Below are 57,671 nucleotides of genomic sequence, written 5' to 3'. Positions count from 1 at the left end.
CGCCGCGGGATGGCGGTCGTGGTCAGCGACTTCCTCGGCCCGATCAACTGGATGCGCCCGTTGCGTGCCATCGCCGCCCGGCACGAGGTGCTGGGTATCGAGGTGCTCGACCCGCGCGACGTGGAGCTGCCCGACGTGGGCGACGTCATCCTGCAGGACACCGAATCCGGTGTCACCCGCGAGTTCACCATCGACGCCCAACTGCGTGACGACTTCGCAAGGGCCGCCACGGCCCACCGCGAGGAAGTCGCGCGCACGCTGCGTCGGTGCGGGGCGCCGATGATGACCCTGCGCACCGACCGTGACTGGATCGCCGACATCGTGCGGTTCGTCGCGTCCCGGCGCCGCGGCGCCCTGGCGGGCAGCCAGTAAGGCGAATCAACAATGACAGGTCTGATATGACATTGCCGTTGCTCGGGCCGATGACGCTGTCCGGCTTCGCACACCCGTGGTTCTTCCTGTTCCTGCTGCTGGTGGCGGGTCTGGTCGGGCTCTACGTCGTCGTCCAGTTCGCCCGGCAGCGCCGCATTCTGCGCTTCGCCAACATGGAACTGCTGGAAAGCGTTGCGCCCAAAAGGCCTAACAAGTGGCGGCACCTGCCCGCGATCCTGCTGGTGGCCTCGCTCGTGCTGCTGACCGTGGCAATGGCCGGTCCGACTCACGACGTGCGCATCCCGCGTAATCGCGCCGTGGTGATGCTGACCATCGACGTCTCGCAGTCCATGCGCGCCACCGACGTCGAGCCCAGCCGGCTGGCCGCCGCACAGGAAGCCGCCAAGCAGTTCGCCGACCAGCTGACACCCGGTATCAACCTCGGCCTGATCGCCTACGCCGGTACCGCCACCGTACTGGTGTCACCGACGACCAACCGCGAGGCCACCAAGGCCGCGATCGACAAGCTGCAGCTGGCCGACCGCACCGCGACCGGCGAGGCGATCTTCACCTCCCTACAGGCGATCGCGACCGTCGGCGCTGTCATCGGCGGCGGCGACACCCCGCCGCCGGCCCGCATCGTGCTGATGTCCGACGGCAAGGAAACCGTGCCGTCCAACCCCGACAACCCCAAGGGTGCGTTCACTGCGGCGCGCACAGCCAAGGACCAGGGCGTGCCCATCTCCACGGTGTCCTTCGGTACCCCGTACGGCTACGTGGAGATCAACGACCAGCGCCAGCCCGTGCCCGTCGACGACGAGACGCTCAAGAAGATCGCCGAACTCTCCGGCGGCACGTCCTACAGCGCGTCCAGTCTGCAGCAACTCAAAGAGGTGTTCACCTCGCTGCAGGACCAGATCGGCTACGAGACGATCAAGGGTGAGGCCAGCACCGGTTGGCTGCGGCTGGGTTCGCTGGTCCTGGCGCTGGCGGCCCTGGCGGCACTGCTGATCAACCGGCGCCTGCCCGGCTGAGTTCCGGCGATTTCGGCGCGCTTGTGTTGGGTGAGCGACCACAAGCGCACCGAAATCGCCAATTTTAAGGAATGAGAGCCGAGGCATTAAGTTGACGGGCATGAGCGATAAGGCTGTCGGAGGTAGACCCCCGTTCGTCTCGCGCTCGGTGCTGGTCACCGGCGGCAACCGGGGTATCGGGTTGGCGATCGCACAGCGGCTGGCCGCCGACGGGCACAAAGTGGCTGTCACCCACCGCGGCTCCGGAGCCCCCGACGGACTTTTCGGCGTGGTGTGCGACGTCACCGACAACGAGTCCGTCGACCGCGCCTTCAAAGAGGTCGAAGAACACCAGGGTGCGGTCGAGGTGCTGGTGTCCAATGCGGGCATCTCCAAGGACGCCTTCCTCATGCGGATGACCGAAGAGCGGTTCACCGAGGTCATCGACACCAACCTCACCGGTGCGTTCCGGGTGGCCCAGCGCGCGTGCCGCAGCATGCAGCGCAGCCGGTTCGGCCGCATCATCTTCATCGGCTCGGTCTCGGGCATGTGGGGCATCGGCAACCAGGCCAACTACGCCGCGGCCAAGGCCGGCCTGATCGGCATGGCCCGCTCGATCTCCCGCGAGCTGTCCAAGGCCGGCGTCACCGCCAACGTGGTGGCCCCCGGCTACATCGACACCGAGATGACCCGCGCTCTCGACGAGCGGATCCAGGCCGGCGCGCTGGAGTTCATCCCCGCCAAGCGGGTCGGCACCGCCGAGGAGGTCGCCGGAGCGGTCAGCTTCCTGGCGTCCGAGGACGCCACCTACATCGCCGGTGCGGTGATCCCGGTCGACGGCGGTATGGGAATGGGCCACTGAGGCCCCGGGCGTCAAACGTCACAGCGTCACCGCGTCACTAGAGGATAAGGACGGACATGGCAGGGCTTCTCGAAGGTAAGCGCATCCTGGTCACCGGGATCATCACCGACTCGTCGATCGCATTCCACATCGCCCGCGTCGCCCAGGAGCAGGGCGCGGAGATCATCTGTACCGGCTTCGACCGGCTGCGCCTGATTCAGCGCATCATCGACCGGTTGCCGAGCCCGGCGCCGCTGCTGGAGCTCGACGTGCAGAACCAGGAGCACCTCGACTCGCTGGCCGGCCGGATCTCCGAGGTGATCGGGGAGGGCAACAAGCTCGACGGCGTGGTGCACTCCATCGGATTCATGCCGCAGACCGGGATGGGCATCAACCCGTTCTTCGACGCCCCCTACGAGGATGTCGCCAAAGGCATCCACATCTCGGCCTACTCGTATGCCTCGCTGGCCAAGGCGACCCTGCCGATCATGAACGCCGGCGGAGGGATCGTCGGCATGGACTTCGACCCGACCCGCGCGATGCCGGCCTACAACTGGATGACAGTTGCCAAGAGCGCACTGGAGTCGGTCAACCGCTTCGTGGCCCGCGAGGCCGGCAAGTACGGCGTGCGGTCCAATCTCGTTGCCGCAGGACCCATTCGGACCCTGGCCATGAGTGCGATCGTGGGCGGTGCCCTCGGTGACGAGGCCGGCGCCCAGATGCAGCTGCTCGAAGAGGGCTGGGATCAGCGTGCCCCGCTCGGCTGGGACATGAAGGATCCCACCCCGGTGGCCAAGACCGTCTGCGCGCTCATCTCCGAGTGGCTGCCCGCCACCACCGGCACGATCATCTACGCCGACGGCGGCGCCAGCACGCAGCTGCTCTAGCGGATGGCCGAGAACTTCGACGCGCTGCTGGTCCTGTCCTTCGGCGGTCCCGAAGGCCCGGATCAGGTGATGCCGTTCCTGGAAAACGTCACCCGCGGCCGGGGGATACCGCCAGAGCGCCTCGCCGGTGTCGCCGAACACTATCTGCACTTCGGTGGCGTCTCGCCGATCAACGCCATCAACCGTGCCCTCATCGACGAGATCGTCGCCGAACTCGCCGACCGGGGCGAGAACATTCCGGTGTACTTCGGCAACCGGAACTGGCATCCATTCGTCGAAGACACCGTCGCGACAATGACATCCGACGGAGTGCGCCGGGCGGCGGTGTTCACCACGTCGGCCTGGGGCGGCTACTCCGGTTGCGCGCAGTACCAGGAGGACCTCAGCCGCGCCCGCGCCGCCGTCGGCAAGGGTGCACCGGAACTGGTCAAGCTGCGGCAGTTCTTCGACCACCCGCTGCTGGTCGAGATGTTCGCCGAGGCGATCGCCGACGCGGTCGCGACCCTGCCCGAATCATTGCGCGCGGATGCGAGATTGGTGTTCACCGCGCATTCCATCCCGCAGCGCGCCGCCGACCGGTGCGGACAGGATCTCTATGCCCGCCAGGTCGCCTACTGCGCAGGCCTGGTCGCGGCGGCAGCCGGATACGACGACTACGACCAGGTGTGGCAGTCGCGGTCCGGGCCGCCGCAGGTGCCGTGGCTGGAACCCGATGTCGGCGATCACCTTTCGGCGTTGGCTGCGTCCGGTACCAAGGCCGTCATCGTGTGCCCGGTGGGCTTCGTCTCCGACCACATCGAGGTCATCTGGGATCTTGACAACGAATTGCGCGAGCAGGCAGACGAACTCGGCGTCACGCTCGCCAGGGCATCGACTCCCAACGCGCAACGGCGCTTCGCGCGCCTGGTGCTCGACCTGCTCGACGAGGCACGTGAGGGCCGGGCACCCCGCAGAGTCGCTGGCGCCCAGCCGGTTGCGGGCTACGGTTCGAGTGTCAACGGCCAGTTCTGCACGGCGGACTGCGTGGCCAGCGCCGCCGCGGCGGCTGCTGCCGGTCGCCCCACTACTGCCAGGCCGACTCCAGAATCGCGGTGACCGCGGCGATCCGGGCCGAGCGCACCACCGCGGCCAGCGGCCGCAGCGCCTCGTTGGCGATCTGAGCTTCCGACGCACTCTGGATGCCGATCGGCATCAGTCCGGAGCTGACCGTGATGATGGCGTCAACGCGGGCGGCGTTCTCCAAGACCCGTAGCGCCCGGGTCGGGGCATGGTCGGGGGCGCGGTGGTGCTGGCTGGTCTCGAGCACCTGCTCGACCAGTCCGCGCGGGTCGTCTACTCCGCCTGCCGAACCCAGCTCCAGAGCACCGAGGGCTTCAGCGGCCGAGCGCACCGCCGAACGCAGCGCATACTCGGCCTCGCCGAGGTCGAGGTGATCGGGTGTGGGACCGGCAGGCAGCGAGTACACCGTCCAAGACAGGGCGCACAGTTCGGGGAACCGGTCGCCGTCGGGAAGCTCGTCATCGGCGTCGTCGTACTCGAAATCTGGGACCAGGCCCACGGCCTCGCCGTCAGGCCCGGTGATGATGATCGCCTCGCCGGAGGCCAGTGCGTCTCGCTGGAACTGCGTACCGGCCGCCAGGCCGCGCACGTCGCCGGGCACCGGTAGCGCCACGGTGATCGAGGGCCGCGAGGGCCAGGCGACATCGGTTCGGCGGCCGGCGATGCTGCGGACCGTCTGCAGCAGCGACACCGCACCCGCGTCATCGACGTCGGGCCACGGCAGGCCGGTGCGGCCGGCGGCGACCGAGTCGTATGCGGTGACCGAATGTGTTGGCGCCCAAGAAGATAACGCGTCCAAGACATCGTCGGGCGCGGCCTGGCCGGCCAGCCAGGCGTTGGCCCACATCGATAGCGAAACACTGGGACACCACATGATGTTGGAAGTGTAGTGGGTCTACCTTGAACTGGCCTTCTTCAACCGCCCGTTCGGATTCCCGCGTATCCTGCAGGTATGCCCGCGGCGCTGATCTGGCTCATTGTCGCCCTGGGTCTTGCCGGTGCCGAGGCGCTCACCGGTGACATGTTCTTGCTGATGCTTTCCGGTGGTGCGCTTGCCGCCGCCGCGTCGAGCTGGCTTCTCGACTTGCCGGTGTGGGCCGATGGCGCGGTGTTCCTGGTGGTGTCGATCCTGCTGCTCGCCCTGGTGCGCCCGGCGCTGCGGCGAAAACTGACGCCGGGCGAGGGGATGCAGGATCCGGTCAAAGCGCTCGAAGGCAAGAATGCGCTGGTGCTCGACCGGATAACGCAGCATGAAGGCCAGGTCAAGCTCGATGGCGAGGTCTGGACGGCCCGCCCCTACAACGACAACGATGTGTATGAACCCGGCGACCACGTCACCGTCATGCACATCGATGGCGCCACCGCGGTCGTCTGGAAGAACGCGTGAGACATCAGGACCACACCCTGTAAGGAGAATCTCCAATGGACGGTGCCATAGCCGGTCTCGTATTGCTGGCGGTGCTGGTGATCTTCGCCGTCATCATCGTCGCCAAATCCGTCGCGCTGATCCCGCAGGCCGAAGCCGCGGTGATCGAACGGCTGGGCCGATACAGCAAGACGGTGTCGGGTCAGCTGACGCTGCTGGTGCCGTTCATCGACCGCATCCGGGCCCGGGTCGACCTGCGGGAACGGGTGGTCTCGTTCCCGCCGCAGCCGGTGATCACCGAGGACAACCTGACGGTCAACATCGATACCGTCGTCTACTTCCAGGTGACCAATCCGCAGGCCGCGGTCTACCAGATCAGCAACTACATCGTCGGTGTCGAACAGCTGACCACCACCACCCTGCGTAACGTCGTCGGCGGCATGACGCTGGAACAGACTCTGACCTCACGCGACCAGATCAACGGCCAGCTGCGCGGTGTCCTCGACGAGGCCACCGGCCGCTGGGGCCTGCGGGTGGCCCGGGTGGAGTTGCGCAGCATCGACCCGCCACCGTCGATCCAGGACTCGATGGAAAAGCAGATGCGGGCCGACCGCGAGAAGCGCGCCATGATCCTGACAGCCGAAGGCACCCGGGAGGCCTCGATCAAGCAGGCCGAGGGTCAGAAGCAGGCGCAGATTCTGGCGGCTGAAGGCGCCAAGCAGGCGGCGATCCTGGCCGCCGAGGCCGACCGGCAGTCGCGCATGCTGCGCGCCCAGGGTGAGCGGGCCGCCCAGTACCTGCAGGCCCAGGGCCAGGCCAAGGCCATCGAGAAGACCTTCGCGGCGATCAAGGCCGGCCGGCCCACACCGGAGCTGTTGGCCTACCAGTACCTGCAGACCCTGCCGTTGATGGCCAAGGGTGAGGCGAACAAGGTGTGGGTGGTGCCCAGCGACTTCGGTTCGGCGCTGCAGGGCTTCACCAAACTGCTCGGTGCGCCGGGCGAAGACGGGGTGTTCCGCTACACGCCGTCACCGGTGGACAACGACCTGCCCAAGCCCGAGGACGACAGCGACGAGGTCAAGGACTGGTTCAACACCCAGACCGATCCGGAGATCGCGCAGGCGGTGGCGGCGGCGGTCGCCGATGCCCGCTCCAGCGATATCAGCGCGCTGACGGCGGCGCCGGTGGACCCGCTGCCCCCGATGCAGTATCCGCCGCTGTCTCAGCAGCAGGCCGATTCCTCGGGTCCGCGCCACGGGTCGACGGAGAGCTAACTGGTCGGCGCCGGTTCGGTGTCGGACTCCAGGTCCGCTGCCGGTTGCGCAGGGCGGTGGTGGCGCCGGTAGTGCCGGGTCTCGTAGATCAGCCCTGCGATCCCGACGGATGCCGTGCACAGCGAGACCAGCACGAGCAGCGGACTGACGTTGCCGGTCAGGGCATCCCCGAGGATCACCACCGCGGCAGTGCCCGGCAGCAGGCCGATGAACGTGGCCAGCAGATAGGGCCCGAGCCGCACGGCTGAGGCTCCCGCCGCGTAGTTGAGCACCGAGAACGGAACAGCCGGAATCATCCGCAACGACAGGATCGCGGGCCAGCCCCTGGCGCGCAGCCGCGCGTCGACAGTGGCGACCGCCGAATGGTTGACCACGCTGGTGAGCTGCCAGCCCAGGGCGCGCACCAGCAGCAGCGCGATCACCGCGCTGCACGTGCTGGCCGCCACCGCGATACCCACCCCGAGCGCCGGGCCGAACAACAGGCCGGCCGCCAGGGTGAACGCGGTGCGGGGAAACGGGAACACGGTGACGACGATGTGGGCGCCGAGGAATGCCAGCGGGAACCACGGGCCGACCGAGGTGGCCCAGTCGCGAAGTTGGACGGCGGTCGGCAGCGGAACCAGTACCGCGATTGCGACGAGAATCACAATGGCGGTGAGGGTGACGACGATGCGGGTGGCAGACACCTGACGCGCGGTGGCGACCAGCGCGGAGGTGACGTTGCGCAGCGTGGTGCGGGCGTTCGACGTCACGTTTACCAAGATTACGGGCAGTTTGTGCCCGGCCCGCGGACGAGAAGCCAGTTCCGTGCCGCGGGTGGCGACGCGCCGACGCCAACGCTCAAGCCATCATTTAGCCTGAGTAGCTGATGGTGCGTCCCGCCACGGGCCGCCACATGCTGCGACAACAGGAGTTGCCGGTGTCGGTGAAGGTGGACGAGGAGCGCGCCCGCTGGCGCACTGCGGTGGCCGGTGTGCTCGCCAAGAGCAGCCGTCGGGATCCCGCTGATCTGCCGGCCGAACCGGAACGCCTGCTCGACTCGCCGACGTACGAGGGGTTTGCGATCCGCCCGTTGTACACCTCGCTCGATGAGCTGCCCGAGCCGCCGCTGCCGGGGGTCTGGCCGTTCGTCCGCGGCGGTGACGCACACCGGGACGTGAACGCGGGATGGAAAGTGGCCGAGGCGTTTCCGGCGGCCGATGCTGCCGTCGCCGACGGTAACGCGGCGGTGCTCGACGCCCTGGCCAACGGGGTCAGCGCACTGGTGCTGCGCGTCGGCGCCGCCGGGGTGACGCCGGCGGATCTCGATCGGCTGCTCGAGGGTGTCTACCTGGATCTGGCGCCTGTCATCCTCGACGCGGGTGCGGACTTCACCGCCGCGTCGGACGCCGTGCTGGCGTTGGTGGCCGGCGCTGATGATTCCAAGCGAGCCACGATGTCGATCGACCTGGGCGCCGACCCGCTGACCGCACCGCTGAGCGGGCGCGCGGCCGCGGCCGTCGAGGACGTCGTGAGCGTCTCCGCGAACCTGGCAGGCAAGCCGGGCGTGCGTGCGATCACCGTCGACGGCGCGGCCCTGCACAACCGGGGCGCGAACGCGGCCTGGGAACTCGCCGGCGCGGTGGGGGCCGCGGTGGACTACGTGCGGTTGCTGACCGACGCCGGTATCGATCTCGCCGCCGCCCTGCGGCAGCTCAGCTTCCGCCTGGTGGCCGACGACGACCAGTTCATGACGATCGCGAAGTTCCGCGCGGCCCGTCAGCTGTGGGCTCGCGTCGCCGAGGTGCTCGGCGCACCGCATAGCGGTGCGACGGTACTGCACGCTGTCACGTCGCTGCCGATGATGACCCAGCGGGACCCCTGGGTGAACATGCTGCGGACCACGCTGGCCGCCTTCGGCGCAGGCGTCGGGGGAGCGGACACCGTGCAGGTGCTCACCTTCGACGTGGCGATCCCTGGCGGATTCCCCGGCGTGGGCCCCGATTTCGCCAGGCGTATCGCGCGAAACACCCAGCTGCTGCTGCTCGAAGAGTCCCACATCGGCCGCGTCCTGGACCCCGCGGGCGGGTCCTGGTACGTCGAGGATCTCACCGAAAGCCTTGCCGCCCAGGCATGGTCGCACTTTCAGGACATCGAGGCCCGCGGCGGATTCGTCGCCGCCCGGGACCACGTCGCCGAGCAGGTCGAGCAGGTCCGCGCGCGGCGCGCCGACGACATCGCCCACCGGCGCACCGCCATCACCGGCGTCAACGAATTCCCGAACCTCACCGAACCTGTTCTGCCGCGCAGTGACTCGTCAGCGGCCGTGCAGCGTTACGCCGCCGGATTCGAGGCGCTGCGAGACCGGTCCGACGCCTACCTGGAGCGCACCGGATCACGCCCGGCCGTGGTGCTGCTGCCGCTGGGTCCGCTTGCCGAGCACAACATCCGGGCCACCTTCGCCGCCAACCTGCTCGCGTCGGGTGGCATCGACACCGTGAACCCGGGAACCGTCGACGCCGCCGGGGTGGCTGCCGCGGTCGCCGACGCCGGCGCGTCCGTCGCGGTCATCTGCGGCACCGACGCCCGCTACGGCACCGACAGCGCCGCGGTCGTCCAGGCCGCACGGTCAGCCGGACTCGAGCACATCCTGCTGGCCGGTCCGGAGAAGGCGGTCGCGGACAACCCCGCCGACGCCAGACCCGACGGGTATCTGACCGCGAAGATCGATGCCGTCGAAGCGCTTTCGTCCCTGCTCACCCGATTGGGGGCCTGACTCCTATGACTCAGTCCGAAGTCGCCAACACCACGGCTGCGGTACCCAGCTTCGCCGACGTGCCGCTGCACGGTGACAAAACCGTCACGCCACCGACCGAAAGTGATGTGTCGCAGCACATTTCAACAGCCGCGGCTGCTCACGGCTATGTCGCCGAGCAGCTCCAGTGGCAGACCCCAGAAGGTATCGCGGTCAAACCGGTGTACGTCGGGGCTGATCGTGATGCGGTGGTCGCGCAGGGGTATCCGCTCGACAGCTTCCCGGGTGAGCCGCCATTCATCCGCGGCCCGTACCCGACGATGTACGTCAACCAGCCGTGGACGATCCGCCAGTACGCCGGGTTCTCGACGGCTGCCGACTCCAATGCCTTCTATCGCCGCAACCTCGCTGCCGGCCAGAAGGGCCTGTCGGTCGCCTTCGACCTGGCCACCCACCGTGGCTACGACTCAGACCACCCGCGCGTGCAGGGCGACGTCGGGATGGCCGGGGTTGCCATCGATTCCATCCTGGACATGCGGCAACTCTTCGACGGTATCGACCTGTCAGCGGTGTCGGTGTCGATGACCATGAACGGCGCGGTGCTGCCGATCCTGGCGCTGTACGTGGTCGCGGCCGAGGAACAGGGTGTGCCGCCCGAGAAGCTGGCCGGGACCATCCAGAACGACATCCTCAAAGAGTTCATGGTCCGCAACACCTACATCTATCCGCCCAAGCCATCGATGCGGATCATCTCCGACATCTTCGCCTACACCAGCGCCAAGATGCCGAAGTTCAATTCCATCTCGATCTCGGGCTATCACATCCAAGAGGCCGGTGCCACAGCCGATCTCGAGCTGGCTTACACGCTGGCCGACGGTGTCGACTACCTCAAGGCCGGTTTGGACGCGGGTCTGGATATCGACAAGTTCGCTCCGCGGCTGTCCTTCTTCTGGGGCATCGGGATGAACTTCTTCATGGAGGTGGCCAAGCTGCGCGCAGGCCGTCTCCTGTGGAGCGAGCTGGTCGCCGGGTTCGGTGCCAAGAGCTCGAAATCGCTGTCGCTGCGCACCCACTCACAGACCTCGGGCTGGTCGCTGACCGCCCAGGACGTGTTCAACAACGTCGCACGCACCTGCATCGAGGCGATGGCCGCGACCCAGGGGCACACCCAGTCGCTGCACACCAACGCCCTCGACGAGGCGCTGGCGCTGCCGACCGACTTCTCGGCCCGCATCGCCCGCAACACCCAGTTGCTGCTGCAGCAGGAGTCCGGCACCACCCGGCCGATCGATCCGTGGGCCGGCTCCTATTACGTGGAGTGGCTGACCCACCAGCTGGCCGAGAAGGCCCGGGCCCATATCGCCGAGGTCGCCGCGCACGGTGGCATGGCGCAAGCCATCAGCGAGGGCATCCCCAAGCTACGCATCGAGGAAGCAGCGGCGCGTACCCAAGCGCGCATCGACTCCGGTGCGCAGCCGCTGATCGGTGTGAACAAGTACCAGGTCGCCGAGGATCAGGAGATCGAGGTCCTCAAGGTCGAGAACAGCCGGGTGCGGGCCGAGCAGCTCGCCAAGCTGGTCCAGCTGCGCAGTGAGCGGGACGAGACGGCCTGTCAGGCGGCGCTGGATGAATTGACCAGGGCAGCGGGCGCCTCCGGAAGTGCGGGCGACGATGGTCTGGGTAACAACCTGCTAGCACTGGCGATCGACGCCGCACGGGCCAAGGCCACCCTCGGCGAGATCTCCGACGCGTTGGAGAAGGTATACGGCAGGCATCAGGCCGAGATCCGCACCATCTCCGGTGTATACCGTGACGAAGTAGGGGCGGGAGGAACCATCGCCGGACTATCCGAAGCCACCCGACTGGTGGAGAAGTTTGCCGAGGCCGACGGGCGCCGGCCGCGCATCCTGGTCGCCAAGATGGGCCAGGACGGGCACGACCGCGGACAGAAAGTCATCGCCACCGCCTTCGCCGACATCGGCTTCGACGTCGACGTGGGTTCGCTGTTCTCCACGCCGGACGAGGTCGCGCGCCAGGCCGCCGACAACGACGTCCACGTGGTCGGGGTGTCGTCCCTGGCAGCGGGCCACCTGACGCTGGTTCCCGCGCTGCGCGACGCGCTGGCCGACGTGGGCAGGCCCGACATCATGGTGGTGGTGGGCGGCGTCATCCCGCCGGGCGACTTCGACGAGCTCTACGCCGCCGGAGCCACCGCGATCTTCCCGCCCGGCACGGTGATCGCCGACGCCGCGGTCGACCTGCTGCACAAGTTGGCCGACCGGCTGGGCTACGACCTCTCCTGATGCTCTCCAACGTCGCCGCCCTGGCCGGGGCCATCCGCAGCGGTGACCGGGCGGCCCTGTCCCGGGCCATCACACTGGTGGAGTCGACCCGGGCAGATCACCGCGAGCAGGCCCAGCGCCTGCTTCTGGAGTTGACGCCGGACGCCGGCAAGGCCCTGCACGTCGGTATCACCGGCGTGCCGGGGGTCGGCAAGTCGACCACCATCGAAGCGCTCGGCATGTACCTGATCGAGCAGGGCCACCGGGTGGCGGTGCTCGCGGTCGACCCGTCGTCGACCCGAACCGGCGGTTCGATCCTGGGGGACAAGACCCGGATGGCGCGGCTGGCCGTGCACCCCGAGGCCTATATCCGTCCGTCGCCCACGTCGGGAACCCTCGGCGGGGTGGCCAAGGCGACCCGGGAGACGATCGTGCTCCTCGAAGCCGCCGGCTTCGACGTCATCCTGGTCGAAACCGTCGGGGTGGGTCAGTCCGAGGTGACCGTGGCCAACATGGTGGACACCTTCGTGTTCCTGACCCTGGCCCGCACCGGTGACCAGCTGCAGGGCATCAAGAAGGGTGTCCTGGAGTTGGCCGACATCGTCGTGGTCAACAAGGCCGACGGCGAACACGCCATCGAGGCCAACGCGGCCGCGCGGGAGCTCTCGGCCGCAATTCGGTTGATCTATCCGCGCGAAACACTCTGGCGTCCACCAGTCTTGACGATGAGTGCGCTGCAGGGCACCGGCTTGCGCGAGCTGTGGGACACCGTCCTCAAACACCGCGATGTGCTGACCGCGGCCGGGCAGTTCGACGCGCGCCGCCGTGCCCAGCAGGTCGACTGGACGTGGTCGATGGTCCGCGACGCGGTGCTCGACCGGGTGCTGAGGCATCCCGCCGTGAAGAGCAGGCGCGCCGAGATCGAACGGCAGGTTCGGGAGGGTGAACTGACGCCCGCCCTGGCCGCGCAGCAGATCCTGGATGCCGCCGCACAGTCAAGCTGACGGGCCGCTGCGCACTTAACGAATTGGCAACATTTCGGTGCGGTGCTGCTTAGGCCGGTTAAATTTCTTCCTGTGACACAGGTGACGCGTGAGTCTTCGGTGCTGCCGCGCGGGGTGCAGGGCGCGGCGGACCCGAACTTCGCCTATGCCGTGCGCAGCTTTGCGAGCCTGTTTCCGCATCCGCGCTTCGGCGGCGGGGCACTGGCGGTCTACCTCGACGGCCGGCCCGTGGTCGACGTCTGGACCGGCTGGTCAGACCGCCGCGGACGCGTGCACTGGTCGGCCGATACCGGCGCCATGGTGTTCTCGGCGACCAAGGGTGTCGCCTCCACGGTCATCCACCGCCTCGTCGACCGCGGCTTGATCGACTATGACGCGCCTGTCGCCGAGTACTGGCCGGAGTTCGGCGCCAACGGCAAGGCCCAGATCACCGTGCGCGATGTGATGCGTCATCGCGCCGGGCTGGCCAACCTGCGCGGCGTGCGCAAGCGCGAGCTGCTCGACCACCTGCATATGGAGGAGCGGATCGCCGCGGCCCCCGTCGGCAGGCACTTCGGCAAGCCGGCCTACCACGCGATCACCTACGGCTGGCTGCTGTCCGGCCTGGCCCGTGCCGTCACCGGCAAGGGGATGCGGGAGCTGATCCGAACCGAGGTGGCCGAGCCGCTCAACACTGACGGCATCCACTTGGGCCGGCCGCCACTGGGCGCCCCGACATTGGCTGCGCACATCGTCGGGCCGCAGCTCAACATCCCCAACCCGCTGTTCAATGCGATAGCGCCCCGGGTTGCGGCTCTCGAGGTGTCGGCCATCTTCGGGTCGATGTACTTCCCGGGGATGAAAGCCGTGGTGCAGGGGGACATGCCGCTGCTCGACAGCGAGTTGCCCTCGGCCAATGGGGTGGCCACCGCGCGCAGCCTGGCCCGCATGTACGGCGCGATCGCCAACGGCGGCGAGATCGACGGCCGCCGGTATCTGTCCGCTGACCTGGTCGCGGGCTTGACCGGGCGGCCGAGCCTGGCTCCGGACCGCAATCTGATCCTGCCGATGGCGTTCCATCTGGGCTATCACTCGTTGCCGTTCCCCGGCGTGCTGCCCGGTTTTGGGCACGTCGGACTGGGCGGCTCGCTCGGCTGGGCGATGCCGGACAAGGGTTTGGCGTTCGGGTACGTACACAACCGTCTTCTCACGCCGTTCGTCGTGACCGACCAGGCGGGTTTCGTGGCCACGGCCGCCCTGATCCGCCATGGCGCAGCGGCGGCGCGCAAGCACGGTTTCGAACCTGTCCGGGAGTTCGGTGCGACGTTCGCACCCCGGACCGCAGGGGTCGTTGCGGGCTGACGCCCGCCGCCGAATCGCTCATTCAGCGGCCTCCGGCCGTGTCGCGACATCGGCGTGTCGCGCCCGACTCGCCGTGTCCAGAGGGCTCCGACAGTTCTCATATCTGGCTCACAGCTAACTTCAACCCACCCCTCATACCCCCTTTGACTGCCAGTGACAATCGTCACTCAGAGGCCCTTTCCGGGCGCCTCGGGTGCAATTCCACGAGCGGTATAGTCAATTAATGCCGAATAGCCTGTGGGTTTAGCAAAAAGCATTTGCTGACTCGTCAAAAAGCGCCGGAATTATCCGATAACCGTTGTGTTCTGATCGTCCTGAGTGTGTCCTGAATCACGCATAATGAACAGCTGAGACGTAATTCTCAGGCTACTCTCAGGTCAGTTGCCATCTGTGCTGGCGGTGACAGGAAATCCCAGGTAGCAGTCGTTCAGAAAGCTGAGCCGCAATAGCGGAAACTCTCAGGAATACCTGTGTGGCGCCCCTCACAGGTTGGCCCGAACGGCCGAGTAACCGCGTTATTCATTGGCGCCGGTGGGGGTGTTCCTCCGCCACCATGCTGACGCGTTGCGAAACTCGGATCAAGAATTTGCTGTCGAGGCATATTGTGCGAATTACGCTGACCTTGCGGCAGGTCACCCGCTGCAACGGTGCCCGGGGCCCGGCTGGCGGTGGCTTCCGGCGCCACGGCGCCGCGGCCCGCCCCTCTTTGCTTAGGCAAAATGCCTGCTCAGAGGCTTTTTCCCGGTGGCCGGAACGGGTATTTCGGGGAATTTTTCGCTACGAGTTGCAGAAAGTTCAGCTACCGGATAGCCGTTGCTGCAGGTGGCGGGCTTGTCGAGCACGGTAACATTGCCCAATCCCCAATCAAAATCGAAAAACATTTGTCGCCGTCGTTAGAAAAAGCCGCTAAGCTACCGATCACGTTGGCAACTTCCCTTGACGGTTCTGAACCCGAATCGGGCAGGTTGCCTTGCCCCGTGTTGACGAAGAGTGAGGTGTGAGCGGACGTGCGAGAGACATCTGTCACCCCGATTGCAGTCGTTGGTATGGCCTGCCGGCTGCCCGGAGGGATCGACTCGCCACACAAGCTGTGGGAGGCGTTACTGGAGGGCGCTGACCTCGTCACCGAGATTCCCGCCGACCGGTGGGACGCCGACGAGTACTACGACCCGGAACCCGGCGTGCCGGGACGGTCGGTGTCGCGCTGGGGCGCGTTCGTCGACGACGTCACGGGCTTCGATCCCGACTTCTTCGGCATCAACGAACGCGAGGCCACCGCGATGGACCCGCAGCACCGCATGCTGCTGGAGACCGCGTGGGAAGCCGTGGAGCACTCCGGGCACACCCCTGCCGAGATGTCCGGCACGTCGACCGGTGTCTTCATCGGCATGTCGCACGACGACTACGCGATGCTCACCAGCGCCGCGGGTGCCTACGACCAGGCCTACGCCTTCACCGGCACGCCGTTCAGCATGGCCTCCGGCCGTATCTCCCATGCCCTGGGTCTGCAGGGTCCGGCCCTGACTATGGACACCGCCTGCTCGTCGAGCATGGTGGCCGTCCACGCGGCCTGCCGCAGCCTGCACGAGGGCGAGAGTGACATGGCACTCGCCGGCGGCGTCATGCTCATGCTCGATCAGCGGCTGTACGCTTCGGCCTCCGGCCAGGGCATGCTGTCGCCGACAGGCCATTGCCACGCCTTCGACGTCGCCGCCGACGGCTTCGTCCGTGCCGAAGGCTGCGGCATCGTCATGCTCAAGCGTCTGGACGACGCCGAGCGCGACGGCGACCGGATCCTGGCTGTCATCAAGGGCACCGCCTCCAACCAGGACGGCCGCACCGAGAACATCCTCACCCCGTCGACCGAGGCGCAGGTCTCGGTCTTCAAGGCCGCGCTGGTCGCTGCCGACGTCGATCCCGCCACCGTCGGCATGGTCGAGGGTCACGGCACCGGCACGCCGGTGGGTGACACCAAAGAGTTCAACAGCATCTCCAGCGTCTACGGCATCACCGGCCCGTGCGCTCTGACCTCGGTCAAGAGCAACTTCGGCCACGCCGAGTCCGCCGCCGGCGTGCTGGGCCTGATGAAGGCCGTGCTATCGGTGCATCACGGTGTCGTTCCCCAGAACCTGCACTTCAACCGTCTGCCCGATCATCTGGCCAAGGTCGAAACCGGTCTGTTCGTCCCGACCGAGGCCACCGATTGGCCCACCGGCGAGGGTGCTCCCCGCCGCGCGGCGGTCTCGTCGTACGGCATGTCGGGCACCAACGTCCACGCCGTGCTCGAGCAGGCGCCTGCAGCGGACGCCGCCGATGCTGCCAACGGCACCGACGCCGACACCGGCCTGCTGGTCTTCCCGGTGTGCTCCACCTCCGCCGACGAGCTGCGGCGTACCGCCGAGCGGCTGGCCGACTGGGTGGAGAACAGCGCAGGCGACCTGTCGCTGGGTGACCTGGCCTACACGTTGGCACGTCGCCGCGGACACCGCCCGGTGCGCACCGCCGTCATCGCCTCGGACCGCGCCGAACTGGTCGAGCGGCTCCGTGAAGTCGCCAAGGGCGACGACCCCTACCAGGCCGCCGTCGGACACGACGACCGCGGGCCGGTGTGGATCTTCTCCGGTCAAGGCTCGCAGTGGGCCTCGATGGGGGTGGGGCTGCTGTCCACCGAACCCGTCTTCGCCGCCAAGATCGCCGAACTCGAACCGCTGATCGCCACGGAGTCCGGGTTCTCGATCACCGAGGCCATCACCGCCCCCGAAACCGTCGAGGGCATCCACAAGGTCCAGCCGGCCATCTTCGCGATGCAGGTCGCCATGGCCGCGACGATGAAGGCCTACGGCGTGGCGCCGGGCGCGGTCATCGGCCACTCGCTCGGCGAGGTCGCCGCCGCCGTCGTCTCCGGCGCACTGTCGCTGCAGGACGGCGTCAAGGTCATCTGCCGTCGCTCGCTGCTGTGCTTGCGGCTGGCCGGCGGCGGTGCGATGGCCTCGGTCGAGCTGCCCGCACAGCAGGTGCGTGAGGAACTCGAGAAGCAGGGCATCGAAGACGTCGTGGTCGCCGTCGTGGCGTCTCCGAACTCGACGGTGATCGGCGGCGCCACCCAGACCGTCCGCGACATCGTCGCGGCGTGGGAGCAGCGCGAGATCATGGCCCGCGAGGTCAACGTCGACGTCGCGTCGCACTCGCCTCAGGTCGAGCCGATCCTCGACGAGCTGTCGGAGATGCTCGCCGACATCACCCCGATGGCCCCGGAGATCCCGTACTACTCGGCCACCTCGTTCGACCCGCGCGAGCAGCCGTACTGCGACGCCGACTACTGGGTCGACAACCTGCGCCACACCGTGCGTTTCTCGGCGGCCGTGCAGACCGCGCTCGAGGACGGCTTCCGGGTGTTCGGCGAGCTGGCCCCGCATCCGCTGCTGACCCGCCCGATCGACCAGACCGCCGCGACCCTGGACATCTCGGTGGCCGCCGTCGCCGGCATGCGTCGCGGTCAGGAAGTGCCGCATGGACTCGGTGAGTTCCTGGGCAACCTGTACTCGGCCGGCGCGCAGGTGGACTTCTCGGTGCTGTACCCGGCCGGGCACCTGGTCGACGCACCGCTGCCGACCTGGACGCACCGCAGCATGGTGCTGGCCGCCGAGGGCGGCGACCAGCAGGCCCGCGGTGCCCACCTGGTGGCCACCCACCCGCTGCTCGGTTCCCACGTCCGCCTGCTCGAGGATCCCGAGCGGCACGCCTGGGCGGCCGAGGTCGGCACCGCCGCGCTGCCGTGGCTGGTCGACCACCAGATCAACAACGTGCCGGCATTGCCCGGCGCCGCCTACTGCGAGATGGCCCTGGCCGCGGCACGCACCGCCCTCGGTGAGGGCGCCGAGGTCCGCGATGTGACGTTCGACGCGATGCTGTTGCTCGAGGACGAGACCCCGGTCAGCGCCGTGGCCTCGGCCCGGGCACCCGGTGTCCTGGAGTTCGTGGTCGAGACCGACCAGGACGGCGAGCGGGAACGTCGGGCCAGCGCGGTGCTGCATGCCGCCGACTCCGACGATCAGCCGCACTCCTACGACCTGGATGAACTGCTGGCGGCGCACCCCAACCGTGCCGACGGCGGCGAGGTCCGCACCTGGTTCGACGGCCGCGGCGTGCAGTTCGGCCCGGCGTTCACCGGCCTGGTGGCCGTCAACGCCGGCGACGAGTCGGCCGACACCGTGCTGGCCGAGATCGGCCTGCCGTCCTCGATCCGCAACCAGCAGACCGCCTACGGAGTGCATCCCGCCCTGCTGGACGCCTGCTTCCAGTCGGTCGCCGCCCATCCGGGCGTGCAGTCCTCCGGCACCGGCGGGCTGCTGTTGCCGCTGGGTGTGCGCCGGCTGCGGGTGCACGGCCCGACCCGCAATGCGCGGTACTGCCTGACCAAGCTGTCCTCGCTCGACGGCTCCTCGGTGGAGGCCGACATCGAGCTCCTCGACGACTACGGCACCGTGCTGTTCGGTGTCCAGGGTCTGCGCATGGGCAGCGGCATGTCCGAGGCCAACGAGGGCGACCGGGTGCTCAACGAGCGTCTGCTGGCCGTCGAGTGGCGCCAGCAGCAGCTCACCGAGGTCACCCACGCCAACTCGGCGACCTGGCTGGTCGTCAGCACCTCCGATGCCGCTGACATGCTGGCCTCGGCGCTGACCGACGCGCTCAAGCTCAACGACGCCGACGTGACCACCATGTCGTGGCCGCAGCACGCCGACCACGCCTACAACGCCGAGCTTCTGAGCTCGCACTTCTCCGAAGGCGGCTTCGACAACGTCGTCGTCGTGACCCCGGCGCGCAACGGCTGCCCCGAGGAGCAGCTGCCGCACCGCGGTGGCGAGCAGGTGCGCCACCTGGTGCGCATCGCCCGCGAGCTGGCCGAGACCGCAGGCGAACCGCCCCGGCTCTATGTCGTGACCCGCAATGCCCAGACCGTGCTCGCCGACGAGCGGCCGAACCTGGAGCAGGCCGGCCTGCGTGGTCTGCTGCGCGTGATCGGTGCCGAGCACCCGCAGTTGCGGCCCACCCAGATCGACGTCGACGACGCCACCGAGGCCAAGCTGATGGCAGCCCAGCTGCTCACCGGCAGTGAGGAAGACGAGACCGCGTTCCGCCAGGGACAGTGGTACACCGCGCACCTCTACCCGAGCCCGCTGCGGCCCGACGAGCGCTACACCACCGTGGTCGACCACGCCCGCGACGGCATGCGCCTGGAGATCCGCACCCCCGGTGACATCGAGACCCTGGAACTGGCTGCGTTCGACCGCATCCCGCCGGGACCGGGTCAGATCGAGGTCGCCGTCACGGCCTCCAGCCTCAACTTCGCCGACGTCCTGCTGGCCTTCGGCCGCTACCCGAGCTTCGAGGGCCTGCAGCCCCAGCTGGGTCTGGACTTCGCCGGCGTGGTGACCGCGGTCGGCCCGCAGGTCACCTCCCACCGGGTCGGTGACCATGTCGGCGGCATGTCGACCAACGGCTGCTGGGGCTCCTTCGTCACCTGCGACGCCGATGTGGCAGTGACCCTGCCCGCCGGCCTGCGTGACGATCAGGCGGCCGCGGTGACCACCGCCTCGGCCACCGCCTGGTACAGCCTGCACAACCTGGCGCACATCAAGGCCGGCGACAAGGTGCTGATCCACTCCGCCACCGGCGGTGTCGGGCAGGCCGCGATCGCCATCGCCCGGGCTGCCGGCGCCGAGATCTACGCCACGGCGGGCACCGAGGAACGCCGGGACATGCTGCGCGCCATGGGCATCACGCATGTCTACGACTCGCGTAGCGCCGCGTTCGGCGACCAGATCCGCCGGGACACCGACGGCTACGGCGTTGATATCGTGCTGAACTCTTTGACCGGTGCCTCGCAGCGGGCCGGCGTGGAACTGCTGGCCTTCGGTGGGCGGTTCGTCGAGATCGGCAAGAAGGACATCTACGGCGACACTCGGATGGGCCTGTTCCCGTTCCGTCGCAACCTGTCCTTCTACGGTGTCGACCTGGCTCTGATGGCCAGCACCCACCCGGAGCAGATCCGCGAGCTGCTCGACACCGTCTACCGGTTGACCGCCGAGGGTGTCCTGCCGCAGCCGGAGACCACGCACTACCCGCTGGCCGACGCGGCCACCGCCATCCGCGTGATGGGTGCCGCCGAGCACACCGGCAAGCTGCTGCTCTCGGTGCCCAAGGTCGGCCACAGCAACGTCGTGGTTCCGCCTGAGCAGGCCCAGGTCTTCCGCCGGGACGGCTCCTACATCATCACCGGCGGTCTCGGCGGCCTGGGCTTGTTCCTGGGTGCCAAGATGGCCGCGAACGGTTGCGGACGCATCGTGCTGAACTCCCGCTCGCAGCCGAAGCCAGAGGCACTGGAGGAGATCGCGCGGATGCGCGCCTCCGGCGCCCAGGTCGAGGTCGTCACCGGTGACATCGCGCAGGCCGAGACGGTGGACCGCCTGGTGGCGGCCGCCACCGCGACCGGTCTTCCGGTTCGCGGCGTGCTGCACGCGGCCGCCGTGGTCGAGGACGCCATCCTGACCAACATCACCGACGAACTGGTGGACCGGGACTGGGCGCCGAAGGTGTACGGCGCCTGGCATCTGCACCGGGCCACCACGGCCCAGCCGCTGGACTGGTTCTGCTCGTTCTCCTCGGCGGCAGCCCTGATGGGTTCGCCGGGTCAGGGCGCGTACGCCGCGGCCAACAGCTGGCTCGACGGCTTCACCCAGTGGCGCCGTTCGCAGGGCCTGCCCGCCACCGCGATCGCGTGGGCGGCGTGGGACGAGATCGGTGCCGGCAAGCACCTGGCCGCCGGTGGCGACACCGCGATGATCAGCCCGGAGGAAGGTGCGCACGCCTTCGAGGCGCTGTTGCGTCACGACCGCGCTTACAGCGGTTACGCGCCGCTGATCGGCACGCCGTGGCTCACCGATCTCGCGCAGCGCAGCCCGTTCGCCGAGGCGTTCGCGTCTAGCTCGGACCGGCCGACTGACACCAGCACGTTCCGTGCCGAGCTGCACACGCTGCCGCGCGACGAGTGGCCCACCCGGGTCCGGCGACTGGTCTCCGAGCAACTCAGCCTGATCTTGCGCCGCTCGATCGACCCGGACCGGCCGATTTCCGAGTATGGTCTGGACTCGCTGGGCAATCTCGAACTGCGTACCCGGATCGAAACCGAGACGGGCATCCGAGTGCGGTCGATGGACATCACGACCGTCCGGGCGCTGGCCGAGGGCCTGTGCGAGACGTTGGCCGGTGTGATTTCGTCAGCTTCATCCCGCTGACAGGCGCGAATAGGGGAACAACAGAGTGGTTGCACTCACTGCAATCCATGACTGGGTCGACGCGCCGGGGACGGTCACTTCGTGGAGTCCGTCACCGGCGTGCCTGAAGAAGCTTCAGGACGCCCCGGTCAGCGATGTGCCTGCCAGCTATCAGCAGGAACAGCACATTCGCACATATCGCCAGCATTCGGCGAACGGTCTGGAGATGGCCCGGCTGCTCATCCCTGCCTGGAACATGCCCGGCCGGTGCGACATCCGCGCGATGACCTACGTCATCAACTCCTACCTGCGCCGCCATGACACCTACCACAGCTGGTTCGACTTCGACGACGACGACCGCGTGGTCCGGCACACCGTGAGCAACCCGGCCGACATCCAGTTCGTCGCCACCAAACAGGGGGAGATGACGGCGTCGCAGTGGCGTGAGCATGTCCTGGGTACGCCCAGCCCGCTGCAGTGGGATTGCTTCCGCTTCGGTGTGATTCAGCGTGCCGACCACTTCACCTTCTACGTCAGCATCGACCACCTGCACGCCGACGCCATGTTCATGGTGGCGTTGTTCGTCGAGCTGCACATGAACTACGAGGCGCTTGCCGGGGGCGGTGCGCCCATTAAGCTGCCCGACGCCGGCAGCTACCACGACTACTGCGTCCGTCAGCACGAGTTCACCTCCAAGCTGACGCTGGAGTCGCCGGATGTCCGCAAGTGGATCGAGTTCCTGGAGGACGCGGGCGGTTCGTTGCCGACTTTCCCTCTGCCGCTTGGTGATTCGTCGGAACCCTGCACGGGCGATCTGCTCACCGTCCAGTTGATGGACGATCACGAGACCGACCGGTTCGAGTCGGCCTGCACCGCGGCCGGGGTCCGGTTCATCGGTGGCGTGTTTGCCTGCGCTGCGATCGCGCATCGCGAGCTCACCGGTGACGACACCTACTACGTGATCACGCCGACCACCACTCGCAGCACTCCCGAAGAGTTCGTGACCACGGGCTGGTTCACCGGGCTGGTCCCGCTGTCGGTGCCGGTCGCGGCGCGGTCCTTCGCCGAGGTCGCCAAGGCCGCCCAGGAGTCCTTCGACTCCGGTATGCCGATAGCCAACGTGCCCATCGAGCGTGTCTTCGAGCTGGCCGAGTCGCTGCCACAGATCCGCAAGCCGGGCGCCGGCGTTCCGATGCTGTCCTATCTCGACGTCGGCCTGCCGCCGCTGAACCCGATGATCATGTCGCAGTGGCACGGTCTCAACGGCCGGCTCTACACCGACCTCGGGGCGGCCAACCAGGTCGGGATGTGGGTCAACCGGCGCGCCAACGGCACCATCATCACGGTGGCCTACCCGGACAACCCGATCGCCCGCGAGTCGATCGCGGAGTTCGTCGAGCAGATGAAGTGCACTTACCTGCGGGTGGCCGACGGGCGCGCCGAATCGCTGTCGTCTCCGCGGATACCCAAGGCGACGGTCTGATCCCAGTGGCCGGGGTTTCGGACAATGTGGTGCCCTACACCGACCAGGCGTTGCTCCTGGCTTTGCGCGGAACCGGCGAAGAAGCGGTCATGCAGATCGTCTGGACGTACGAACATCCAGTCGACATGGACGGTCTGCGGCGCTTTCACGCCGAGTTCGGGCAGGGACTGGTCGCGCGGCACATCGAACGCTCGCCCGTCCCGTTCGGTCGGCATCGCTGGGTAGCCGCGCCGGGTCCGCAGTGCGGTATCGACATGGACGACTCGACGCGCCCCCGCGACGAGCTGTTCGCGTGGGTGAACGAACACCTGCAACTGCCCATCGACCCCGAACGCGGTCCGGGCTGGCGGATGGGTGTGCAGCGTTTCGCCGATGGTTCGACGGCGGTCAGCGTCGTGGTGACGCACTGCGTGGCCGACGGTGGCGGCTTCATCGGTAGGGCCATCGACACGATCCAGGGCAAGGACCGCAACCTCGGCTATCCACCCGCGGGTTCGCGGACCCGGCGACGGGCGGTTGTCGCCGATCTGCGCCAGACCGCCAGGGACTTTCCCGAGATCGCCAGAACCCTGGGCCGGGCGGTCAAGGTGGGGCTGGCCCGCCGGCATGAACTGGTGCGGCCCAAGCCGGCCCAGCCGGCCGTCGTCTCCGGCGGTGCGCAGCAGGTTCACGTTCCCAACGTGGCCGTCTACATCGACGGCAAGGACTGGGACGCCCGCGCGGAAAGCCTTGGCGGGAACTCCTATTCGCTGCTGGCGGGGTTCTGCGCGAAGCTGGCCGAGCATCAGGGCCGGGTGCGCGATTCCGACGGTGTCGTCACCCTGATGATTCCGGTCAGCGAACGCCAGGACGCCGACGACACCGGCGGCAACATGGTGTCCATCGCCAACGTCAGCTTCGACCCCACCCAGGTGACCAAGGATCTCTCCGGCGCCCGCGCGGCGATCCGGCAGGGCCTCAAGACTGCCCGCGACGTGCCCGACGAGATGGTGGCCCTGCTGCCGCTGATCCCGTTCCTGCCCAAGCGGGCCTTCGCCAAGACCGTGGACATGACGTTCGGGTTCTCCGAGGACCTGCCGGTGTCGTGTTCCAACATGGGGGACCTCACCGCCGACCTGCTGCGCATCGACGGCACCCCGGCTGAATACATCAACCTTCGCGGCGTCGACAGGTACACCACCCGGGAGGCGCTCGAGCGCCGGCACGGGATACTCACCCTGGTCTCGGGACGTGTCGGCGAGCAGATCACCATCTCGGTGGTCGCTTACCAGCCGGGCCTGGACAACACCAGGGACCGTCTGCGCGAGGTTGTCGCCCAGGTACTCGCCGAGTTCGACCTGACCGGTGTGATCGAGTGAGGTTCATCGTTGACAACTGAAACACGGCCCAAACGACGGCTTTTCGCACGCCGGCCTGCAGACGCGGAGTCCGCCGAGCATCGCCTGGAGTTCCTCGACCAGACCGCCTTCGAGCTGATGCGTGCCACCGGCCGCAGCCAGCTCATGCAGTGCGTCTGGGTCTACGAACATCCGGTGGACTTCGAGGGGCTCAAGCGGTTCCACGACAACTTCACCGCCTCGCTCGGCAGCCGGCTGATCGAGTCCTCGCCGCTGCCGTTCGGGCGGCCGCGCTGGGTGGATCCGGTCGGTCCGCCCGCACCGATCCGCTTCGCTGAGCAGCCGCGGCCACGCAGTGAGCTGATGGACTGGGCCGACGAATTGGGCGAGCTGCCCATGGATCCCGAGCACGGTCCGGCGTGGTATCTGGTGGTGCAGCCGCTGACCGACGGCTCGACCGCGATCTCGATGCTCGGGTCGCACTGCATCGGTGACGGGGTCGGCGCGCTGCTGGCGATCTTCGAAGCCGTCACCGGCAATATCCGCGACATCGGATACCCGCCGCCCAAGTCACGCCCGCGGCTGGCAGCGCTGGCCGCCGATCTGCGTCAGGCGGTGCGTGATCTGCCCCTGACCGCCCGCACTGCGGTCAAAGCCGCCAAACTCGTTGCCGCACAGCGCAAGGAACTGGCCAAGTCCCGGGCACTGCAGCCGGCTCCCGAACCCGGGGTCGATCTCGACAGCACGGTGGTGGTGCCGTCGGTGGCGGTCTTCGTCGACGCCAACGAGTGGGACGCCCGCGCGCACGCCCTCGGCGGAAACAGCTATTCGCTGGTTGCCGGGTTCGCCGCGAAGATGGCCGAGCATCTGGGCCGGCGCCGAACCTCCGACGGAGCGGTAACCCTGGTGATCGCGATCAACCTGCGGGAGAGCCTCGACGACGACCGTGCCCTGGCCATGGCGTTCGCCAATGCCACCGTCGACCCCACCAAGGTGACCACTGATCTTTCCGAGGCCCGTGCGATGGTCCGGACCGCCCGGGAGGCCGCCAAGTCGGAGCCGGACCCGACCCTGGAACTGCTCCCGTTGATGCCGTGGCTGCCCAAGCCCGCGGTCAAGGGCGTGGCGGAGTTGCTGTTCGCCTACTCCGACGACCTCCCGGTGTCGTGCTCGAACCTGGGGGACCTGCCGCCCCAGCTCGCCCAGCTAGACGGAACCGATGCGGAGTACGTGTTGATCCGGGCCCTGGACCAGCACGTGACGATGCGGGAGATCCAGCGCTCGCACGGTCAGCTCGTGGTGGTGTCCGGACGGATCAACGGCAAGGTGGTGATCTCGGTGGAGGCGTACGAGATCGGTGCACCCAACAGCAAGCCGCGGTTGCGGGAGTTGGCGGCCCAGACGCTGGCCGAGTTCGAACTGACCGGCAGCATCGAGTAGCTCAGAGGCTGGCGATTCCGGCGACCACCAGGATCGCGCCCACCAACCCGAGTACCGCGGCCACCTGACGCCGGGTGCGGCGCCGGATCCAGTCGTTGAAAACCTGTACCCGGGCGGCCGTCTTCTGCGGTGCGATGAGATAGCTGACGAGCGGAATCGCCGAGATGGCGTTGGCCAGGCTCAGGAAGACGAACAGCGCGAGCGCCTGGATCGCCGGCGGCTCGTTGGAGGCGATGATCAGCGCCAGCAGGGCCATGTATTCGACGCCGGGCATGGCCAGGCCGAGGCCGGCGAAGCTGGAGAACCAGTGCGATTCGCCGTGGATGATGTTCTTGGCCCGGGTGGCCACCCGACCCGTGGTGGTGGTCGCCACCGGTTCGTCTGCCGGGGTCCCGTCCTCGGTCAGTTCGGGTGGGGCCAGCGGGTTGCGGGCGAAGCGGCCCAGCGGCACGTTGCTGGCGAAGATGGCCGCGATCAGCAGCACGGCGACGCCGATGCCGATCTGGATTTTGGAGCCGTTGAAGTTAGTGGGTCCGAACAGGCCGCGGTGGAACACGAACAGCACGAGCAGTCCGACGCTGGCGCTGAGGCTGAAGCCACTCAGCAGGAAGATCAGCAGCTGACGGATCGGGCGTTTGCGCGTCAGCATCAGGGCGATCAGGCCGATGCGGGTGGGTTCGAAATTGACCGCGATGGCGAGCACCAGCACGGTCGTCCACATGGCAGCTGACTTTACCTTGTCGACGCGTGGCGGCCGATTCGCCGATCAGCGGCCGGGGTGTTTGCGGGCTGACGCTTCGAGCAGGTCTGCGGCGGCGGTGACGCTGGCCGCTGGGGCTGTCATCCGGGCGGCCACCGCGCGCGCCCGGGCGGCGTATTCCGGTGTGAGGACTGTCCTCAGGTCAGCCAGCAGGGTGCCCCTGGTCGTGGCGGTGAACCGGCGTGCCGTTCCGACCTTGAGCCGCGTCACCTGGTTTGCCCAGACGGGTTGATCCGCTCCGACCCACAAGACGAGGGTGGGCACCCCGGAGCGGACGCTGGCCGCGGTGGTTCCCGCTCCGCCGTGATGGACGATGGCGCGGCACATCGGGAAGACCGCGGAGTGATTGACCGAGCGCACCACCTTGACGTGCTCGGCGGCGGGAATGTCGGCGACGTCCCAGACGCCGGTGCAGATCAGCGCGCGCTCACCCAGTTCGGCGCAGACGTCGGTGATCAGCGCGATGGCCTCGGCGGGGGAGTCGACCGGCATGCTTCCCCAGCCGAAGTAGATCGGCGGCGTCCCCGCTCCGATCCAGGAGCTGACCGCGTCGTCGACCGAGGTGGACAGGCCCATCGTCAGCGAGCCGATCAGCGGGCGTTTGCCCTGCCATTCCTCGGCCAACCCGGGAAAGAACACATCGTCGTAGGCCTGGATTTCCAGCGCGCCGCCCTCGACGACACGTCGCACTCCGCGGGTGGTCGCCTTGGGCAGGCCCAGGGTGCGCCGTTGGTCGTCCTCGGCGCTCTTGTAGAGGCGCCAGTGGCCCCATTCGACGATCGCCCACGCCGGCCCGAGCACCGGTTTGGGGAGCGGGACCGACAGGGTCTGGCTGTTGGGCCGGCACGGAAAGTAGTGCAGGGCGGCCAGTGGGATGTGCCGGTATTCGGCGACATTGGCCGCGACTTCTTGATAGGTGGTGCCGGTCAGGATGAGGTCGGCGCCCTCGGACATGGCGGTCAGGGTCTCGTTCATGTCGGCCCAGCCGTCGATTATGTATTCGTGGGCCTGGCGCAGGATGGCGAGCGGGTTGCGGGGTTTCCACCAGTCGGTGAAGACGTCGGCCTCGATCTGCTTCTGCGAGTCGACGCCGTAGGGCAGTGCCGGGCCCAGGCCCGCGGTGTCGACGAAGTCGACGAGGTTGGGGGGTACCGCCATCCGCACCTCGTGGCCGCGGCGGACGAGTTCGAGGCCAACTGCGGCGCAGGGTTCGACATCCCCCCGCGTCCCGTGGACCGCCACGGCGAATTTCATTGACCGGTACCTGTGTTCGACGGACGTGCAGCGCGGCCCCAGGCCGGCGTCCCTGCGATTAGATCACAATTGTGCGAACCGGCAGTCAGTGCGAGGTCTTGGAGAACCACTTCATCTTGATGCGCCAGGAATGTGCCGAGGCCAGCGCGAAACCGGCCCCGCACAGGCAGGCGAACAGCCAGACCATCTTCCCGCCCTCGATTGACTGGAAAGGTTTCACGTAGGCCGTGATGATCCGGATGGAGCAGGCGACCACCCCGGCGGCCGAGGCAAGTAGATACACGTTGGCGATCAGCCGCGAGCGCGGGTCCTTGCGCAGGATCAGCAGCGCCCGCGAACCGTAGACCAGCAGATAGATCAGGGTGGCGCAGAGCAACAGCCAGTAGGCACTGAGCCAGAAGTCCGTGGGTACCTGGAAGAAGTCGGCCCGGTAGATCTTGGCGCCGTTGCCCAAGGAGAAAGTGGCAAGCAGAAGTGGGATGCACAGCGTGGCCGGGCGCTCCACGTGCTGTTTGAACGTCCGTTGCAGGGCGTGATCCTCCTGGAGTCTGCCCAGGGCGTTGTAGACGATCGCCGAGGCGGCGACGATGTAGCAGTCGTGCCCGAGGTAATCCTCGAGGTTCCACTTGCCGGTGAGGTGGTGGAGTACGCGTCCGACGGTTTCCGACGCCAGCGGTGACATCAGCAGGACCGCGGCGCCCTGGAGGGCGATGTTGAGGGTGGCGGCGACTTCCCAGCGGCAGGTCCACGTCACCCGTCTGATCCACAGGCTCCACGAGATACACGCCAGGGTGATGGTGATCAGAACACCAAGAGCCATAGCCGACAACCTTTTTACCCCCGAATAACTTCAGCAAATACTACAGGGGCGGCGCATCCTGTCGGGGTGCCAATTCCGAGAGTTTGCGCACAATGCGCGAACTGGGCGACGAATTAATTGTCGTCACCGTAGATGGCGTGGATTCGACGTAATTCCAGACCTCTTCCTGGCTCATCAGGCCGAACCGAATCTGCAGGTCGGGCGAGCTCAAGCCGAATCTTCCTGCCAGTAAACGCAGCTCTTCGGCATTCGGGTAGTCACTGTCCTTGATGCGTCGGTAATACGTGGAGCTGGAGATCCCGAGTGCGTCGTAGATGTCCCTGGCCTCCACGTCACCGTCGAGAAGGTACTCGAGAAGCGTTTTGAGCTGTCTGCCGTTTTCGTCGGTCCGAGGCACGCAATCACGATACCCGAACTCCCGGTAATGGGTACTGGCAACCTCGGGGGGCAAGGAATTGCATTAATTGACACTGCCGTCACAGTTATGGGAATGGTCTCCCATTTTTGGGAATCGGTCGCTACGGTGGGGGCATGGTTGCTCCTCCCGTGACCAACCCGTCGAGCAACGTGCGGGTAGTCGATGACGAAATTGCAGGTCTTCCACGACCGGAAGACATGGTTCAGATGGCTGTGCCGCTGAGCCATGACCTGACCGACGAACTCGACGGTGCGGTGCAAGTCGCCGCAGTCGGATTCGAAGAACTCCTCCTGGCAGCTCTGGGCCGTGCCATCGCGCGGACCATTGGTGTCGGCGTGGTGACGGTTGGCGGGCTGACCACGGTCGCCGCGATCCGGTTGACCTGTGCCCCGGAACCCAGCCTGGATGCCGACGGCCTGCTCGCCGACGTCCGGCGGTCACTGGCCGAGCTGCCTCAGGGCACGCACGGGCCGGCGGACGTGATGTTCTCGTTCCTGGGCATGCCGCCGGAACCGGCGCTGGGCCCGCTGCAACTCGCCGACGGCACGGCGCTGGCCGTGCTGGCCTACCGCCGCGACGGCGCCCTGGCAATGGACTGGTGGTACGACAGCCGCAGGCTGGACGCATGCACCGTCGAGGAGCTGGCCGGCCAGTTCCGGCTCGGGCTGATCGGGCTGACGTCCGAGCTCACCCCGGCCTGCGGCTAGAATCTGTCCAACGGCACCGATCCGGCCATCACCGGGGAGCCTTCGGAAGAACAGCCCCGCGATCTGCGGTCGCGGGCCAAGTAGACCCGAACGGGTAGGCCCGTCACAGCCTGCAATGAGCGACACACGGTGACGTGTGTAAGCGGGGTGGTACCGCGGCGCTCGCGCACCAGCGCGTCGTCGTCCCCGTGCCTGACGATCCGGCACAGGAGACGAGCGAAATCGTGACCGAGAACGGCTACCCGAAGGTCGGTGGCTCGCCCAGCTTCCCAGCCCTCGAACGCGAGGTGCTGGCCTATTGGGCCGCAGACGACACCTTCCGGGCCAGCATCGCCAATCGCGACGATGCCCAGGAGTACGTCTTCTATGACGGTCCGCCATTCGCCAACGGCCTGCCGCACTATGGCCACCTTCTGACGGGCTACGTCAAGGACATCGTGCCGCGGTACCGCACGATGCGCGGCTACAAGGTGGAGCGCCGATTCGGCTGGGACACCCACGGTCTGCCCGCCGAACTCGAGGTGCAGCGTCAGCTCGGCATCACCGACAAGGCGCAGATCGAGGAGATGGGTATCGAGAAGTTCAACGACGCCTGCCGCGCCTCGGTGCTCAAGTACACCAACGAATGGCGCGACTACGTGACCCGCCAGGCCCGCTGGGTGGACTTCGACAACGACTACAAGACGCTCGACCTGTCCTTCATGGAGTCGGTCATCTGGGCGTTCAAACAGCTGTGGGACAAGGGCCTGGCCTACGAGGGCGTGCGGGTGCTGCCCTACTGCTGGAACGACGAGACCCCGCTGTCCAGCCACGAGCTGCGCATGGACGACGACGTCTACCAGAGTCGCCAGGACCCGGCGATCACCGTCGGGTTCCGGGTATTGGCTGAGGACTCCGACCACTCGGTCCTTGACGGCGCCTACCTGCTGATTTGGACCACGACGCCGTGGACGCTGCCGTCCAACCAGGCCGTCGCGGTCAACCCCGAGGTCACGTATGTGGTTGTGCGCGTTGACGACCGGCGCTACGTGCTGGCCCAGCCCCGGCTGGCGGCCTACGCTCGCGAGCTCGGTGAGGAGCCCGAGGTCCTGGCGACCGTACCGGGGGAGCAGCTCCTTGGTCTGCGCTACCTGCCGCCGTTCCCGTACTTCGCCGACTCCGCCAACGCGTTTCAGGTTCTGCGCGGTGATTTCGTCACCACCGAGGACGGCACCGGGATCGTCCACATGGCCCCGGCCTACGGCGAAGACGACAAGGCCACCACCGACACCGTCGGCATCGTGCCCGTCACGCCGGTGGACTCCAAGGGCCGCTTCGACGCGTCGGTCCCGGACTATCAGGGCCAGCACGTGTTCGACGCCAACCCGCAGATCATCCGCGACCTCAAGAACGGCACCGCGGCCGCGGCGGTCAACACCCCGGTACTGATCCGGCACGAGACCTACGAGCACTCGTACCCGCACTGCTGGCGATGCCGCAACCCGCTGATCTACCGGGCCGTGTCATCGTGGTTCGTCAAGGTCACCGAATTCCGCGACCGGATGGTGGAGCTCAACCAGGAGATCACCTGGTATCCCGAACACGTCAAGGACGGCCAGTTCGGCAAGTGGCTCTCCGGCGCCCGGGACTGGTCGATCTCACGAAACCGCTACTGGGGCACACCGATTCCGGTGTGGGTATCTGACGATCCGGCGTATCCGCGGGTCGACGTCTACGGCAGCCTCGACGAGCTGGAGCGCGATTTCGGGGTTCGCCCGGACAACCTGCACCGGCCCTACATCGACGAGCTGACCAGGCCCAATCCCGACGACCCGAGTGGCCGGTCGACCATGCGCCGCATCGAGGATGTCTTCGATGTCTGGTTCGACTCCGGGTCGATGCCCTATGCGCAGGTGCACTACCCGTTCGAGAACGAGGACTGGTTCAGTACCCACAATCCCGGCGACTTCATCGTGGAGTACATCGGCCAGACCCGCGGCTGGTTCTACACGCTGCACGTGCTGGCCACCGCGTTGTTCGACCGACCGGCGTTCAAGAGCTGTGTGTCGCACGGGATTGTCCTCGGCAACGACGGACAGAAGATGAGCAAGTCGCTGCGCAACTACCCCGACGTCAACGAGGTGTTCGACCGCGACGGCTCGGACGCGATGCGCTGGTTCCTGATGGCCTCGCCGATCCTGCGCGGCGGCAACTTGATCGTCACCGAGCAGGGCATCCGCGAGGGTGTGCGCCAGGTGTTGCTGCCGCTGTGGAACGCCTACAGTTTCCTGGCGCTCTATGCTCCCAAAGTCGGTACCTGGCGCACGGATTCGCCGCATGTGCTGGACCGCTACATCCTGGCCAAGCTGGCCGATTTGCGCGACGACCTGACCGCGGCGATGGACGTCTGCGACATCTCCGGCGCCTGTGAGCAGATGCGCCAGTTCACCGAGGCGCTCACCAATTGGTATGTGCGGCGGTCACGCGCCCGATTCTGGGAGGAGGATGCCGATGCCATCGACACCCTGCACACCGTGCTGGAGGTGACCACCCGGCTGGCCGCGCCGCTGCTGCCGATGGCCACCGAGGTGATCTGGCGCGGCATCACCGGCGAGCGCTCGGTTCACCTGACCGACTGGCCGCAGGCCGGTGTCGTGCCGCGCGACCCGGACCTGGTGGCCGCGATGGACCAGGTTCGCGAGGTCTGCTCGACGGGCTCCTCGCTGCGGAAGGCCAAGAAGCTGCGGGTCCGTTTGCCACTGCCGAAACTGATTGTGGCCGTTGACGATCCGCAACGGTTGCAGCAGTTCGCCGACCTCATCGCCGACGAGCTCAACGTCAAGGCGGTCGAGCTCACCGACGATATCGCGGCCTTCGGCCGTTTCGAGCTCACCGTCAACGCGCGCGCCGCAGGCCCGCGGCTGGGCAAGGCCGTGCAGGACGCCATCAAGGCGGTCAAGGCCGGCCAGGGTGTCCTCAACCCGGACGGGACGCTCAGTGCCGGCGAGGTGGTGCTCAACCCCGACGAGTACAGCTCACGGCTGGTCGCGGCCGATCCGGAGTTCACTGCGGCGCTGCCCGACGGCGCGGGCCTGGTGGTGCTCGACGGCACGGTCACCCCAGAGCTGGAGGCCGAAGGCTGGGCCAAAGACCGCATCCGCGAACTGCAGGACCTGCGCAAGTCCTCCGGCCTGGAGGTCAGCGACCGCATCCGCGTGGTGATGTCGGTGCCCGCCGGCCACGAGGAGTGGGCCCGCACCCACAGCGACTTGATCGCCGGGGAAATCCTGGCCACCAGCTTCGAATTCGGTGAACCGGTCGACGGAACCGAGATCGGCGACGGCGTGCGGGTGGCGATCGCGAAAGCCTAGTTGCCGGCGCAGAGCGGCCACCTATGTAGGCAAACACGGCCAATCCCGTGTCATAACCGGCCACTCGGCGGGCCATAGCATCGACTCATGGAACGCTGGGTCCTGCACTTCGACATGGATGCGTTCTTCGCGTCCGTCGAACAGCTGACCCGGCCCACCCTGCGGGGCCGCCCTGTCCTGGTCGGCGGTCTCGGCGGCCGCGGCGTGGTGGCCGGCGCGAGTTATGAAGCCCGGGTGTTCGGCGCCCGCTCGGCGATGCCCATGCACCAGGCCCGTCGCATGGTCGGGATGGGCGCGGTGGTGCTTCCCCCGCGCGGCGTGGTCTACGGCGTGGCCAGCAGACGCGTGCTCGACACGGTGCGCGCTCTGGTGCCTGTCCTCGAGCAGCTGTCGTTCGACGAGGCGTTCGGCGAGCCCGCCGAACTGGTCGGTGCAACCGCAGTCGATGTCGAGCAGTTCTGTACCCGGCTGCGCCAGCGGGTGCGCGAGGAGACCGGCCTGGTGGCATCGGTGGGGGCCGGCTCGGGCAAGCAGGTCGCCAAGATTGCCTCCGAGCTGGCCAAACCCGACGGGTTGCGGGTGATCCGCCGCGACGAGGAACGGATTTTGCTCGACGGCCTTCCGGTGCGGCGGCTGTGGGGAATCGGACCGGTCGCCGAGGAGAAGCTGCATCGGCTCGGCATCGAGACCGTCGGCCAGCTCGCCGCCCTCAGCGACACCGAGGCGGCCAGCATCCTGGGCGCGACCATCGGCCCTGCGCTACACCGGCTGGCCCGCGGCATCGACGACCGGCCGGTGATGGAGCGCGCCGAAGCCAAGCAGATCAGCGCCGAGTCCACCTTCGCCGTCGACCTCACCACCCTCGAGCAACTGCGCGATGCGGCCGGGCCCATCGCCGAGCACGCCCACCGCCGGCTGGAACGTGACGGCCGCGGCGCCCGCACAGTGACGGTCAAGCTGAAGAAGACCGATATGAGCACGCTGACCCGCTCGGCCACGCTGCCGTATGCGACCGCCGATATGGGCACACTGACCTCGACCGCGCGGCGGCTGCTGCTCGATCCGCGCGAGATCGGCCCCATTCGGCTTCTGGGCGTGGGCTTTTCGGGCCTCTCCGATGTCCGCCAGGAGTCGCTGTTCCCGGATCTCGAGCAGCAGGAAGCCGAGGTGTCCGACGCCCAGATGCCGGTGCCCGAGCCGGAGCCCGACGCCGGGGGCTGGCGCGTCGGCGACGATGTGCACCACCCCGGCTTCGGTCACGGCTGGGTGCAGGGAGCCGGCCACGGAGTGGTCAGCGTCCGGTTCGAAACCCGCAGCAGCGGGCCGGGGGTGATGCGCACCTTCGCCATCGACGAGACCGACCTGACGCGCGCCAACCCGGTCGACAGCCTGGACTGGCCTGAGTTCGTCGAGGACCTGAATCGCTCAGCCCCAGCGGGAGACGACCTCGGCCACGGGTAGGCCGGCGCCCAGCGCCGCCATCACCAGCACCCGGGCCTGGCTGGCCCGTAGCCGCGGCATCATCAGCGCACCGGCGCCCACCAGGTCGTGGCCGGGGCCGTAGGCCGCGTCGGTGCGGCCGGCCGGCACCCGGGTCGTCACCACGACCGCCACGCCGCGTGCGCACGCGCGGCCCACCGCGTCGACCACCGGCACTCCGGCGTTGCCCGCGCCCATCGCCTCCAGCACCAGGCCGCGCGCACCGGCGTCGACGAACGCGTCGACGGCCACCCCGTCGGCCCCGGGGTAGGCCGAGACGATGTCCACCCGTGCCACGTCGGTGACCGGACCCAGGAGGGGCCGGGGCGCCGACCCGTCGAGCGCGACCGTGCCGTCGTGAACCGTGCCCAGCCGGGACCCGCCGAACAACCCTGGGCCGCCCACCTTCGTGGTGCCCAGCGGAGCGAACACCGATCCGGCGAAGCTGATCAGCACGCCGAACTCGGGGGCCAGCGGGCTGGCCGCGACCGCTAGGGCGTCGCGCAGGTTGCCGGGCCCGTCGGCATCGGGCGAGTCGGCCGAGTGGGCCGCGCCGGTCAGCACCACCGGCACCGAACCGGGGTAGGTCAGCGCCAGCCACAGCGCTGTCTCCTCCATCGAGTCGGTGCCGTGGGTGACGACGATCCCGTCGGCGCCGTCCTCGGTTGCCGCGGTGACCGCCGCGCTGATTCGCAGCCAGTCCGCCGGGGTCAGGCGGGAACTGTCGACATTGAGGACGTCCACGGTTTCGGCGTCCAGGCCCGCGGCCAGTTCGGCGCCGCCGTGTACCGGGCGCAGCACGCCGTCGGCATCGGCGCTGGTGGCGATCGTCCCGCCGGTGGTCACGACGACGAGTCGGGGCATGCCGTCATCATCGCAGCATCGGCCGGGGGGCAGCCCGCTGACCGGGCTAGGGAATGATGGGGGCGTGAGCGACGAAACCACGGGTGGCGCCGAACCGGCGACCCAGACCGGCGAGGACCCCACCGGCCAGCCGCCGGTGCGGCGCCGGTTGCGACTGCTGCTGTCGGTCGCGGGCGTGGTGCTGGCCCTCGACGTGGTCACCAAGGTGCTCGCCGTCAAACTGCTCACCCCTGGTCAGCCGGTATCGATCATCGGCGACACCGTGACGTGGACGCTGGTCCGCAACTCCGGTGCGGCGTTCTCGATGGCGACCGGCTACACCTGGGTGCTGACGCTGGTCGCCACCGGCGTGGTGGTCGGAATCTTCTGGATGGGTCGCAGGCTGGTGTCGCCGTGGTGGGCCGTCGGGCTGGGCATGATCCTCGGCGGCGCGTTGGGCAACCTGGTGGACCGCTTCTTCCGCTCGCCGGGACCGCTGCGCGGCCACGTCGTCGACTTTCTGTCCATCGGCTGGTGGCCCGTGTTCAACGTCGCCGACCCCGCGGTGGTCGGCGGTGCCATCCTGCTGGTCGGGTTGTCGTTGTTCGGATTCGACTTCGACACCACCGGGAGGCGCCAGCCGGACGGTGCATCGGGTGAAGCTGGGAGGCGTACGAGCCGCCCCGACGACGAGCCGACGCCCGGATGACCGAACGGTCGATGCCGGTACCCGAGGGTCTGGCCGGCATGCGTGTCGACGCCGGCATCGCGCGGCTGCTCGGACTGTCCCGTACCGCGGCCGCGGCCATTGCGGAGGACGGCGGGGTCGAGATCGACGGCGTCGCCGCCGGTAAGTCCGACCGCCTCGAAGCGGGTTCCTGGTTGCACGTCACGCTGCCGGAAGCGCCTGCGCCGCCGGAGAATACGCCCGTCGAAATCGAGGGTATGACGATCTTGTACTCCGACGACGACATCGTCGCGGTCGACAAGCCGCCGGGGGTCGCCGCGCACGCGACGGTCGGCTGGCATGGTCCGACGGTGCTGGGCGGTCTGGCCGCGGCGGGGTTCCGGATCAGCACTTCGGGTATCCACGAGCGGCAGGGCATCGTGCAACGCTTGGACGCCGGGACATCCGGGGTGATGGTCGTCGCGCTGTCCGAACACGCCTACACCGTGCTCAAGCGGGCATTCAAGCAGCGGACCGTCGACAAGCGCTATCACGCTGTGGTGCAAGGACATCCGGACCCGTCCAGCGGCACCATCGACGCGCCGATCGGCCGCCACCGGAGCAGCGATTGGAAGTTCGCCGTCACCGAGGGCGGCCGGCACAGCATCACCCACTACGACACCGTCGAAATGTTCCGGGCGGCAAGCCTGCTCGACATCCATCTGGAGACCGGCCGGACCCATCAGATCCGGGTGCATTTCGCCGCCCTGCACCATCCCTGCGTGGGCGACCCGACCTACGGCGGCGACCCGGTGCTCGCCAAGCGGCTCGGACTGGAACGCCAGTGGCTGCACGCCCGATCGCTGGCGTTCGCCCATCCGGCCGACGGCAGGCGCATCGAGATCACCAGCCCGTACCCGGCGGATCTGCAGCACGCACTGGATGTGCTGCGCGCCGACTCGTGACCTCGCCGGGGCACGAGGATACGAATTCCCAGGGCAGCGGACTGCTGTTCGGTATCGGCGCCTACGCCTCGTGGGGTTTGTTCCCGGCGTTCTTCCCACTGCTGAAACCTGCTGGGGCATTTGAGGTTCTGGCTCACCGCATCGTGTGGACGCTGGTGCTGATGATCGCCGTACTGCTGGTGATGCGGCGGTTGTCTGACATCCGGGAGATCAACCGCCGCACCTGGCTGCTGCTGATTGCCGCCTCGGCGCTGGTGTCGGGGAACTGGGTCATCTACGTCTATGCGGTCAACAACGGCCATGTCGTCGACGCCGCGCTCGGCTACTTCATCAACCCGTTGGTCAGCGTCCTGCTCGGGGTTGTCATCTTCGCCGAGCGCCTCACCCGGCCCCAGGTCGTGGCGGTGGCCATCGCGGTGGCTGCCGTGGTGTTGCTCAGCGTCGAGGTGGGTGGTCCGCCGCTGGTCGCAGTCGGCCTGGCGTTGACGTTCGGTCTCTACGGTGCGGTGAAGAAGGTGGTGCCCGTCGACCCGCGGGTCAGCGTGGCCCTCGAGGCGGCGATCGCCGCCCCGTTCGCGATCGTCTACATCGCGGTGACCGAGCTGACCGGCCACGGCCAGTTCACCGTCAACGGAGCCGGACACGTCGCGCTGACGATGCTGTCGGGACCTCTGACCGCGATACCGCTGCTGTTCTTCGCGGCCGCGGCGCAACGGCTACCCCTGGTCACACTCGGTCTGCTGATGTATCTGACCCCGGCGATGCAGATGACCTGGGGTGTGGTTGTCGGGCATGAGCCGATGCCGCCGGCACGCTGGGTCGGCTTCGCGCTGATCTGGGTGGCGCTGGCCGTGTTCAGCGGAGACGCGTTGCGGCGCTCCGGTAACTTCACGGGACAGTCCCTGCGCCGAGCCCGAGGAACGCATGACCGACAACAGTCGCCGTAACCGACGGATCCTGATCGCCATCACCGCAGCGCTGGCGGCGGTGGCGATCGTGGTCCCCGTCCTCGGTGTGTTGCTGGCGCCGGTGATGACGAAGAACCAGGACATCACCCCGATCACGACGACGACCACCAAACCGGTGCTCACCATCAAGCCGCTGGCGCTGCGACCGGTCAACGGCGCGTTCGTGATCAAACCCGAGGACTGTGTGCCGCCGCCGCCGACACCGCCGGATCAGCCGCTGCGCACCTGCGACATCACCAAGACGGCGGTCTACGACCTGGCCCCGGAGGACCTGCGAATCCAGCTGACCGACGTCGACTCATTCCTGAATCCGCTGACCGGCAAGCAGATGGTGCAGATCACCATGACCACCGAGTCCACCGCCGACTTCGCCCGCTACACCGCCGCGCACATCAATCAGCAGGTGGCGTTCGTCCGAGCCGGGATCGTGGTCTGGGCACCGAAGATCACCGAGCCGATCGACGGTCAGGTGTTGCAGCTGTCCGGCGAGGTGACCGAAGAACAGGCCAAGGAGATCGCCCGGATGCTGCGTGACGAGGCCTGATCCGCAGGCCGCCGAACTCGCCGCGGGACACGACTTGCGACACGCCGAAACGTGTCGGTCCGCGCCCCTAGACTGACGGGCCTATGGGCAACAACGACTCCTTCGTGCATCTGCACAATCACACCGAGTATTCGATGCTCGACGGTGCCGCGAAGATCACGCCCATGCTGGCGGAGGCGCAGCGCCTCGAAATGCCCGCGATCGGCATGACCGACCACGGAAACATGTTCGGGGCCAGCGAGTTCTACAACGCCGCCACCAAAGTCGGCATCAAGCCGATCATCGGCGTCGAGGCCTACATCGCTCCCGGGTCTCGATTCGACACCCGCCGGATCCTGTGGGGTGACCCGGGCCAGAAGAGCGACGACGTCTCCGGCAGCGGTTCCTATACCCACATGACGATGATGGCCGAGAACGCGACCGGCCTGCGCAACCTGTTCAAGCTGTCCTCGCGGGCGTCCTTCGAGGGGCAGCTGGGCAAGTGGTCGCGGATGGACGCCGAGATCATCGCCGAGCACGCCGAGGGCATCATCGCCACCACCGGCTGCCCGTCCGGTGAGGTGCAGACCCGGCTTCGGCTCGGTCATGATCGTGAGGCCCTGGAGGCGGCCGCCAAGTGGCGGGAGATCTTCGGCCCGGAGAACTTCTTCCTCGAGCTGATGGATCACGGACTGTCCATCGAGCGCCGGGTCCGCGATGGCCTGCTCGAGCTCGGCCGCAAGCTGGACATCCGCCCGCTGGCGACCAACGACTGCCACTACGTCACCCGCGACGCCTCGCACAACCACGAAGCGCTGCTGTGCATCCAGACCGGTAAGACCCTCTCGGACCCGAACCGGTTCAAGTTCGACGGCGACGGCTACTACCTGAAGTCCGCCGCCGACATGCGTGCCCTGTGGGGCGAGATCCCCGAGGCGTGCGACTCGACGCTGCTGATCGCCGAGCGCGTGGAGTCCTACGCCGACGTGTGGGCGACGGTCGACCGGATGCCGATCTTCCCGGTGCCCGAGGGCCACGATCAGGGGTCCTGGCTGCGCCATGAGGTCGAGGCCGGCCTGCGGCGGCGCTTCCCGGACGGCGTGCCCCCGGAGTACACCGAACGGGCCAGCTTCGAGATCGGCGTCATCTGCGGCAAGGGCTTCCCGTCGTACTTCCTGATCGTCGCCGACCTGATCAACTACGCGAAGTCGATCGACATCCGGGTGGGCCCGGGCCGCGGGTCGGCCGCCGGGTCGCTGGTGGCCTACGCGCTGGGCATCACCAACATCGACCCGATCCCGCACGGGCTGTTGTTCGAACGCTTCCTCAACCCGGAACGCCCGTCGGCCCCCGATATCGACATCGACTTCGACGACCGTCGTCGCGGCGAGATGGTGCGCTACGCCGCCGAGAAGTGGGGCAGTGACCGGGTCGCCCAGGTCATCACCTTCGGCACCATCAAAACCAAGGCCGCACTGAAGGATTCGGCGCGGGTGCATTACGGCCAGCCCGGGTTCGCGATCGCCGACCGGATCACCAAGGCGTTGCCGCCGCCGATCATGGCCAAGGACATCCCGCTGTCGGGGATCACCGACCCCAACCATGAGCGCTACAAGGAGGCCGCCGAGGTCCGGGGCCTGATCGACACCGACCCCGACGTCCGCACCATCTACGAGACCGCCCGCGGTCTGGAGGGTCTGGTCCGCAACGCCGGCGTGCACGCCTGCGCGGTCATCATGAGTTCCGAGCCGCTCATCGAGGCCATCCCGCTGTGGAAGCGGCCGCAGGACGGCGCCGTCATCACGGGCTGGGACTACCCGTCCTGCGAGGCCATCGGCCTGCTGAAGATGGACTTCCTGGGCCTGCGGAACCTGACGATCATCGGCGACTGCATCGAGAACATCAAGGCCAACCGCGGTATCGACCTCGACCTGGAAGCCCTGCCGCTCGATGACCCCAAGGCCTACGAGCTGCTGAGCCGCGGTGACACCCTGGGTGTCTTCCAGCTCGACGGCGGCCCGATGCGGGACCTGCTGCGGCGCATGCAGCCCACCGAGTTCAACGACATCGTCGCCGTGCTCGCGCTATACCGGCCCGGCCCGATGGGCATGAACGCCCACAACGACTACGCCGACCGCAAGAACAACCGGCAGGCCATCAAGCCGATCCACCCCGAGCTGGAGGAGCCGCTCAAGGAGATCCTGTCGGAGACCTACGGTCTGATCGTCTACCAAGAGCAGATCATGTTCATCGCGCAGAAGGTCGCCGGCTACTCGATGGGCAAGGCCGACGCGCTGCGAAAAGCCATGGGCAAGAAGAAGCTCGAGGTTCTCGAAGCCGAATATCAAGGCTTCAAGGAAGGCATGACCGCCAACGGGTTCTCCGAAAAAGCGGTGAAAGCGCTGTGGGACACCATCCTTCCGTTCGCCGGCTACGCGTTCAACAAATCGCATGCCGCCGGCTACGGGCTGGTGTCCTACTGGACCGCTTACCTCAAGGCGAACTTCCCGGCCGAATACATGGCCGGTCTGCTCACCTCGGTCGGCGACGACAAGGACAAGGCCGCGGTCTACCTGGCGGACTGCCGCCGCCTGGGCATCACGGTGCTGCCGCCCGACGTCAACGAATCGGTGCAGAACTTCGCTTCGGTCGGCAACGACATCCGGTTCGGCCTCGGGGCGATCCGCAACGTCGGGGCAAACGTCGTCAGCTCGCTGGTGGCCACCCGCGCCGAGAAGGGCAAGTACACCGACTTCTCCGACTATCTGGGCAAGATCGACATCGCGGCATGCAACAAGAAGGTCACCGAATCCCTCATCAAGGCAGGGGCTTTCGACTCGCTGGGCCACCCGCGCAAGGGTCTGTTCCTGATTCACACCGACGCCGTCGACTCGGTGCTGGGCACCAAGAAGGCCGAGGCGATGGGCCAGTTCGACCTGTTCGGCGGAGGTGACGACACCGCCACCGGAGAGTCGGCGTTCACCATCCGGGTGCCTGACGACGAGTGGGACGACAAGCACAAGCTCGCCCTCGAGCGGGAGATGCTCGGCCTGTATGTGTCCGGCCATCCGCTCAACGGGGTCGCCCACCTGTTGGCCATGCAGGTCGACACCCAGATCCCGGCCATTCTCGACGGTGACATCGCCAACGACACCCAGGTGCGGGTCGGCGGCATCCTCGCCGGGGTGAACCGGCGGGTGAACAAGAACGGGATGCCCTGGGCGTCAGCCCAGTTGGAAGACCTCACCGGTGGTATCGAGGTGATGTTCTTCCCGCAGACGTACTCGATGTTCGGTGCCGAGATCGCCGACGACGCAGTGGTCCTGGTCGGCGCCAAGGTCCGTATCCAGGACGACCGCATCTCGCTGATCGCGAACGAGCTTGTGGTACCGGACTTTTCGACTGCCCAGATCGACCGGCCACTGGCGGTGAGCCTGCCCACCCGGCAGTGCACCATCGACAAGGTGACCGCGCTCAAGCAGGTACTGGCGCGTCACCCCGGTACGTCGCAGGTGCATCTGCGACTGATCAGCGGTGATCGGATCACCACGCTGGAACTCGACCAGTCGCTGCGCGTCACCCCGTCCTCGGCGCTGATGGGGGACCTCAAAGCGCTGCTGGGCCCCGGCTGCCTGGGCGGCTAAGCGCCCGGTTCGGCCGTCTCCTTCAGCAGCCGCACGCACACCAGACTGGTCAGCGCCAGGCCGGCGAGCATCACCGCGATACTCCAGCTGCCGTAGCTGTCGAGGAGGTACTCCGAGATCACCGGGGGCACACCGCCGCCGATGATGCCGCCGATGTTGTGCGCCAGACCTGCACCGGTGTAGCGGTAGGCGAGGGCGAAGGTCTCTGGGATGAACGACGCCAGCGGGCCCATCGCGATACCGATGATCGCGTAGGTCACGATGATGGCGACGGCGAACAGCAGGTGGTTGCGGGTCTCGATCAATGGGAAGACGACCAGCGACCAGGGCACGGCCAGCACATAGCCGACCGTCATCGGCAGCCGTCGGCCGTAGGTGTCGCTGAGGATCGCCGAGGCGGCGACGAACGCCACCGTGCACACACCTCCGACGACACCGACCAGCAGCACGAAATCCGTCGAGAACCCCAGGTGCGCGGTGGCGTAGTGGGTGAAGAACGTCCCGGTTTCGTACACCAGACCGAGCACGCCGACCATGGCGCCCGCCGCGAGCAGGAGCTGACGGCCCTGGTCGCGGACGAGGGCGGCGACGGGCGTCTCGGCGTGGGTGGTGGTTGTCGCCGAGGCGAAGACAGGCGTCTCCTTGACGCTCATCCGCACCACCAGGGCGGTGACGATCAAGACGGCACTGAGCAGGAACGGCAGCCGCCAGGCCCACTCCAGAAACGCCGAGCTGGTCTGGCCCCACGTCAGGTAGACGACGAGGAAGACCAGATTCGCCAGGACCAGCGCCGTGCCGAACCCCATCTGGGTGAACATCCCGTAGCGGCCGCGCTGTCGCGGCGGCGCGTACTCGGCGCTGAGCAGCGCCGAACCGGCCCACTCGCCGCCGACGGCGAAACCCTGTAGAACCCGCAGGAACGTCAGCAGCAGCGGGGCCGCGATACCGATCGTCGCCGTGCTGGGGATGAGTCCCACCCCGACGGTCGACACGCCCATCACCAGCAGGGTGACGACCAACGTACGCTGGCGGCCGATGCGGTCGCCGAAATGACCGAATACCACCGCACCGATCGGGCGGGACACGAACGCCGAGGCAAACGTTCCCAACGAGGCGACGATCCCCATCACGTGGCCCAGGTGGGGAAAGAACACAGTCGGGAACACGAGTGCGGCGGCGGTGCCGTAGATGAAGAAGTCGTAGAACTCGATGGCTGAGCCGACGTAGCTTGCCAGCGCTACTCGCCGCAGTGTCCCCGGCGCCCCCGTATGCACCGGCAAATTCTCGTGACGTGCGGGCTGTTTGTCCAGCGGAGATCTTGGCGCAGGATGGGGTGATGGACGATGACACAGCGAGCGAGTCCCGCCATATCAGCGCGTGGATCAATCGATCGGCGGCCGACGTCTACCGCTATGCCGCCGATCCGGCGCATCTGCCGGAATGGGCGGCGGGCCTGTCGCGGGGCACGTTGACCAGGGTCGGCGACACGTGGGTGGCGCAGTCACCGATGGGTGAGATCACCATCGAGTTCACCCCGGCCAACGACCTCGGTGTGCTCGACCACGTGGTCACGCTGCCGTCGGGGGAGCCGGTGTTCAATCCGCTGCGGGTGGTGCCGGCCGGCGATGAGTGGTGCGAGGTCGTCTTCACCCTTCGGCGCAGGCCGGGGATGTCCGACGACGATTTCCTGCAGGATGCCGCGGCGATTACGGCCGATCTGGCGACGCTGAAGCGAATCCTGGAGCGCTAGGTCCGCGGGTGACGCCGCGCGCCGAACGTCAGCCAGATGACGGTGGCGACCGCGGCGGCGGTGAGGACAGCCGGTGCTGCGCTGGTGGTCACTGCGCCGACGACGGCGAGTACGAGAAGTCCGGCACCCACGGCGACCAGCTTGTACAGCGGCCACGGCACTCCGGCGATGCACACGCGAGATTCGGGCGAGGTGAGGGCCGAACGCACTTGTTCAACACTCGTCATACCTTTGAGGGTACCCCGTATCTTTAGTTTCGGACACCCGAAATCTGGTCGCGCCGCATGCCGGCCATCACCGTGATCAGTGCCCAGGGTCCGTAGCGCTCGAGAGAACTCACGGCCGCACCACCGCGGGACGCGAGGGAAGTACGGCCAGCGCGAACAGGGCTCCGCCGGCGCACACCGCGGCGGCGGTCAGGCAGCCGGCCTGCATCCCGGACAGGAAGGCGTTCTCCACCGCACTGCGCACTGCATCGGTGAAGGGTGGGGGCGACTGGCCTGCCACCGCAAGTCCTTGGGCCAGGCCCTCTTTGGCGGTGGACTGCGCCGCCGAGGGCATGGCCTGCAACACCTGGCTGTCGGCGAGGTGCCGAATGTAGATCGTGGAGAAGACGCTGCCGATCACGGCGACACCGAGGGTGCCGCCGACCTGGCGGGTGGCGTCGTTCACCGCCGAGCCGGCGCCGGCCTGCTCGGGGCGCACCACCCCCATGATCGAGTCGGTCGCCGGTGCGCTGGTGAGCCCGAGACCGCCGCCGAGCAGCACCATCTGCGCGGCCATGATCGGGTAGGTCACTCCGAGGTCGCTGGTCGCTATCCAGGCGAACGATGCCGACATCATCAGAAGTCCCACGAAGACAACGGCTTTGGTGCCTACTGTGCGCGCCGCGAGTTGGGTTCCGAGTACCGAGCCGATGGCGATCGACAGCGCGACCGGCAGGATCCGTACGCCGGTCTCCAGGGGGCTGTTGCCCTGGAGCAACTGCATGAACTGGGTGATGATGAAGATGAACCCGAACAGTGCGAAGAAGGCCACGGTGACTGCGCCACTGGCCGCGCTGAAGCGCAGGTTGGTGAACAGCGTGACGTCAATGAGCGGGTCGGGGTGCCTGCGCTCCCACCAGGCGAAGCTGACCGCGGCGGCAAGGGCGCCGCCGAACCCGATCAGTGTCTGGGCGCTTGACCATCCGTGCGACGGGGCCTCGATGATCGTGTAGACGAGGGCGCCGAGCATCACGACCGAGAGCACCAGCCCGCCGCGGTCCACCCGCGAGTGCTGATCCCGTGCCGAGGCGGGGATGACGAACGGTGCGGCCAGTGCGGCCAGCAGTGCGATGGGCGCCAAGGCTAAAAACAGGCTGCCCCACCAGAACGCCTCCAGTAGTGCACCGCCCATGATGGGGCCGATGGCCACGCCCAGTCCGGTGACGGCACCCCAGACGCCGATGGCGGCCGCCCGGTGGCGCGGGTCGCGGAAGGTGTCGGTGATGATGGCCAGCGTGGTGGGGTAGATGAGCGCTGAGGCGATGCCCATTACCAGGCGCATGACGATCAGTTCGCCGGTGGTGGAGCACAGGGCGGCGCCCACGCTGCTGATCGCGAACAGGACCAGTCCGGCGATCAGCGTCCCGCGGCGGCCGAACTTGTCACCGACGGTGCCGCCGGCCAGTACGAGTGCGGCGAAGGCCAGGTTGTAGGCGTCGACTATCCATTGCAGTCCGCGGGTGGAGGCGTTCAGTGCCGAATTCAGGGTGGGCAGAGCGACATTGACGATCGTTGTTTCCACGTTGATGGCCAGGGCCGCGATGAGGACGACGGCGAGGATCGCGATTGGCCGGATGCGCGGTGGTGCGGCGTGCGCCCCGGTGCCGTAGGTCCGGGGGGCGGTGCCAGTGGTCATGAGCGCCGACTTTCATGTTGACAGCGTTAACATCGGCAAGCATGGCAGCTCAAGTTGACACTGTCAACATGTGGGGGTCTAACGGATTCCTTCGCCGATGAGGTCGAACAGGCGATCGGCGATCAGCTGCTTGCGCTGGGCATCTGCCTGGGCGAGCGGTCCGTCCAGGAACAACGTGGCCAGGCCGTGCACCGCGGCCCACGCCGCTTCATCCACGCCATCGCGACGGCTCGCCGTGAGTACGCCGGCGGTGACAAGATCGTCGACGCAGGCGCTGAGAATCTGATACGGATGCCGCCCCGGCTGCACGGCCTCGTTGCTCGGATGGGGTCCCTCGGGAGCGAACGCGGTACGAAACAGGCCCGGCTCGGCCAGCGCGAAATCGATGTAGGCCTGCCCGGTGGCGCGGAAGCGGGCCAGCGCGCGGCGATCCCGCGGTCCCCGGTTGGGAACGGCGGCAAGCGATTCCAGCATCGCGTCACCGAGCTGGCCCATCCCGTAGACCTGCACCGCGGCCAGCAGGGCGTGGCGGTCGGCGTAATGCCGGTAGGCCGCCGAGTTGCTGACCCCTGCCAGCCGCTGCACGTCACGCAGCACCACCGCATCCGGGCCGCCGGTGCGGGCCAGTTCGACGCCGTGCTCGAGCAGCGCTTGGCGCAGGTTGCCATGGTGGTACGACGCGGTCGCCATGTTGACAAGTCTTACATCGTCGAGCGCGCGCACGAAAGGTAATGTCCACCGCGCAGATGGTTTTCCGTGGCGGATTCGTCGCGGAATCGAGCGATGTGTGCAGGTGGCGCGTCGTGAGAGGGAACCCGGTGTGAATCCGGGACTGTCCCGCAGCGGTATGCAGGAACGACCGCCGTCATCGGCACTGGCCCGCAGCAGTCATGCGGCCGGGAAGCGACGGCCAGTAGATGCATCGTCACGATGCGCGCCTGTGAGTCCGAAGACCTGCCAGCTGTGCCGGGTGCGCCGCACCCGGCGGGCATCGCCCCGTGGAATCGGGCGATGGCCATTGCTGCGTCGCGAAGGGATCATCCATGCATATCGAGCCGGGGATTGTCGAAGGCCCGAAGATCATCTTGAGCTATGTCAGTGCCGGCGGCGTCGGTGCGTACAGCGCCTACACGGCCTGGCAGCTGATCAAAGAGCGCGGCGTCGGCGCCCTGCTGCTGCGCAGTGCGGCGACCACGGCGCTGGTGTTCACCTTCTTCCAGGTGTTTCCGCACTATCCGGTCGGGGTCTCCGAAGTGCACCTGATCCTGGGTTCGACTCTGTTCCTGCTGTTCGGGATGGCGCCGGCGGCGATCGGATTGGCCGCGGGCCTGCTGCTGCAGGGGCTGTTCTTCGCTCCGTTCGACCTGCCGCAGTACGGCATGAACGTCACCACGCTGCTGGTGCCGTTGTTCGCCCTGCACCTGGTGGCCACGCGCGTCATCGCGCCGCACACGCCCTACGTGCAGCTGAAGTACCGCCAGGCACTCGCCTTGTCGACCACCTACCAGGCCGGCATCGTGTCGTGGGTGGCGTTCTGGGCGCTCTACGGCGAAGGATTCAGCGGCCAGACCGTGGCGAGCATCGCGACCTTCGGCGCGGCCTATATGACGGTCATCATCGTCGAGCCGCTGGCCGATCTCGGTGTGCTGGCAGCCGCGAAGGGTCTGCATCGTATGAAGGATTCGATGCTGTTCGAGTCCAGACTGCTCAACCCGGCCTGACCAGCTTCGGGCTCGCCCCGATTCACTGATTTAGCGGGGTTGGTGGGACCATTGTTCGGTGACCGCCGAACTGAGCCAGAGCCGATTGTCGGGACCGCTGACCGCGGCTGACATCGACGAGGCTGCCCGGCGAATTTCCGGCGTGGTCTCCACCAGCCCGCTGCAGCACAGTGACCGGCTGTCGGCCGCCACCGGCGCCGAGGTGTACCTCAAACGCGAGGACCTACAGGTGGTGCGCTCCTACAAGCTGCGCGGCGCCTACAACCTGCTGATGCAGCTCTCCGAGGATGAGCTCGCCGCGGGTGTGGTGTGCGCTTCGGCAGGCAACCATGCACAGGGTTTCGCGCTGGCCTGCCGTTCGATGGGGGTGCACGGCCGGGTGTACGTGCCCGGCAAGACACCGAAGCAGAAGCGTGACCGCATCCGCTACCACGGCGGCGAGTTCATCGAGCTCATCGTCGGCGGCGCCACCTACGACCTGGCCGCCGCCGCAGCGTTCGACGACGTCGCCCGCACCGGCGCGACGCTGGTGCCGCCCTATGACGACCCGCGCACCATGGCCGGCCAGGGCACCATCGCCGTCGAGATCCTCGACCAACTGGACTCCGAGCCCGACCTGGTCGTGGTTCCCGTCGGTGGCGGTGGCTGCATCGCCGGCATCACCACCTACCTGGCCGAGCGCACCACCAACACCTCGGTGCTGGGCATCGAGCCCGCCGGGGCGCCGTCGATGATGGCCGCACTGGCCGCAGGTGAGCCGGTGGACCTCGATCACGTCGATCAGTTCGTCGACGGCGCGGCGGTCAAGCGCGCCGGAGCGCTGACCTACCGGGCGCTGGCGACGGCCGGCGACATGGTGTCGGTGGCCGCGGTCGACGAAGGCGCGGTGTGCACCGCAATGCTCGAGCTGTACCAGAACGAAGGCATCATCGCCGAGCCCGCCGGTGCCCTGTCGGTGGCCGGCCTGCTGGAGGCCGACGTGACGCCCGGCTCCACGGTGGTGTGCCTTATCTCGGGCGGCAACAACGACGTGTCACGCTACGGCGAGGTGCTCGAACGCTCGCTAGTCCACCTGGGCCTCAAGCACTACTTCCTGGTGGACTTCCCGCAGGAGCCGGGCGCGCTGCGCCGCTTCCTCGACGAGGTCCTCGGGCCCAACGACGACATCACCCTGTTCGAGTACGTCAAGCGCAACAACCGGGAGACCGGCGAGGCGCTGGTCGGCATCGAGTTGGGCTCGGCGGCCGGGCTCGAGGGCCTGCGCGAACGGATGAGCGTCTCGGGTCTGCATGTCGAAGCGCTGGAGCCGGGCTCACCGGCCTACCGCTACCTGACGTAGCTCAGGCCGTGCGGACCACCGCCACCGAGTGACCCGGCAGCGTCGTCCCCTGGCCGTCGACGGCGACATCGCCCCACCCGAGCAGCACCTCACCAGTGGCCGCGACGGTGACCGCCTGCTCACCGAGGTTGCAGGCGATCGCGATGCGGCCGCGGCGCATCACGATCCAGCGCTGGTCTTCGTCGTAGTCGACAGCCAGATGGGTCAGCCATGGGTCGGCCATGTCGGTGTCGTTGCGGCGCAGCGCAATCAGGCTCCGGTAGAACGCCAGCAGGTCGGTGTGCTCGGGCTTGCCTACCTCGTCCCAGTCGAGTTTCGAGCGCAGGAACGTCGCGGGGTCCTGCGGGTCGGGGATGTCGTCGGCGTCCCAGCCGTGGTCGGCGAACTCGGCCTTGCGCCCCTCGGCGGTCGCGATCGCCAGTTCGGGCTCGGTGTGCGAGCTGAAGAACTGGAACGGCTGCGAAGAAGCCCACTCCTCGCCCATGAAAAGCATTGCCGTATAGGGTGATCCGAGCACGAGCGCGGCCTTGATGGCCAGCTGGCCGCAGTCGAGGTTCTGCGAGGGGCGATCACCGGTGGCCCGGTTGCCCACCTGGTCGTGGGTACATGTGTAAGCCATCAACCGGGTCGCCGGGATCGTCGCGGTGTCCAGCGGCCTGCCATGCCGCCGGTGCCGGAACGACGAGTACGTGCCGGCATGGAAGTACCCGTGGAGCAGCGTGGTGGCCAGGGCCGCCATCGAACCGAAATCGGCGTAATAGCCTTGACGTTCGCCGCTGACGGCAGTGTGGATCGCGTGGTGGATGTCGTCGTCCCACTGCGCCGTCAGCCCGTAGCCGCCCCGCTCACGTGGCGTGATCAGCCTCGGGTCGTTGAGATCGCTCTCGGCGATCAGCGACAGCGGCCTGCCCACCTGTGCTGCCAGCGCATCGGTTTCGGCGGCCAGTTCCTCGAGGAGGTGGATGGCGGTGTTGTCGACGAGGGCATGCACGGCGTCCAGTCGCAGTCCGTCGGCGTGGAAGTCGCGCATCCAGCGCAACGCGCATTCGATGATGTAGCCGCGCACCTCATCGGCCTCCGGCCCGGCCAGGTTGACACCCTCGCCCCACGGATTACTCACCGACGACAGGTACGGCCCGAACCTGGGCAGGTAGTTGCCCGACGGTCCGAAGTGGTTGAACACCGCGTCGATCAGCACACCCAGCCCACGGGTGTGGCAGGCGTCGATCAGCCGCACCAGAGCGTCCGGACCGCCATACGGTTCATGCACCGCGTACCACAGCACACCGTCGTAACCCCAGCCGTGCGTACCGTTGAACGCGTTGACCGGCATCAACTCCACGAAGTCGACGCCCAGGTCCACCAGGTAGTCCAGCTTGTCGATCGCCGCGTCGAAAGTCCCTGCCTCGGTGAATGTTCCGGTGTGCAGCTCGTAGATCACCGCGCCTTCGATCGAGCGGCCAGCCCACTGCTGGTCGCTCCACCGAGCCGCGTGCGGATCCCACAGCTGGGACCGTTCGTGGACCCCGTCGGGCTGGCGAGCCGACCGCGGATCGGGCAGCACTGTCGGATCCTCGTCGAGGACGAAGCCGTACCGGGCATCAGGTGCGCAGTCCACCTCGGCGCGCCACCAGTCGTCGGCACCCCGCGTCATAGCGTGCACGGCGCCCTCGACGTCGAGCCGGACCGTGGTAGGCAGCGGCGCCCACACTGCGAACTCAGCCATCTGATCTCTCCAGTAGGACCACGGGCAGCTCGGTGAACAGGTCGGCGGCGGCTGCGGTACCAGTCCATGACGTGCCGGTGATCCGGTCCCGCCACGTCCCGTCCGGCAGTGTCAGAGCTGTGTCGCCCCAGCCTCTTTCATCCAGCCGTACCGTCCAGCGGGAGACCGCGACCAGGACGTCGTCGCCGCGCAGGAAGGCGATGACGTGCTCAGCGGCCTCGCCGTGCGGCAACACGGGAAGGTAGCGGCCCTCGAGGAACGTGGCGGGCCGCTCGCGGCGGGCCTGCAGGGCTGCGGTGACCACCCGGATCTTGGGGTGCGTCGCCGAGTCCAGGTCGGCGCGCCGTGCGCTGTAGTCGACGAGTCGACGGTTGTCAGGGTCGACCAGGCTGTCTTCCCACACTTCGGTGCCCTGGTACACGTCCGGCACCCCGGGCACCGTCAGGGCCAGCAGCTTCTGTCCCAGGGCGTCGTTATGCGTGTGCGGGAGCAGCTGGGTCACCAACTCGGTCAGCTGGCCGGCCACCGGGCCGTCGAAGACGGTGTCGAGCCAGGCGTGGACGGCGTCTTCGAACTCGGTGTCGGGATCGGTCCAGGTGGTGCGCCAAGCGGCTTCTCTGATGGCCTTCTCGGTGTAGCGGTGGAGTCGGTCACGCAGCTCGGGGGTGACGTTGCCGTCGACCGGCCACACTCCGAAGATGTTCTGCCACAGGAACAATCCGGTCGCCAAGTCGGGCGAAGGGGTCATCTGCTCCCAGCGGTCGAGGAGCTGTGCCCACAGCGACGGCACCTGAGAGAGCACCCCGATCCGGGCGCGCACGTCCTCGCCGCGTTTGGTGTCATGGGTGGACAGTGTGGTCATGGTGCTCGGCCACAGCCGGGACCGCACCGTCGCGCTGCGGTGGAACTCTGCGGCGCTGACGCCGAAGTGCTGTGGCTCGCCGCCCACTTCGTTCAGCGACACCAACCGTGCATCGCGGTAGAAGTAGCAGTCCTCGACGGCCTTGGCCGTCATCGCCCCACACAGCTGCTGGAAGCGGGCCCCCGCTTCGGTGCCGTTGGCCAGCGCCGTGGCCGCCAGTTGCAGGGCGCCGGCCAGGTCGGGTTGTTCATGGACGGTACGGGCGATCGCCGCCGCCAGTAGCTGCGAGAGATTCTGGTAGTCACACCGGTACACCCCGATGTTGGTCAACAAAGCGGCTACCGCGTCGGCCAGCCGGGGATCGTCGGCACCCGCGGCCGCCGACATCGCGCGGCACACGCGGGCGAGTTCGCTGGCCAGGGTCTGGGTTGCCGCGCCGATCTTCAACTCGCGCAGCAGTTCCGGCGCAGCTGCGTAGTCGAAGCCGGCCGCGTCGACGAGCTCGGTGAGTGCCTGCGCACCAGCGGGGTCGACGAACACCCCGCCGACCTCACGCAACACGTCATAGCCGGTGGTGCCGTCGATCGGCAGCGACGGGTCCAGCGGCTCTCCGGCGGCAAGGATCTTCTCGATGACGATCCACGCCCGCGGCCCGAGCATGTCCCGAAGGCGGACCAGGTAGCCCGACGGGTCGGTCAGCCCATCGGGATGGTCGATCCGCACCCCGTCGACCAGACCCTCGGCGAACCAGCGGGCCACCTCGGCGTGGCTGGCGTCGAACACCGCGGGGTCCTCCTGGCGCAGACCAGCCAGTGAGGTGATCGAGAAGAACCGGCGGTAGCCGCACACGCCGTTGCGCCAGCCCGTCAGCCTGTAGTGCTGCCGGTCGTGGATCTCGGCGCCGCTGCCGCCTGCGGTTCCCGGTGCGATCGGGAACACCAGATCGCCGAGCCGCAACGTATCGCCCTCGACGGCAAGGTGCTCGGCGTCGTCATCAGAACCCAAGACCGGCAACACGATTCGGCCATCTGGATCGACGGTCCAGTCGATGTCGAAGAAGCTCGCGTAGTCCGACTCGGGGCCGTTGCGCAGCACGTCCCACCACCACGGATTGTCCTCGGGGCGGGCGACGCCGAGGTGGTTGGGGACGATGTCGACCACCAAGCCCAGACCGCGGGCCTTGGCGGCCGCGGCCAGACTCGCCAGCCCGTCGGCGCCGCCGAGTTCCTCGGACACGGTGGTCGGGTCGGTGACGTCGTAGCCGTGCTCGGATCCGGGTGCGGCGGTCAGGATGGGCGACAGGTAGACGTGTGTGACGCCGAGGTCGTCGAGATAATCGACGATCTTCTCCGCATCGGCGAGGGTGAACCCGTCGCGAAGCTGGAGGCGGTAGGTGGACAGCACCGGGTAGGCCATAGCTGTCCCTGTTCCCGCTAGGCCGTCTTTTGAAGCACGAGAACAGAACGCGGCTCGACGGTAATAGTCTCACCCGCCTTCACCACGACATCCGTGCTGCCGGTGGGATGTGCGGTGTCCAGCACGGCAGTCCACTGCGTGGCGTAGTCGCCGTCTGGGGTGACGAAGTCGACCGGCTTGCTGTGGGCGTTGAACGACAGCAGGAACGAGTCGTCGACCACCCGTTCGCCGCGAGAGTTCGGGGCGGTGATGGCTTCGCCGTTGAGGAAGACCGCGACGCACTTGAATCCCGAGCCCCAGTCGTCATGGGTCATCTCGGTGCCGGTCGCGGTGAGCCAGGCGATATCGCGAACCTGATCGCCGACGCGGATCAGCTCGCCCTCGAAGAACCGCCGGCGCCGGAACACCGGGTGATTCTTGCGCAGCGCGGTGACCTTACGGGTGAAGTCCAGCAGGTCGCCGTTGGCCTCGCGCAGGCTCCAGTCGATCCAGGAGATCGGTGAGTCCTGACAGTAGACGTTGTTGTTGCCCAACTGGGTTCGGCCGATCTCGTCACCGTGAGAGATCATCGGCGTGCCCTGCGAGAGCAGCAGCGTGACCAGGATGTTGCGCATCTGCCGATGCCGTAGCGCCAGGATCTCGGGATCGTCGGTGGGCCCCTCGACACCGCAGTTCCATGACCGGTTGTGACTCTCGCCGTCGCGGTTGTCCTCGCCGTTGGCCTCGTTGTGCTTCTCGTTGTAGGACACCAGGTCGGCCAGGGTGAATCCGTCGTGACAGGTGACGAAGTTGATGCTGGCCGACGGGCGGCGGCCGGTGGCTTCGTAGAGGTCGGAGGAGCCGGTCAGCCGGGAGGCGAACTCGCCGAGGGTGGCCGGCTCCCCGCGCCAGTAGTCACGCACCGTGTCGCGGTACTTGCCGTTCCACTCGGTCCACAGGCCGGGGAAGTTTCCGACCTGGTAGCCGCCCTCGCCGACGTCCCACGGTTCGGCGATGAGCTTGACCTGGCTGACCACCGGATCCTGCTGGACCAGGTCGAAGAACGCCGACAGGCGGTCGACGTCGTAGAACTCCCGTGCCAGGGTCGATGCCAGGTCGAAGCGGAAGCCGTCGACGTGCATGTCGAGCACCCAGTAGCGCAGCGAGTCCATGATCAGCTGCAGGGTGTGCGGATGCCGCGCGTTGAGGCTGTTGCCGGTGCCGGTGAAATCCTTGTAGAAGCGTTTGTCGTCGTCGAGCAGCCGGTAGTAGGCCGCGTTGTCGATCCCGCGGAAGTTGATCGTCGGGCCGAGGTGGTTCCCTTCTGCGGTGTGGTTGTAGACCACGTCGAGGATCACCTCGATACCGGCCTCATGGAACGAGCGCACCATGGTCTTGAACTCGGCCACCGCCGCACCCGCGTGCTGGGTGGCGGCGTACTGGTAATGCGGTGCGAAGAACCCGAAGGTGTTGTAGCCCCAGTAGTTTCGCAGTCCGAGGTCGAGCAGCCGGTGGTCGTGCAGGAACTGGTGCACCGGCATCAGTTCGATGGCGGTGACGTTGAGCGACTTGAGGTGATCGATCACCGCCGGATGCCCCAGCCCGGCGTAGGTTCCGCGCAGTTCCTCGGGCACGCCTGGATGGGTTTGCGTCATCCCCTTGACGTGGGCTTCGTAAATGATCGTCTCGTGGTAGGGCGTTCGCGGCGGATGGTCGGATCCCCAGTGGAAGAACGGGTTGATCACGACGCTGGTCATGGTGTGGCCCAGAGAGTCCACCATGGGCGGGGTGCCGCCCGTGGCGAGGTCCTGGGCCGCCATGTCGTAGGAGTAGAGCGCCTGGGTGAACTCGAAGTCACCGTGGAAGGACTTGCCGTAGGGGTCGAGCAACAGCTTGCTGGGGTCGCAGCGGTGCCCGTTTGCGGGGTCCCAGGGGCCGTACACCCGGAAGCCGTAGCGCTGCCCAGGCGTGATGGTGGGCAGGTAGGCGTGCCAGACGAAGCCGTCGACTTCGTCGAGATTGATACGGGTTTCGGTGCCGTCCTTGGCGATCAGGCACAGCTCGACTTTCTCGGCGACTTCGGAGAACACCGAGAAGTTCGTCCCCGCTCCGTCGTAGGTGGCGCCCAGTGGGTAGGGAGTGCCAGGCCACACCGCGGTCACGCTCGGTTTGGCGGGAGCTGAGCCTGCTGGTTCGCTCGACGACATGTTCTGACCTTATCGGCGCGGACGCCGGCACGCGCGGGTAGTCACCACCAGCCCGTCGCCGCCCGCAATTGACGTCCCAGTTCCGGAATCAGGGTGCGCATATACGTTGCTGACAGGTGATGAGAATCGTGGTAGAGCAGCACATTTCCCTCCACGGCGCGACACCAGTCCGGTCGGCACACCGCGTCGCTGAGGTCGAGGACCCTCATCAACGGGAACTGGCCGAGGAAGTCCAGGGTTTGGTTGCGGTCGGAGAGCACCTCGGAGCGCTTGATCCCGCACGACACCGCGTCACCGCCGCTCGCCAGGCAATCCGACGGGAAGAACGGCTTTCCGTCGCGCACCATCCACGGTGTGTCGCGCATCGCGAGGATCGGAATGTTGTTGTCCGACAACGTCTGCCAGATACCGATGTACGTAGCGGGCATCACATCGCCAGGCTTGATGTTCCACGGCCGGGTCGAGGTGGTGAACACGTAGTCGGGGTGATCTTTGATCAGCTTGGCCATCACCCGTTCGTTCCAGGTGTGACACTGCGGGTAGGGCCGGTTGTCGCCCATCACCAGCGGGGTCTCCTCGGTGGTCAGCGGGCAGCCCATCTTGAGGTAGGTCACGATCTTGAAGTGGTGCATCTTGCCCAGGGCGTCGAGGGCGGTGATCCAGTGCTCGGCGTGTGATCCGCCGGCCAGTGCGATGGTGCGGGTGGCCGACTCGTCGCCGTAGGTGCAGTTGATGATCCCGACGTTGTCGAAATCACTGATGCAACCGTCGTTGGTCGACTCGGGCAGGTCGTTCTCCGCTTCCAGCACCGTAGGCCGCATCGGCAGCTGGGGCACCCGCGCATGCTCGGTGAGGGCGCGAGCACCGGGATAGCTATCTGACGAAAGGGCGGCGAGCTCCTTGCCGCTGGCGCGTTGGACGGTGACGTGCTCGCGCCAGGTGAACGACGTTGCGGTGAGCGCCACGCCCAGCAGCGCCACGGCGGTACCCAGCGCGATCGTGGGACGGCGCAGCCGGGTCCGCCAGGGGATGACGTTGGCCTGCGGAGCGTTCGTGACTGCCGGGCGGCGGTAGCGCAGCGGCTCTTCGACGAACCGCATCGTCAGGTAGGCGAGTACGCCCGAGATGGCCAGGATGACGGCACCGTCGAGCAGGCCGGCGTGGCCCTCACCGGTGTAGGCCAGCCAGAAGATCAGCAGCGGCCAATGCCACAGATAAAGCGAGTACGCCATGGAGCCGAGCGTCACCAGCGGTCCGGTCGCCAGCAGTCGACTGGGCAGCGGCATGCGCTCGGCGGTCGAGGGCCGTGATTGCCGGTTGGCCGCCGCCAGAATCATCAGCACGGCTGCCCCGACGGGCACCAGCGCCCACGGCCCGGGGAACTCCTTGACGCCGTCGATCAGAGCGCCGCAGGACACGATCACCGCCAGGCCGATGCAGGCCGCCGCCGTCCGCAGCCACATCGGCCACCTGACATAGGGGACCGCAGCGCCGATGAGCGCGCCCAGCAGCAACTCCCAGGCCCGGGCGAAGCTGTTGTAGTAGGCGGTGGTCTGGTTGGCCTGGTGGGCGTAGATGGCAAAGATGAACGACGCGATCGTCAGGACGCTCAGCAACCCGACGAACGTCGCGCGCAGCCGTTTGCCGAGCGGGCGGCGCAGCGCGTAGGCAAACAGGAAGACAAGTATCAGGAACGCGATGTAGAACTGCCCCTGAACAGACATCGACCAGATGTGCTGCAGCGGAGAGACCGCCTCACCGGCGCGCAAGTAGTTCGAGGCCGTCGCTGCCAGCTCCCAGTTCTGGTAGTACCCGAGGCTCGCCAGGCTCTGGTCGGCAAACGTCTCCCACCGCGTTTCCGGCTGCACGAGGATCGTGAGTACGGCGGCCGCGGCAAGCACGACCACGAGTGCGGGGAGTAGTCGGCGCACCAGCCGCTTGATCTCCGGCCACGGCGACAGCGACGCCTCCGGTTTCAGCGCGGTCCGCAACAGCGAACCGCCGAAGAAGAATCCGGACAGCACCAGGAACACGTCGACCCCGCCGGAAACCCGCCCGAACCACACGTGGAACACGGCCACGAGCGCGATCGCGACACCGCGGAGGCCGTCGAGATCGTGCCGGTAGAACCCGGACTGCCGGGTCCCCATGGCGGCGGTCGGCGGGGCCGGAGTCAGGGTCATCATGATCGAGGGATAATCTACCGAACCCCGTGCTGCGGCTCATCTCCAGCGAACCGCCCTGCCGGGCGCCAGTCGGCGAGGAGCAAAGGCCGCCGAGAGGCGGACGGCGCCGCCGCCGTCCTGCACTAGGCTTCCACAGCGTGTCGGCGTTGACCCCTGAGCAGATCAGCGCGATCGACGCCGCGCATATCTGGCACCCCTACAGCACGATCGGGGCCGAGGCGATGCCGCCGGTGGTTGCGGTTGCAGCCCGCGGCGCCTGGCTCACCCTGGTCCGCGACGGCACCGAGGTGCAGGCGCTCGACGCGATGGCCTCCTGGTGGACCGCCGTGCACGGTCACGGTCACCCGGTTCTCGACGAGGCGCTGCGCCGCCAGCTGGCGGTGATGAACCACGTCATGTTCGGCGGTCTCACCCATGAGCCGGCCGCCCGGCTGGCGCAACTGCTCGTCGACATCACCCCGGCGGGCCTGGATACGGT

At 67.6% G+C, this 57,671-nt stretch carries 42 protein-coding genes and 1 riboswitch (2 of these 43 cut by a window edge); of the genes, 27 read left to right on the top strand and 15 right to left on the bottom strand.

The window, feature by feature from the left end; genetic code table 11:
* The 5 genes from HBE64_RS12665 to HBE64_RS12645 all read left to right on the top strand — a co-directional run.
* Nucleotides 1–372, top strand: the 3' portion of a protein-coding gene (locus tag HBE64_RS12665; RefSeq protein WP_167102415.1) for a DUF58 domain-containing protein. It extends 573 nt beyond the left edge of the window; only the last 372 of its 945 coding nucleotides appear in the window; the start codon falls outside the window, past its left edge; the stop codon is at nucleotides 370–372.
* Nucleotides 373–398: 26 nt separating this feature from the next.
* A complete protein-coding gene (locus tag HBE64_RS12660) occupies nucleotides 399–1,406 on the top strand; it encodes a VWA domain-containing protein (protein WP_167102412.1) in 1,008 nt (335 codons plus the stop codon).
* 100 nt (nucleotides 1,407–1,506) lie between these two features.
* Entirely contained in the window at nucleotides 1,507–2,247 is a 741-nt protein-coding gene (fabG1, locus tag HBE64_RS12655; RefSeq protein ID WP_167102409.1) for a 3-oxoacyl-ACP reductase FabG1, read from the top strand.
* 56 nt (nucleotides 2,248–2,303) lie between these two features.
* On the top strand, nucleotides 2,304–3,113 hold the full coding sequence (gene inhA / locus HBE64_RS12650; protein ID WP_167102406.1) for an NADH-dependent enoyl-ACP reductase InhA: 810 nt from the start codon (nucleotides 2,304–2,306) through the stop codon (nucleotides 3,111–3,113).
* A 3-nt stretch (nucleotides 3,114–3,116) separates the two neighbouring features.
* Nucleotides 3,117–4,208 carry a ferrochelatase gene (locus HBE64_RS12645; protein ID WP_167102403.1) on the top strand — a complete coding sequence of 364 codons (1,092 nt, stop codon included), beginning with the start codon at nucleotides 3,117–3,119 and terminating at the stop codon, nucleotides 4,206–4,208.
* On the opposite strand, the gene HBE64_RS12640 is transcribed toward HBE64_RS12645, so the two are convergent.
* Nucleotides 4,177–5,046, bottom strand: a complete 870-nt coding sequence (locus tag HBE64_RS12640) for a hypothetical protein (RefSeq protein WP_167102400.1) — start codon at nucleotides 5,044–5,046, stop codon at nucleotides 4,177–4,179. The two genes, HBE64_RS12645 and HBE64_RS12640, sit on opposite strands and share 32 nt — an antisense overlap.
* 78 nt (nucleotides 5,047–5,124) lie before the next feature.
* On the opposite strand from HBE64_RS12640, the gene HBE64_RS12635 reads away from it, so the two are divergent.
* Both HBE64_RS12635 and HBE64_RS12630 read left to right on the top strand, forming a co-directional pair.
* The gene (locus tag HBE64_RS12635; RefSeq protein ID WP_167102397.1) at nucleotides 5,125–5,559 is read left to right on the top strand and encodes an NfeD family protein; all 435 of its coding nucleotides are present in this window, start codon (nucleotides 5,125–5,127) and stop codon (nucleotides 5,557–5,559) included.
* Between the two features lie 35 nt (nucleotides 5,560–5,594).
* Nucleotides 5,595–6,812, top strand: coding sequence for an SPFH domain-containing protein (locus tag HBE64_RS12630; protein ID WP_167102394.1), 1,218 nt, complete (start codon nucleotides 5,595–5,597; stop codon nucleotides 6,810–6,812).
* Here the strand turns inward: HBE64_RS12630 and HBE64_RS12625 are convergent.
* On the bottom strand, nucleotides 6,809–7,564 hold the full coding sequence (locus HBE64_RS12625) for a TVP38/TMEM64 family protein (RefSeq protein ID WP_167102391.1): 756 nt from the start codon (nucleotides 7,562–7,564) through the stop codon (nucleotides 6,809–6,811). The genes HBE64_RS12630 and HBE64_RS12625 overlap by 4 nt on opposite strands.
* A gap of 143 nt (nucleotides 7,565–7,707) precedes the next feature.
* Between HBE64_RS12625 and mutA the strand changes: the two genes are divergently transcribed.
* From mutA to HBE64_RS12585, 8 genes are all read left to right on the top strand, one after another.
* On the top strand, nucleotides 7,708–9,567 hold the full coding sequence (gene mutA / locus HBE64_RS12620) for a methylmalonyl-CoA mutase small subunit (RefSeq protein WP_167109133.1): 1,860 nt from the start codon (nucleotides 7,708–7,710) through the stop codon (nucleotides 9,565–9,567).
* Between the two features lie 5 nt (nucleotides 9,568–9,572).
* Nucleotides 9,573–11,849, top strand: coding sequence for a methylmalonyl-CoA mutase (gene scpA, locus HBE64_RS12615; protein ID WP_167102387.1), 2,277 nt, complete (start codon nucleotides 9,573–9,575; stop codon nucleotides 11,847–11,849).
* Nucleotides 11,849–12,832, top strand: coding sequence for a methylmalonyl Co-A mutase-associated GTPase MeaB (meaB, locus tag HBE64_RS12610; protein ID WP_167102384.1), 984 nt, complete (start codon nucleotides 11,849–11,851; stop codon nucleotides 12,830–12,832). Before scpA ends, meaB begins: the two co-directional genes overlap by 1 nt.
* Nucleotides 12,833–12,904: 72 nt before the next feature.
* Nucleotides 12,905–14,173: a serine hydrolase domain-containing protein gene (locus HBE64_RS12605; RefSeq protein WP_305792187.1), complete on the top strand. Its 1,269-nt coding sequence runs from the start codon at nucleotides 12,905–12,907 to the stop codon at nucleotides 14,171–14,173.
* A gap of 1,046 nt (nucleotides 14,174–15,219) precedes the next feature.
* Nucleotides 15,220–21,468, top strand: a complete 6,249-nt coding sequence (gene pks2, locus HBE64_RS12600) for a type I polyketide synthase (protein WP_243841647.1) — start codon at nucleotides 15,220–15,222, stop codon at nucleotides 21,466–21,468.
* A 25-nt stretch (nucleotides 21,469–21,493) separates the two neighbouring features.
* Nucleotides 21,494–22,930: a condensation domain-containing protein gene (locus HBE64_RS12595; RefSeq protein WP_167102375.1), complete on the top strand. Its 1,437-nt coding sequence runs from the start codon at nucleotides 21,494–21,496 to the stop codon at nucleotides 22,928–22,930.
* A gap of 5 nt (nucleotides 22,931–22,935) precedes the next feature.
* Nucleotides 22,936–24,288, top strand: a complete 1,353-nt coding sequence (locus HBE64_RS12590; RefSeq protein WP_243841308.1) for a wax ester/triacylglycerol synthase family O-acyltransferase — start codon at nucleotides 22,936–22,938, stop codon at nucleotides 24,286–24,288.
* 9 nt (nucleotides 24,289–24,297) lie between these two features.
* Nucleotides 24,298–25,707, top strand: coding sequence for a wax ester/triacylglycerol synthase domain-containing protein (locus HBE64_RS12585; RefSeq protein ID WP_243841307.1), 1,410 nt, complete (start codon nucleotides 24,298–24,300; stop codon nucleotides 25,705–25,707).
* A gap of 1 nt (nucleotide 25,708) precedes the next feature.
* Here HBE64_RS12585 and HBE64_RS12580 read toward each other — a convergent pair whose 3' ends face one another.
* From HBE64_RS12580 to HBE64_RS12565, 4 genes are all read right to left on the bottom strand, one after another.
* Nucleotides 25,709–26,428 (bottom strand): GAP family protein, encoded by a 720-nt coding sequence (locus HBE64_RS12580; RefSeq protein ID WP_208300465.1) that lies wholly within the window; start codon nucleotides 26,426–26,428, stop codon nucleotides 25,709–25,711.
* A 45-nt stretch (nucleotides 26,429–26,473) separates the two neighbouring features.
* Complete coding sequence (locus HBE64_RS12575; protein WP_167102372.1) at nucleotides 26,474–27,721, bottom strand: glycosyltransferase; 1,248 nt, start codon at nucleotides 27,719–27,721, stop codon at nucleotides 26,474–26,476.
* 85 nt (nucleotides 27,722–27,806) lie between these two features.
* Nucleotides 27,807–28,541: a hypothetical protein gene (locus HBE64_RS12570; protein WP_167102368.1), complete on the bottom strand. Its 735-nt coding sequence runs from the start codon at nucleotides 28,539–28,541 to the stop codon at nucleotides 27,807–27,809.
* Between the two features lie 40 nt (nucleotides 28,542–28,581).
* Nucleotides 28,582–28,938 carry an XRE family transcriptional regulator gene (locus tag HBE64_RS12565; RefSeq protein WP_167102365.1) on the bottom strand — a complete coding sequence of 119 codons (357 nt, stop codon included), beginning with the start codon at nucleotides 28,936–28,938 and terminating at the stop codon, nucleotides 28,582–28,584.
* 134 nt (nucleotides 28,939–29,072) lie between these two features.
* Between HBE64_RS12565 and HBE64_RS12560 the strand changes: the two genes are divergently transcribed.
* The 3 genes from HBE64_RS12560 (at nucleotide 29,073) to HBE64_RS12550 (ending at nucleotide 34,477) form a co-directional block, all read left to right on the top strand.
* Nucleotides 29,073–29,666 (top strand): hypothetical protein, encoded by a 594-nt coding sequence (locus HBE64_RS12560; RefSeq protein ID WP_167102362.1) that lies wholly within the window; start codon nucleotides 29,073–29,075, stop codon nucleotides 29,664–29,666.
* Nucleotides 29,667–29,890: 224 nt separating this feature from the next.
* Nucleotides 29,891–33,016: an isoleucine--tRNA ligase gene (gene ileS / locus HBE64_RS12555; protein ID WP_167102359.1), complete on the top strand. Its 3,126-nt coding sequence runs from the start codon at nucleotides 29,891–29,893 to the stop codon at nucleotides 33,014–33,016.
* Between the two features lie 87 nt (nucleotides 33,017–33,103).
* The gene (locus tag HBE64_RS12550) at nucleotides 33,104–34,477 is read left to right on the top strand and encodes a DNA polymerase IV (protein WP_167102356.1); all 1,374 of its coding nucleotides are present in this window, start codon (nucleotides 33,104–33,106) and stop codon (nucleotides 34,475–34,477) included.
* Here the strand turns inward: HBE64_RS12550 and HBE64_RS12545 are convergent.
* On the bottom strand, nucleotides 34,442–35,359 hold the full coding sequence (locus HBE64_RS12545; RefSeq protein WP_167102353.1) for an asparaginase: 918 nt from the start codon (nucleotides 35,357–35,359) through the stop codon (nucleotides 34,442–34,444). The two genes, HBE64_RS12550 and HBE64_RS12545, sit on opposite strands and share 36 nt — an antisense overlap.
* A 64-nt stretch (nucleotides 35,360–35,423) precedes the next feature.
* On the opposite strand from HBE64_RS12545, the gene lspA reads away from it, so the two are divergent.
* The 5 genes from lspA (at nucleotide 35,424) to dnaE (ending at nucleotide 42,105) form a co-directional block, all read left to right on the top strand.
* On the top strand, nucleotides 35,424–36,047 hold the full coding sequence (gene lspA, locus HBE64_RS12540) for a signal peptidase II (RefSeq protein ID WP_167102350.1): 624 nt from the start codon (nucleotides 35,424–35,426) through the stop codon (nucleotides 36,045–36,047).
* Nucleotides 36,044–36,970 (top strand): RluA family pseudouridine synthase, encoded by a 927-nt coding sequence (locus HBE64_RS12535; RefSeq protein ID WP_167102347.1) that lies wholly within the window; start codon nucleotides 36,044–36,046, stop codon nucleotides 36,968–36,970. The genes lspA and HBE64_RS12535 overlap by 4 nt, the downstream gene beginning before the upstream one ends.
* The gene (gene rarD, locus HBE64_RS12530; protein WP_167102344.1) at nucleotides 36,967–37,917 is read left to right on the top strand and encodes an EamA family transporter RarD; all 951 of its coding nucleotides are present in this window, start codon (nucleotides 36,967–36,969) and stop codon (nucleotides 37,915–37,917) included. Before HBE64_RS12535 ends, rarD begins: the two co-directional genes overlap by 4 nt.
* A complete protein-coding gene (locus tag HBE64_RS12525; RefSeq protein ID WP_167102341.1) occupies nucleotides 37,895–38,482 on the top strand; it encodes a hypothetical protein in 588 nt (195 codons plus the stop codon). The genes rarD and HBE64_RS12525 overlap by 23 nt, the downstream gene beginning before the upstream one ends.
* Nucleotides 38,483–38,565: 83 nt before the next feature.
* A complete protein-coding gene (gene dnaE, locus HBE64_RS12520) occupies nucleotides 38,566–42,105 on the top strand; it encodes a DNA polymerase III subunit alpha (RefSeq protein ID WP_167102338.1) in 3,540 nt (1,179 codons plus the stop codon).
* Here the strand turns inward: dnaE and HBE64_RS12515 are convergent.
* Nucleotides 42,102–43,385, bottom strand: coding sequence for an MFS transporter (locus HBE64_RS12515; RefSeq protein WP_167102335.1), 1,284 nt, complete (start codon nucleotides 43,383–43,385; stop codon nucleotides 42,102–42,104). The two genes, dnaE and HBE64_RS12515, sit on opposite strands and share 4 nt — an antisense overlap.
* A 56-nt stretch (nucleotides 43,386–43,441) precedes the next feature.
* Here HBE64_RS12515 and HBE64_RS12510 point away from each other — a divergent pair, with 56 nt between their 5' ends.
* A complete protein-coding gene (locus HBE64_RS12510) occupies nucleotides 43,442–43,855 on the top strand; it encodes an SRPBCC family protein (RefSeq protein ID WP_167102332.1) in 414 nt (137 codons plus the stop codon).
* Here the strand turns inward: HBE64_RS12510 and HBE64_RS12505 are convergent.
* From HBE64_RS12505 to HBE64_RS12495, 3 genes are all read right to left on the bottom strand, one after another.
* The gene (locus HBE64_RS12505; RefSeq protein WP_167102329.1) at nucleotides 43,852–44,082 is read right to left on the bottom strand and encodes a hypothetical protein; all 231 of its coding nucleotides are present in this window, start codon (nucleotides 44,080–44,082) and stop codon (nucleotides 43,852–43,854) included. The two genes, HBE64_RS12510 and HBE64_RS12505, sit on opposite strands and share 4 nt — an antisense overlap.
* A gap of 109 nt (nucleotides 44,083–44,191) precedes the next feature.
* Entirely contained in the window at nucleotides 44,192–45,757 is a 1,566-nt protein-coding gene (locus tag HBE64_RS12500) for an MFS transporter (RefSeq protein ID WP_167102325.1), read from the bottom strand.
* A gap of 78 nt (nucleotides 45,758–45,835) precedes the next feature.
* Nucleotides 45,836–46,447: a TetR/AcrR family transcriptional regulator gene (locus tag HBE64_RS12495; protein WP_167102322.1), complete on the bottom strand. Its 612-nt coding sequence runs from the start codon at nucleotides 46,445–46,447 to the stop codon at nucleotides 45,836–45,838.
* Between the two features lie 84 nt (nucleotides 46,448–46,531).
* Nucleotides 46,532–46,734, top strand: a riboswitch (cobalamin riboswitch).
* A gap of 66 nt (nucleotides 46,735–46,800) precedes the next feature.
* Between HBE64_RS12495 and HBE64_RS12490 the strand changes: the two genes are divergently transcribed.
* Together HBE64_RS12490 and ilvA are read left to right on the top strand one after the other, a co-directional pair.
* A complete protein-coding gene (locus HBE64_RS12490) occupies nucleotides 46,801–47,478 on the top strand; it encodes an energy-coupling factor ABC transporter permease (RefSeq protein ID WP_167102319.1) in 678 nt (225 codons plus the stop codon).
* A gap of 58 nt (nucleotides 47,479–47,536) precedes the next feature.
* Nucleotides 47,537–48,817 carry a threonine ammonia-lyase IlvA gene (gene ilvA, locus HBE64_RS12485; protein ID WP_167102316.1) on the top strand — a complete coding sequence of 427 codons (1,281 nt, stop codon included), beginning with the start codon at nucleotides 47,537–47,539 and terminating at the stop codon, nucleotides 48,815–48,817.
* Nucleotide 48,818: 1 nt separating this feature from the next.
* On the opposite strand, the gene treZ is transcribed toward ilvA, so the two are convergent.
* From treZ to HBE64_RS12465, 4 genes are read right to left on the bottom strand one after another with little or no spacing between them, the layout of a single operon-like run.
* The gene (treZ, locus tag HBE64_RS12480; protein ID WP_167102313.1) at nucleotides 48,819–50,543 is read right to left on the bottom strand and encodes a malto-oligosyltrehalose trehalohydrolase; all 1,725 of its coding nucleotides are present in this window, start codon (nucleotides 50,541–50,543) and stop codon (nucleotides 48,819–48,821) included.
* The gene (gene treY / locus HBE64_RS12475) at nucleotides 50,536–52,821 is read right to left on the bottom strand and encodes a malto-oligosyltrehalose synthase (protein ID WP_167102310.1); all 2,286 of its coding nucleotides are present in this window, start codon (nucleotides 52,819–52,821) and stop codon (nucleotides 50,536–50,538) included. Before treY ends, treZ begins: the two co-directional genes overlap by 8 nt.
* A gap of 17 nt (nucleotides 52,822–52,838) precedes the next feature.
* Nucleotides 52,839–55,007, bottom strand: coding sequence for a glycogen debranching protein GlgX (glgX, locus tag HBE64_RS12470; RefSeq protein WP_167102307.1), 2,169 nt, complete (start codon nucleotides 55,005–55,007; stop codon nucleotides 52,839–52,841).
* 41 nt (nucleotides 55,008–55,048) lie between these two features.
* The gene (locus tag HBE64_RS12465; protein WP_167102304.1) at nucleotides 55,049–57,193 is read right to left on the bottom strand and encodes an acyltransferase family protein; all 2,145 of its coding nucleotides are present in this window, start codon (nucleotides 57,191–57,193) and stop codon (nucleotides 55,049–55,051) included.
* A 137-nt stretch (nucleotides 57,194–57,330) separates the two neighbouring features.
* On the opposite strand from HBE64_RS12465, the gene HBE64_RS12460 reads away from it, so the two are divergent.
* Nucleotides 57,331–57,671, top strand: partial view of an adenosylmethionine--8-amino-7-oxononanoate transaminase gene (locus HBE64_RS12460; RefSeq protein ID WP_167102301.1) — the start only. It continues 952 nt past the right edge of the window; the window shows 341 of its 1,293 coding nt (coding positions 1–341); its start codon is at nucleotides 57,331–57,333; its stop codon lies beyond the right edge, outside the window.

It is taken from the genome of Mycobacterium sp. DL592, assembly GCF_011694515.1.
Classification (GTDB): Bacteria; Actinomycetota; Actinomycetes; order Mycobacteriales; family Mycobacteriaceae; genus Mycobacterium.
This window is presented reverse-complemented; position numbering and strand designations above follow the sequence as displayed.

Bases quoted from the DNA above. Each gene is read 5' to 3' on its own strand.
- inhA (WP_167102406.1), top strand. From the start codon at position 2,304: ATGGCAGGGCTTCTCGAAGGTAAGCGCATCCTGGTCACCGGGATCATC.
- HBE64_RS12525 (WP_167102341.1), top strand. From the start codon at position 37,895: ATGACCGACAACAGTCGCCGTAACCGACGGATCCTGATCGCCATCACC.
- HBE64_RS12550 (WP_167102356.1), top strand. From the start codon at position 33,104: ATGGAACGCTGGGTCCTGCACTTCGACATGGATGCGTTCTTCGCGTCC.
- HBE64_RS12500 (WP_167102325.1), bottom strand. From the start codon at position 45,757: ATGACCACTGGCACCGCCCCCCGGACCTACGGCACCGGGGCGCACGCC.
- HBE64_RS12660 (WP_167102412.1), top strand. From the start codon at position 399: ATGACATTGCCGTTGCTCGGGCCGATGACGCTGTCCGGCTTCGCACAC.
- HBE64_RS12490 (WP_167102319.1), top strand. From the start codon at position 46,801: ATGCATATCGAGCCGGGGATTGTCGAAGGCCCGAAGATCATCTTGAGC.
- treY (WP_167102310.1), bottom strand. From the start codon at position 52,821: ATGGCCTACCCGGTGCTGTCCACCTACCGCCTCCAGCTTCGCGACGGG.
- HBE64_RS12580 (WP_208300465.1), bottom strand. From the start codon at position 26,428: ATGTGGACGACCGTGCTGGTGCTCGCCATCGCGGTCAATTTCGAACCC.
- pks2 (WP_243841647.1), top strand. From the start codon at position 15,220: ATGGCCTGCCGGCTGCCCGGAGGGATCGACTCGCCACACAAGCTGTGG.
- HBE64_RS12640 (WP_167102400.1), bottom strand. From the start codon at position 5,046: ATGTGGTGTCCCAGTGTTTCGCTATCGATGTGGGCCAACGCCTGGCTG.
- HBE64_RS12570 (WP_167102368.1), bottom strand. From the start codon at position 28,541: ATGGCTCTTGGTGTTCTGATCACCATCACCCTGGCGTGTATCTCGTGG.
- HBE64_RS12495 (WP_167102322.1), bottom strand. From the start codon at position 46,447: ATGGCGACCGCGTCGTACCACCATGGCAACCTGCGCCAAGCGCTGCTC.
- HBE64_RS12635 (WP_167102397.1), top strand. From the start codon at position 5,125: ATGCCCGCGGCGCTGATCTGGCTCATTGTCGCCCTGGGTCTTGCCGGT.
- HBE64_RS12545 (WP_167102353.1), bottom strand. From the start codon at position 35,359: ATGCCCCGACTCGTCGTCGTGACCACCGGCGGGACGATCGCCACCAGC.
- glgX (WP_167102307.1), bottom strand. From the start codon at position 55,007: ATGTCGTCGAGCGAACCAGCAGGCTCAGCTCCCGCCAAACCGAGCGTG.
- HBE64_RS12645 (WP_167102403.1), top strand. From the start codon at position 3,117: ATGGCCGAGAACTTCGACGCGCTGCTGGTCCTGTCCTTCGGCGGTCCC.
- HBE64_RS12535 (WP_167102347.1), top strand. From the start codon at position 36,044: ATGACCGAACGGTCGATGCCGGTACCCGAGGGTCTGGCCGGCATGCGT.
- HBE64_RS12560 (WP_167102362.1), top strand. From the start codon at position 29,073: ATGGTTGCTCCTCCCGTGACCAACCCGTCGAGCAACGTGCGGGTAGTC.
- meaB (WP_167102384.1), top strand. From the start codon at position 11,849: ATGCTCTCCAACGTCGCCGCCCTGGCCGGGGCCATCCGCAGCGGTGAC.
- fabG1 (WP_167102409.1), top strand. From the start codon at position 1,507: ATGAGCGATAAGGCTGTCGGAGGTAGACCCCCGTTCGTCTCGCGCTCG.
- HBE64_RS12510 (WP_167102332.1), top strand. From the start codon at position 43,442: ATGGACGATGACACAGCGAGCGAGTCCCGCCATATCAGCGCGTGGATC.
- HBE64_RS12465 (WP_167102304.1), bottom strand. From the start codon at position 57,193: ATGATGACCCTGACTCCGGCCCCGCCGACCGCCGCCATGGGGACCCGG.
- scpA (WP_167102387.1), top strand. From the start codon at position 9,573: ATGACTCAGTCCGAAGTCGCCAACACCACGGCTGCGGTACCCAGCTTC.
- HBE64_RS12505 (WP_167102329.1), bottom strand. From the start codon at position 44,082: ATGACGAGTGTTGAACAAGTGCGTTCGGCCCTCACCTCGCCCGAATCT.
- HBE64_RS12575 (WP_167102372.1), bottom strand. From the start codon at position 27,721: ATGAAATTCGCCGTGGCGGTCCACGGGACGCGGGGGGATGTCGAACCC.
- dnaE (WP_167102338.1), top strand. From the start codon at position 38,566: ATGGGCAACAACGACTCCTTCGTGCATCTGCACAATCACACCGAGTAT.
- treZ (WP_167102313.1), bottom strand. From the start codon at position 50,543: ATGGCTGAGTTCGCAGTGTGGGCGCCGCTGCCTACCACGGTCCGGCTC.
- HBE64_RS12630 (WP_167102394.1), top strand. From the start codon at position 5,595: ATGGACGGTGCCATAGCCGGTCTCGTATTGCTGGCGGTGCTGGTGATC.
- mutA (WP_167109133.1), top strand. From the start codon at position 7,708: ATGCTGCGACAACAGGAGTTGCCGGTGTCGGTGAAGGTGGACGAGGAG.